48 protein-coding genes (1 of these 48 running past the window's edge) are annotated in these 57,671 nt (G+C 63.1%); 34 read left to right on the forward strand and 14 right to left on the reverse strand.

The genetic code is table 11. From position 1 onward, the window contains the following. The 10 genes from Q3C01_RS30180 to Q3C01_RS30225 all read left to right on the forward strand — a co-directional run. The coding region (locus Q3C01_RS30180; RefSeq protein ID WP_458148934.1) for a carbohydrate ABC transporter permease at positions 1-472 on the forward strand (472 nt) is incomplete at its 5' end. Between the two features lie 3 nt (positions 473-475). Next, on the forward strand, positions 476-1,582 hold the full coding sequence (locus tag Q3C01_RS30185) for an ABC transporter ATP-binding protein (protein ID WP_458148935.1): 1,107 nt from the start codon (positions 476-478) through the stop codon (positions 1,580-1,582). Between the two features lie 19 nt (positions 1,583-1,601). Next, the gene (locus tag Q3C01_RS30190; RefSeq protein WP_458148989.1) at positions 1,602-2,711 is read left to right on the forward strand and encodes an ABC transporter ATP-binding protein; all 1,110 of its coding nucleotides are present in this window, start codon (positions 1,602-1,604) and stop codon (positions 2,709-2,711) included. Positions 2,712-2,713: 2 nt separating this feature from the next. After that, entirely contained in the window at positions 2,714-4,294 is a 1,581-nt protein-coding gene (locus Q3C01_RS30195) for an FGGY family carbohydrate kinase (protein ID WP_458148936.1), read from the forward strand. Next, positions 4,287-5,327, forward strand: coding sequence for a 2-hydroxyacid dehydrogenase (locus Q3C01_RS30200; protein WP_458148937.1), 1,041 nt, complete (start codon positions 4,287-4,289; stop codon positions 5,325-5,327). Before Q3C01_RS30195 ends, Q3C01_RS30200 begins: the two co-directional genes overlap by 8 nt. Positions 5,328-5,346: 19 nt before the next feature. Beyond that, on the forward strand, positions 5,347-6,123 hold the full coding sequence (locus Q3C01_RS30205; RefSeq protein ID WP_458148938.1) for a class II aldolase/adducin family protein: 777 nt from the start codon (positions 5,347-5,349) through the stop codon (positions 6,121-6,123). Then, positions 6,120-7,628 carry a glycerol-3-phosphate dehydrogenase gene (locus Q3C01_RS30210; RefSeq protein ID WP_458148939.1) on the forward strand — a complete coding sequence of 503 codons (1,509 nt, stop codon included), beginning with the start codon at positions 6,120-6,122 and terminating at the stop codon, positions 7,626-7,628. The genes Q3C01_RS30205 and Q3C01_RS30210 overlap by 4 nt, the downstream gene beginning before the upstream one ends. A 70-nt stretch (positions 7,629-7,698) precedes the next feature. Next, positions 7,699-8,727, forward strand: a complete 1,029-nt coding sequence (locus Q3C01_RS30215) for a HoxN/HupN/NixA family nickel/cobalt transporter (protein WP_458148940.1) — start codon at positions 7,699-7,701, stop codon at positions 8,725-8,727. A gap of 309 nt (positions 8,728-9,036) precedes the next feature. Beyond that, positions 9,037-11,064 (forward strand): TonB-dependent receptor, encoded by a 2,028-nt coding sequence (locus Q3C01_RS30220; protein ID WP_458148941.1) that lies wholly within the window; start codon positions 9,037-9,039, stop codon positions 11,062-11,064. Positions 11,065-11,174: 110 nt separating this feature from the next. After that, positions 11,175-12,263 carry an AI-2E family transporter gene (locus Q3C01_RS30225; protein WP_458148942.1) on the forward strand — a complete coding sequence of 363 codons (1,089 nt, stop codon included), beginning with the start codon at positions 11,175-11,177 and terminating at the stop codon, positions 12,261-12,263. 3 nt (positions 12,264-12,266) lie between these two features. Here the strand turns inward: Q3C01_RS30225 and Q3C01_RS30230 are convergent, their stop codons facing one another. After that, on the reverse strand, positions 12,267-12,788 hold the full coding sequence (locus tag Q3C01_RS30230) for a GNAT family N-acetyltransferase (protein ID WP_458148943.1): 522 nt from the start codon (positions 12,786-12,788) through the stop codon (positions 12,267-12,269). A gap of 215 nt (positions 12,789-13,003) precedes the next feature. Here Q3C01_RS30230 and Q3C01_RS30235 point away from each other — a divergent pair, with 215 nt between their 5' ends. The 4 genes from Q3C01_RS30235 to fabI are packed head-to-tail and all read left to right on the forward strand — an operon-like array spanning position 13,004 to position 18,181. Further along, positions 13,004-15,184, forward strand: a complete 2,181-nt coding sequence (locus Q3C01_RS30235; RefSeq protein WP_458148944.1) for a DUF3141 domain-containing protein — start codon at positions 13,004-13,006, stop codon at positions 15,182-15,184. 29 nt (positions 15,185-15,213) lie between these two features. Continuing rightward, a complete protein-coding gene (locus Q3C01_RS30240; protein WP_458148945.1) occupies positions 15,214-16,176 on the forward strand; it encodes a phosphate acetyltransferase in 963 nt (320 codons plus the stop codon). Between the two features lie 5 nt (positions 16,177-16,181). Continuing rightward, positions 16,182-17,396, forward strand: a complete 1,215-nt coding sequence (locus Q3C01_RS30245; protein WP_458148946.1) for an acetate/propionate family kinase — start codon at positions 16,182-16,184, stop codon at positions 17,394-17,396. Beyond that, positions 17,393-18,181, forward strand: a complete 789-nt coding sequence (fabI, locus tag Q3C01_RS30250; protein WP_458148947.1) for an enoyl-ACP reductase FabI — start codon at positions 17,393-17,395, stop codon at positions 18,179-18,181. The genes Q3C01_RS30245 and fabI overlap by 4 nt, the downstream gene beginning before the upstream one ends. Before the next feature lie 197 nt (positions 18,182-18,378). Here the strand turns inward: fabI and Q3C01_RS30255 are convergent, their stop codons facing one another. The 6 genes from Q3C01_RS30255 to Q3C01_RS30280 form a co-directional block, all read right to left on the reverse strand. Further along, positions 18,379-24,783, reverse strand: coding sequence for an AAA family ATPase (locus tag Q3C01_RS30255; protein WP_458148948.1), 6,405 nt, complete (start codon positions 24,781-24,783; stop codon positions 18,379-18,381). A 408-nt stretch (positions 24,784-25,191) separates the two neighbouring features. Next, positions 25,192-25,650: a MaoC family dehydratase gene (locus tag Q3C01_RS30260; RefSeq protein WP_458148949.1), complete on the reverse strand. Its 459-nt coding sequence runs from the start codon at positions 25,648-25,650 to the stop codon at positions 25,192-25,194. 11 nt (positions 25,651-25,661) lie between these two features. Further along, positions 25,662-26,312, reverse strand: coding sequence for a 3-oxoacid CoA-transferase subunit B (locus Q3C01_RS30265; RefSeq protein WP_458148950.1), 651 nt, complete (start codon positions 26,310-26,312; stop codon positions 25,662-25,664). A gap of 4 nt (positions 26,313-26,316) precedes the next feature. Next, positions 26,317-26,964, reverse strand: a complete 648-nt coding sequence (locus Q3C01_RS30270; RefSeq protein ID WP_458148951.1) for a CoA transferase subunit A — start codon at positions 26,962-26,964, stop codon at positions 26,317-26,319. Between the two features lie 68 nt (positions 26,965-27,032). Beyond that, complete coding sequence (locus tag Q3C01_RS30275; protein ID WP_458148952.1) at positions 27,033-27,641, reverse strand: hypothetical protein; 609 nt, start codon at positions 27,639-27,641, stop codon at positions 27,033-27,035. After that, positions 27,638-28,564, reverse strand: coding sequence for an alpha/beta fold hydrolase (locus tag Q3C01_RS30280; RefSeq protein ID WP_458148953.1), 927 nt, complete (start codon positions 28,562-28,564; stop codon positions 27,638-27,640). Before Q3C01_RS30280 ends, Q3C01_RS30275 begins: the two co-directional genes overlap by 4 nt. A 132-nt stretch (positions 28,565-28,696) precedes the next feature. On the opposite strand from Q3C01_RS30280, the gene Q3C01_RS30285 reads away from it, so the two are divergent. The 4 genes from Q3C01_RS30285 to Q3C01_RS30300 are packed head-to-tail and all read left to right on the forward strand — an operon-like array spanning position 28,697 to position 32,926. Further along, positions 28,697-31,204 carry an alpha/beta hydrolase gene (locus Q3C01_RS30285; RefSeq protein WP_458148954.1) on the forward strand — a complete coding sequence of 836 codons (2,508 nt, stop codon included), beginning with the start codon at positions 28,697-28,699 and terminating at the stop codon, positions 31,202-31,204. Between the two features lie 8 nt (positions 31,205-31,212). After that, the gene (locus Q3C01_RS30290) at positions 31,213-32,076 is read left to right on the forward strand and encodes an alpha/beta fold hydrolase (protein ID WP_458148955.1); all 864 of its coding nucleotides are present in this window, start codon (positions 31,213-31,215) and stop codon (positions 32,074-32,076) included. An 18-nt stretch (positions 32,077-32,094) separates the two neighbouring features. After that, the gene (locus Q3C01_RS30295; RefSeq protein ID WP_458148956.1) at positions 32,095-32,442 is read left to right on the forward strand and encodes a phasin; all 348 of its coding nucleotides are present in this window, start codon (positions 32,095-32,097) and stop codon (positions 32,440-32,442) included. 25 nt (positions 32,443-32,467) lie between these two features. Continuing rightward, positions 32,468-32,926 (forward strand): potassium channel family protein, encoded by a 459-nt coding sequence (locus Q3C01_RS30300; RefSeq protein ID WP_458148957.1) that lies wholly within the window; start codon positions 32,468-32,470, stop codon positions 32,924-32,926. Here Q3C01_RS30300 and Q3C01_RS30305 read toward each other — a convergent pair. Further along, entirely contained in the window at positions 32,904-33,587 is a 684-nt protein-coding gene (locus Q3C01_RS30305) for a helix-turn-helix domain-containing protein (protein ID WP_458148958.1), read from the reverse strand. The two genes, Q3C01_RS30300 and Q3C01_RS30305, sit on opposite strands and share 23 nt — an antisense overlap. A 335-nt stretch (positions 33,588-33,922) precedes the next feature. Between Q3C01_RS30305 and Q3C01_RS30310 the strand changes: the two genes are divergently transcribed. Next, complete coding sequence (locus Q3C01_RS30310; RefSeq protein WP_458148959.1) at positions 33,923-34,555, forward strand: response regulator transcription factor; 633 nt, start codon at positions 33,923-33,925, stop codon at positions 34,553-34,555. A 134-nt stretch (positions 34,556-34,689) separates the two neighbouring features. Further along, positions 34,690-35,064 carry a response regulator transcription factor gene (locus Q3C01_RS30315; protein WP_458148960.1) on the forward strand — a complete coding sequence of 125 codons (375 nt, stop codon included), beginning with the start codon at positions 34,690-34,692 and terminating at the stop codon, positions 35,062-35,064. A gap of 18 nt (positions 35,065-35,082) precedes the next feature. Here Q3C01_RS30315 and Q3C01_RS30320 read toward each other — a convergent pair whose 3' ends face one another. Together Q3C01_RS30320 and Q3C01_RS30325 are read right to left on the reverse strand one after the other, a co-directional pair. Next, positions 35,083-35,655 (reverse strand): invasion associated locus B family protein, encoded by a 573-nt coding sequence (locus Q3C01_RS30320; protein ID WP_458148961.1) that lies wholly within the window; start codon positions 35,653-35,655, stop codon positions 35,083-35,085. A gap of 29 nt (positions 35,656-35,684) precedes the next feature. Beyond that, the gene (locus Q3C01_RS30325) at positions 35,685-36,572 is read right to left on the reverse strand and encodes an alpha/beta hydrolase family protein (RefSeq protein ID WP_458148990.1); all 888 of its coding nucleotides are present in this window, start codon (positions 36,570-36,572) and stop codon (positions 35,685-35,687) included. 186 nt (positions 36,573-36,758) lie between these two features. On the opposite strand from Q3C01_RS30325, the gene Q3C01_RS30330 reads away from it, so the two are divergent. The 4 genes from Q3C01_RS30330 to Q3C01_RS30345 all read left to right on the forward strand — a co-directional run bounded on the left by Q3C01_RS30330 (position 36,759) and on the right by Q3C01_RS30345 (position 42,520). Further along, entirely contained in the window at positions 36,759-38,468 is a 1,710-nt protein-coding gene (locus Q3C01_RS30330) for a SulP family inorganic anion transporter (RefSeq protein WP_458148962.1), read from the forward strand. Positions 38,469-38,640: 172 nt separating this feature from the next. Beyond that, positions 38,641-41,394 carry a decarboxylase gene (locus Q3C01_RS30335; RefSeq protein ID WP_458148963.1) on the forward strand — a complete coding sequence of 918 codons (2,754 nt, stop codon included), beginning with the start codon at positions 38,641-38,643 and terminating at the stop codon, positions 41,392-41,394. Between the two features lie 37 nt (positions 41,395-41,431). After that, on the forward strand, positions 41,432-41,866 hold the full coding sequence (locus Q3C01_RS30340) for a hypothetical protein (protein ID WP_458148964.1): 435 nt from the start codon (positions 41,432-41,434) through the stop codon (positions 41,864-41,866). 189 nt (positions 41,867-42,055) lie between these two features. Beyond that, positions 42,056-42,520 (forward strand): hypothetical protein, encoded by a 465-nt coding sequence (locus Q3C01_RS30345; protein ID WP_458148965.1) that lies wholly within the window; start codon positions 42,056-42,058, stop codon positions 42,518-42,520. 41 nt (positions 42,521-42,561) lie between these two features. On the opposite strand, the gene ppk2 is transcribed toward Q3C01_RS30345, so the two are convergent. Both ppk2 and Q3C01_RS30355 read right to left on the reverse strand, forming a co-directional pair. After that, on the reverse strand, positions 42,562-43,374 hold the full coding sequence (gene ppk2 / locus Q3C01_RS30350) for a polyphosphate kinase 2 (RefSeq protein ID WP_458148966.1): 813 nt from the start codon (positions 43,372-43,374) through the stop codon (positions 42,562-42,564). Between the two features lie 43 nt (positions 43,375-43,417). Beyond that, complete coding sequence (locus Q3C01_RS30355; protein ID WP_458148967.1) at positions 43,418-43,873, reverse strand: hypothetical protein; 456 nt, start codon at positions 43,871-43,873, stop codon at positions 43,418-43,420. A gap of 181 nt (positions 43,874-44,054) precedes the next feature. Here Q3C01_RS30355 and Q3C01_RS30360 point away from each other — a divergent pair, with 181 nt between their 5' ends. The 9 genes from Q3C01_RS30360 (at position 44,055) to Q3C01_RS30400 (ending at position 55,055) form a co-directional block, all read left to right on the forward strand. Continuing rightward, the gene (locus Q3C01_RS30360) at positions 44,055-44,489 is read left to right on the forward strand and encodes a hypothetical protein (RefSeq protein WP_458148991.1); all 435 of its coding nucleotides are present in this window, start codon (positions 44,055-44,057) and stop codon (positions 44,487-44,489) included. Beyond that, entirely contained in the window at positions 44,482-45,714 is a 1,233-nt protein-coding gene (locus Q3C01_RS30365) for an HlyD family secretion protein (RefSeq protein WP_458148968.1), read from the forward strand. Before Q3C01_RS30360 ends, Q3C01_RS30365 begins: the two co-directional genes overlap by 8 nt. Positions 45,715-45,808: 94 nt before the next feature. Continuing rightward, complete coding sequence (locus tag Q3C01_RS30370; RefSeq protein WP_458148969.1) at positions 45,809-47,677, forward strand: sensor histidine kinase; 1,869 nt, start codon at positions 45,809-45,811, stop codon at positions 47,675-47,677. 131 nt (positions 47,678-47,808) lie between these two features. Further along, a complete protein-coding gene (locus Q3C01_RS30375; protein WP_458148970.1) occupies positions 47,809-49,485 on the forward strand; it encodes a DUF3300 domain-containing protein in 1,677 nt (558 codons plus the stop codon). After that, positions 49,482-50,396, forward strand: coding sequence for a DUF2950 domain-containing protein (locus tag Q3C01_RS30380; protein WP_458148971.1), 915 nt, complete (start codon positions 49,482-49,484; stop codon positions 50,394-50,396). The genes Q3C01_RS30375 and Q3C01_RS30380 overlap by 4 nt, the downstream gene beginning before the upstream one ends. After that, positions 50,380-50,841, forward strand: a complete 462-nt coding sequence (locus Q3C01_RS30385) for a hypothetical protein (protein WP_458148972.1) — start codon at positions 50,380-50,382, stop codon at positions 50,839-50,841. Before Q3C01_RS30380 ends, Q3C01_RS30385 begins: the two co-directional genes overlap by 17 nt. 243 nt (positions 50,842-51,084) lie before the next feature. Next, positions 51,085-52,158: a phosphatase PAP2 family protein gene (locus Q3C01_RS30390; RefSeq protein ID WP_458148973.1), complete on the forward strand. Its 1,074-nt coding sequence runs from the start codon at positions 51,085-51,087 to the stop codon at positions 52,156-52,158. A gap of 477 nt (positions 52,159-52,635) precedes the next feature. Further along, positions 52,636-54,033 (forward strand): MFS transporter, encoded by a 1,398-nt coding sequence (locus tag Q3C01_RS30395; protein ID WP_458148974.1) that lies wholly within the window; start codon positions 52,636-52,638, stop codon positions 54,031-54,033. Positions 54,034-54,227: 194 nt separating this feature from the next. Then, positions 54,228-55,055, forward strand: coding sequence for a 3-oxoadipate:acetyl-CoA acetyltransferase (locus Q3C01_RS30400; protein WP_458148975.1), 828 nt, complete (start codon positions 54,228-54,230; stop codon positions 55,053-55,055). A gap of 1 nt (position 55,056) precedes the next feature. Here the strand turns inward: Q3C01_RS30400 and Q3C01_RS30405 are convergent, their stop codons facing one another. Further along, a complete protein-coding gene (locus Q3C01_RS30405) occupies positions 55,057-55,992 on the reverse strand; it encodes a diacylglycerol kinase catalytic domain-containing protein (RefSeq protein WP_458148976.1) in 936 nt (311 codons plus the stop codon). Then, on the reverse strand, positions 55,976-57,022 hold the full coding sequence (locus tag Q3C01_RS30410) for an SPFH domain-containing protein (protein WP_458148977.1): 1,047 nt from the start codon (positions 57,020-57,022) through the stop codon (positions 55,976-55,978). Before Q3C01_RS30410 ends, Q3C01_RS30405 begins: the two co-directional genes overlap by 17 nt. 94 nt (positions 57,023-57,116) lie before the next feature. Here Q3C01_RS30410 and Q3C01_RS30415 point away from each other — a divergent pair, with 94 nt between their 5' ends. Continuing rightward, positions 57,117-57,671, forward strand: the 5' portion of a protein-coding gene (locus Q3C01_RS30415; RefSeq protein WP_458148978.1) for an NUDIX hydrolase. 180 nt of this gene lie beyond the right edge of the window; only the first 555 of its 735 coding nucleotides appear in the window; it begins with the start codon at positions 57,117-57,119; its stop codon lies beyond the right edge, outside the window.

The raw sequence follows: 57,671 nt of genomic DNA on the forward strand, positions 1-57,671 counted from the left end.
GCTCGTGCTGCTGCCGCTGTCACTGTACTACCAGCAGCTCGGGCTCAGCGACACGTATTTCGGCATCGTCTGGGTCTATCAGCTCATCGCGCTTCCCCTGATCCTGTGGATCGTGCGCGGCTATTTCGAGGACATCAGCCCGGACATCGAGCACGCCTATCGGCTCGCCGGCCATTCCTGGCGCGAGGCCTTTACCCGCATTGCGGTGCCGCTCGCCGGTCCCGGCATCGCGGCGGCGGGCCTGCTGTCCTTCATCTTCTGCTGGAACAATTTCGTCTTCGCGCTGATCCTGGCCTCTGCCGACAAGCAGCCCGTGACCGTGGGCGCGCTGGCCTTCGTCACGGCCTCAGGCATCCAGTACGGCCAGATCGCAGCTGCGATCGTGCTCTCGGTTACGCCGACCTTGCTGCTCGCGCTCTATGCGCAGCGCTACCTGGTCGAGGGGCTCTCGCTCGGCGCGGTGAAAGGCTGACCCATGGCGCGTCTTGAACTCAATTCCGTCGGCAAGGCTTTCGGCCCGGTGCGTTGCGCCGACAACCTGTCGCTGGCGGTCGAGCCCGGCGAGATCGTTGCGGTGTTCGGCCCCTCGGGCAGCGGCAAGACTGTGCTGCTGCGCATGATCGCGGGCATGTTCGAGCCCGACGAGGGCGACATCCTGGTTGGCGGCCGCTCCATCGTCGGCGCGCCACCGGAGCAGCGCGGCATCGGCATGGCCTTCCAGAACTTCGCGCTGTTCCCGCACATGAGTGCGCAGGACAACATTGCGAGCGGCCTGCGGGCCAAAGCCAAGGGCGGTGAGTTGGCCTCGCGAGTCACGTCGATCAGCCGGTTGTTGAAGATCGAGCATGTGCTCGGCCATATGCCGCGCGAATTGTCCAACGGGCAAAAGCAGCGCACGGCGCTCGCGCGCGCGCTGATCGGCAATCCGGAGGTGCTGCTGCTGGATGATCCCTTGCGCAACGTCGATGCAAAACTTCGCTATGAAATGCGGCTCGAGCTGCCGAGCCTGTTGCGCCGCAGCTCTGCCGCGGTGCTCTACGTCACCCAGGACTATCGCGAAGCGATGGCGATTGCGGACCGCATCGCGGTGCTGATCGAGGGCCGTCTCGTCCAGGTCGCGCGCCCCGAAGAGATTTACGCCCGGCCGGCATCGGTTGCGGTGGCGCGCCTGTTCGGCGATCCCAGCATCAATCTGGCCGAAGTCACGCCCCACGCCGAGCAGGCGGGCCTGACGGCCGAGATTGCCGGGACAAAAGTCAGGCTCGATCCCGTGGATCAGCAGGCGACCGACCTCAGTCAGTGCTGGCTCGGCGTTCGCCCCGACGATCTCGTCATTACCCGGTCAGCCAGCGAAGACGCCGTTCCCGCGCGCGTCGTCGCGGTTACACCGATGCACGAAAGGGCCGTACTGCTGCTGCGCTTTGCCGATGGCTCTGAATGGCTCGCGGCGCTGCCGCCGGATTCGCCGATGGCGAGTGCCGACGACGGCGTCTTCGTCCGTTTCGCGCCGGAGGCGGCGCTATTGTTCGATCGTGCGACAGGGCTCCGGGTTGGTCTGCCGCACCGGCGTCAGGCGGCGTGAGGGAAGCGAACCCATGGCCATGCTCGAAATCAAGAATGTCGACAAGGTCTACAGCAGCCGCGGCAAACCGCCGGTGCACGCCGTGCGCGCGCTCGACATGGACGTGAAGAAGGGCGAGATCGTCGCTCTCTTGGGCTCCTCGGGCTGCGGCAAGACCTCGACCTTGCGGATGATTGCGGGCTTCGAGAGCGTGACCTCGGGCGCGATCGCGCTGTCGCAGCGGCGGATCGACGAGCTGCCGCCCGCGAAACGCAAAGTGGCGATGGCCTTTGAGGGCTATTCGCTCTATCCGCCGCTGACGGTGCGCGAAAACATTGCCTTTGCGCTCAAGGCGCAGCAGCTCTCGCGCAGCGAAATATCGCGCCGGGTCGAAGCGATCGCGCGGCTGGTCGAGATCGAGGATATCTTGGACAGCTTTCCGCGTGCCATCTCCGGCGGGCAGCAGCAGCGTGTGTCGCTGGCGCGTGCCTTGGTGCGCGACGCCGACCTCTATCTGCTCGACGAGCCCATGGGCCAGCTCGAGCCGCAACTCCGCGCCGTGCTCCGCGGCCGGATCAAGGGTCTTTTGGCCGAGCGCGGCATGACGGCGATCTTCGTCACCCATGACCAGACCGAGGCAAGCGCGCTCGCCGATCGGATTGCGGTGATGGAGGACGGCGTCCTTCAGCAATTCGCCAGCGAAAGGGAATTGAAGAACCGCCCGGCCAACTTGTTCGTCGCGAGCTTCATTGGCGAGCCGCCGATGAACCTGCTGGAGACGGACGTTGCACCCGCCGATGGCGGTTTCCGCCTGTCGGTTGGCTCCGATATCGCGTTCCGGATTCCCGGTGATACGCTCGATCAGGCCGCGCGACGGTCCCTTGAACCGGGCAAGCGCGTCCGGGTCGGCATCCGCCCGCAGAAGGTCGCGGTCGGGACGGGCGATGTCCGCGTGCGCGTCGTGTCCAATCAATGGCTCGGCGACCAGTCGCATGTCGCAGGGGAATGCGCCGGCCATCTCCTCATCGCAGTGACGCCGAACCGGATTGCGGCGCGGCCGGGCGACGTCATTCCATTCGCGCTGGAGCCGCGTCACCTCCACATTTTTGGGGCCGACGGCGCCTGCATTCGCCATGCGGAGGGGGGCTGACCATGCAGGCCTCGCCGCAGCGCGACGTGATCATCGGTATCGATGCCGGCACGTCTCTGATCAAGACCGTGGCGTTCACGCGCGACGGGCGGCAGCTCGGCGATTTCTCTCTGCCTAATATATATACGACCTCGCCCGGCGGCCACGTCGAGCAGGACATGTCGCGGACATGGACCGATACGGTCGCCGCATTGCGCGGGCTGGTGGCGGCGGTGCCGGATATTTCCCGGCGTCTCGCGGCCGTCGCGGTCACAGGGCAGGGCGACGGCACCTGGCTCATCGACGATGACGGCCGTCCGGTCGCGCCGGCGCTGCTGTGGCTGGATTCCCGCGCCGCCAGCCTTGTCGAAGGGATCCGCTCCAGCGAGCGCAATGCCGCACTCTATCGGCGTACCGGTTCCGGACTCAACGCCTGTCAGCAGGGGCCGCAACTCGCTTGGCTACAGAAGCATGCGCCCGTGACACTGTCCCGGGCCGGGACGGCCTTTCACTGCAAGGATTGGCTTTACTTCCTGCTCACCGGTCAGCGTGCGACCGATCCGTCGGAGTCGACCTTTACTTGTGGGGATTTCCGCAAGCGCGGCTTTGATGTGGAGACCGCGAGGCTGATCGGCATCGCCGATTGCGCGGCCCTGTTTCCCGAGGTCGTGGACGGGGTTACGACGACGCATCCGTTGAGTGCTGCCGCTGCGATTGAGACCGGACTGCCTGAGGGCGTGCCGGTCTCGCTCGGTTATGTCGATGTGGTCTGCAACGCTCTCGGCGCGGGCCTCTACGATCCTTCACCCGATGTCGGCTGCACCATCATCGGGTCCACCGGCATGCATATGCGTCTCGCCGCCAGCGCCGACGCGGTCACGCTGAACGCGGAGGCGACCGGCTACACCATGCCGTTCCCGGTCGCCGGCCACTATACGCAGATGCAGTCCAACATGGCGGCAACGCTGAACATCGACTGGCTGCTCGATCTGGCGCGCGATCTCTTGGCCGCCGAGGGCGTCGTGCGTTCGCGCACCGATCTGATCCGCCGTCTGGACGAGAAGGTGTTGACGGCGAAGGCCGGCGAGCTCTTGTTTCATCCCTTCATCTCCGATGCCGGCGAGCGCGGGCCGTTCGTTGCGCATGAGGCTTGCGCCCAACTGATCGGTCTGCGGTCGCGCCACGGCTATTGGGACCTGATGCGGGCCGTGATGGAGGGGCTCGCCTTCGCCGCGCGCGATTGCTATGCCGCGATGGGGGCGCTGCCGGGCGAGGTGCGGATCACCGGCGGCGCAGCGCGCAGCCGCGCGCTCGGGGCCATCCTTGGGGCTGTGCTCGAATGCAATGTTCGCGTCTGCAGCCGCGGCGAAGCCGGGGCGGGAGGGGCCGCGATGATCGCGGCCGTCGCAACAGGCCTTTATTCCGATATGACCAGTTGTGCTGAGGATTGGGTGAAACCGTATTTGAACGAGCCACAAACGCCAGACGCCGCATTGGCCGCGCGCTATGCGAAAATGTTCCCGGCCTATCTGGAGGCGAGGCTGGCGTCTCGGCCGGTCTGGAAGCAACTCGCGGCGCTGCGTGCGGGAGCCGGTCATGTCTAGCTCCATCGCCATCGTCGGTGACCGCTTCATGCTGCCGTCGGTCTTCGCCGAGAAGATCACGGCTGCCTGCGGCAACGGCGTCGACATCCGCCTACTGGAGCAGCCCTGGCCGGATGAGCCGATGGAGCACGGCTATGCCGGCTCCAAGCTCGATGGGCTGAAGGAGTTCATGGGCGACCCGGACGAGGTCGCGGAATTCATCGGAGACGCAGCGCTGCTGGTGACGCACCTCGCGCCGATCTCGCGATCAATGCTGGAGCGCTTGCCGAACCTCAAATTCATTGCGGTCTCGCGCGGCGGTCCCGTCAATATCGACATGCAGGCCACGCGCGATCACGGCGTGATCGTGGTCAACACGCCCGGCCGCAACGCGAGTGCGGTGGCCGAGTTCACCATCGGAGCTATTCTTGCGGAGACGCGCCTGATCCGCAGTGGACACGAGTCCCTGCGCGGTGGCGAATGGCGCGGCGATCTCTATCGTGCCGATCGCACCGGGCGGGAGCTCGGCGAGATGACCGTGGGCATCGTCGGTTATGGCGCGATCGGCACCCGCGTGGTGAAGCTGCTCAAGGCCTTTGGCTGCAAGATCCTGGTCGCCGATCCCTACGTTCAGCTCAGTGCGCAGGACCGCAATGACGGCGTCGAGCACGTGGGCCTGGCAGACCTGCTGGCACGCGCCGACGTCATCAGCCTGCACGCGCGGGTCAACACCGAGACGACGGGCTTCATCGATCGCGCGGCACTCGAGCGGGTCAAGCCCGGCGCGGTGCTGATCAACACGGCGCGCGGCCCGCTGGTCGACTACCAGGCGCTCTTCGAGGTGTTGTCCTCGGGGCGCCTCGGCAGCGCCATGCTCGACACGTTTGCGGTCGAACCGGTGCCGCCGGACTGGCCGCTGCTGCAACTGCCGAATGTCACGCTGACGCCGCACATCGCCGGGGCCTCCTTGCGCACGGTCACCATTGCCGCCGATCAGGCCGCGGAAGAGGTTCGGCGCTATCTCGCCGGCGAGCCGCCGCTCAACCCTTGCTGAAGACGAAAGGTACTTTGACATGACCCGTGAGGAGCGACTGTTACGCGAAGCGATCATCGCCAAGTGCCGGTGGATGAACGCCTCGGGTCTGAACCAGGGGACGTCAGGCAACATCTCCGCCCGCTACAAGGACCGGATGCTGATCACGCCGTCGGCGACGCCCTATGAGGCGATGCAGCCGGAGATGATTGCTTCGATGCCGCTCGAAGGCGAGCACGGCTCCTGGGAAGGACCGCTGCAGCCGTCCACCGAATGGCGCTTTCATCTCGATATCATGCGCGGACGGCCGGATGTCGGCGGCGTCGTCCACACGCACTCGACCTACGCGACCGTGCTCGCGATTGCCCGCAAGCCGATTCCCGCCTGCCACTACATGATGGCGGCGTTCGGCGGCAACGACATCCGCTGCGCCGGCTATGCTCGCTATGGCACGGCTGAGCTGTCCGAACTCGCCCTGCAAGCGCTCGAGGGCCGCAACGGTTGCCTGCTCGCCAACCACGGCATGATCGCGGTCGGCGCCAATATCGACAAGGCGATGTGGCTCGCCGTCGAGCTCGAGACCATCGCGCGGCAATACTATCTCTCGCTCGCGCTCGGGGGGCCGCATATTCTCAGCGAAGCGGAGATCGCCGACACGGCAAAGGGATTCTCGACTTACGGCTTGCAGGCGCCCAAGCCCAATTCCAAGCCCAGTTCCAAGTTCACGGCCAAGTCGAGTCCAAAGCCGGTCAAGGCGCGCGCCGCGAAGGCGGCGGCACGGCAACGGGTCGAGAAGAAGCACAGCGGAAAGCGATGACGGGCGCTGCGCCTGGGGCGGGCAGGGATCACGGGCTTGTCGACATCGCCATCATCGGCGGTGGCATCAATGGCGCCGGTATCGCCCGCGATGCGGCGGGGCGCGGGCTGAGTGTCCTGTTGTGCGAGAAGGATGATTTCGCCGAAGGCACCTCGTCGCGCTCCGGCAAGCTCGTCCATGGCGGGCTGCGTTATCTCGAATACTACGAGTTTCGCCTGGTCCGCGAGGCCCTGATCGAGCGCGAGGTGCTGCTCGCATCGGCGCCGCATATCATCTGGCCGATGCGCTTCGTGCTGCCGCACTCGCCGGAGCACCGGCCGGCCTGGCTGGTTCGCACCGGTCTGTTCCTCTACGACCACCTCGGCGGCCGCAAGCGCTTACCCGCGAGTCGCGGGCTCGACCTCGCGCATGAACCGGAGGGGGCGCCGCTGCGCGCCGAATTCCGCCGCGGCTTCGAATATTCGGATTGCTGGGTCGACGATGCCCGGCTCGTGATCCTCAATTTGATCGATGCCGCAGACAACGGCGCAAAAATCCTGCCGCGCACCCGCGCGGTGAGCGCGCGCCGGGAGGGGGACGTCTGGCGTCTGGAGATGCAGAGCGAGGACGGCAGCACGCAGATCGTCCGCGCGCGTGCGCTCGTCAATGCGGCAGGTCCCTGGGTGCAAGACGTCGTGCAGGGCGTAGCGGGCCTCAACTCTGCGCACAATGTCCGGCTGGTCAAGGGAAGCCATGTGGTGGTGCCGAAATTCTGGAGCGGGCCGCAGGCCTATCTGCTCCAGAACGAGGATCGCCGCGTGATCTTCGTCAATCCCTATGAGGACGATCTCGCGCTGATCGGCACCACGGACATTCCATACGACGGCCACGCCGAGGACGTCGCGATCGACCAGGGCGAGATCGATTATCTACTCAAGGTCTTGAGCCGCTACTTCCGGGCTCCGCCGCGCGGAAACGAAGTGGTCCATGCCTTCTCCGGAGTTCGTCCACTCTACGACGACAACGCGGACAATCCGTCCGCGGTGACGCGCGACTATGTTTTCGAGATTCACGGCACGCCTGATACGCCGCCGCTGCTGTCGATCTTCGGCGGCAAGATCACGACCTATCGCAGGCTCGCCGAGCACGCGCTCGGGCGTCTGGAGGGCTGGTTTCCAAAGATGCAGCCGGCATGGACGGCGGGAGCGCCGCTGCCGGGCGGCGACATCGGCGGCCCCTTCGACAGTTTCGCCGTCAACCTCGCGCGCGATTATCCCGATCTTCCGCGCAAGCTGATCCATCACTATGCGCGCCTTTACGGGACGCGCGCCCGTGAGCTTTTGGGCGCGGCCCGCATCTCCGCCGATCTCGGACGTCATTTCGGCGGCGACTTCTATGAACGCGAAGCAGCATACTTGCGCGAGAAGGAGTGGGCCAAAAGCCCGGCCGACTTCCTGGATCGCCGCACCAAGCACGGCCTGCATCTGACGCCAGCCCAGCGGGTCGCGTTTGAGGGCTACATCTAGGCTTGCTCCCTGGTGTGATAGTTCGATAGAAAGATCATACCGGGAATTGCGGTTGGATGGAGCGGGACGGGTGACGAAGTGGTCTGGGCAGGGGGGCATATCCGGCACCCTGTTGCTGTTCGCAGGACTGATCTTCGCCAACGTCGCCGCATGGATCTGGGCTTTCGCGCTGTTCGCCGACCGGCCCGCCGTGATGGCGACCGCGCTGCTCGCCTGGGTGTTCGGCCTGCGCCACGCCGTGGATGCCGATCACATCGCGGCCATCGACAATGTCGTGCGCAAGCTAATGCATGCGGGCGACACACCAAAAAGCGCCGGGCTCTATTTTGCGCTCGGCCATTCCACGGTCGTGGTGGTGGCCACGCTGCTGCTCTGCCTTGGCGTGGTGAGCCTTGGCGGCGAAAGCCTGCTCAAGACGGTCGGCGGCGTGATCGGCACCTCGGTGTCTGCGCTCTTCCTGCTGTTGATCGCCGTGGTCAATCTCGCGATCTTCGTCGGCCTGTGGCGGACGCTGCGTGCGGTCCGTGCCCATGGCACCCATGATGCGGAAGGCATCGAGGCGCTGCTGGCCGGCCGTGGTTTCCTGGCACGGCTGCTTGCGCCGATGTTCCGCATGGTCTCGAAATCCCGGCACATGTATCCGCTCGGCTTCCTGTTCGGGCTCGGCTTCGATACCGCGACCGAGATCGGGCTCTTGAGCATCTCGGCGACGGAAGCCGCCCGCGGCGCGTCGCTGTCGGATGTGCTGGTGTTTCCCGCGCTGTTCGCCGCCGGCATGGCGCTGGTCGACACCGCCGACTCGACGCTGATGGTGAGCGCCTATCGCTGGGCCTTCGTCGATCCCATGCGCAAGCTCTGGTACAACCTCACCATCACCGGCGCCTCCGTGGTGGTCGCGCTGTTCATCGGCGGCGTCGAGGCTCTCGGCCTGATCGGCCAGCGTTTTGGCCTCGACGGCGCGCTGTGGATGCTGATCGAAGGCCTCAACGGCTCGCTCGCCAATTTCGGCTTCGCGGTGATCGCCCTGTTCGTGCTCGCCTGGATCGTCTCGATCGTCACCTATCGCGTTACATTCGCCACGCCGAGCACGGCGTCCTGAAGTGCGTCGATGCGGTCGAGTTGGTCTGATTGTTTTGCGCGCGGACAGCGATTAGCCGCGTTTTCGACGCTCGTCGCGTGCCTTGCTTGCGCTGAAGGGAGAAGTGCATTCGCGCAGAATGCTTCTGCCGTGCTCGAATTGCCACCCATCGCGGTGACGCGCAGTGAGACGCCGCGGAAGACAGCAAGGCCCGTGCCGCAACGCTCTAGAAGGTCCACGGCCTCGACGACGCGGCTCGTTGTCTATCCGACTACGGTCGCGGGGGCTGCCGTCAGCGGCGTCGCCTCCGGCCCGCCAGCGTCGCCATCCATGGCAAGCGAGACGACCGTATCTGGCGAGGATCTGCGCGCAAGGCCCGTCACGCGTCCAGGAGAGCTGCTGGAGGCTGTGCCGGGCCTGATCGTGACCCAGCACTCCGGTGAGGGCAAAGCCAACCAGTATTTCCTGCGCGGCTACAACCTCGATCACGGCACCGATCTGGCGATCTATGTCGACGACGTGCCGGTCAATATGCGCACGCACGCGCACGGCCAGGGCTATGCCGATCTCAACTGGCTGATCCCTGAAACGGTCGCTGCGATGGACGTGCGCAAGGGGCCGTATTTCGCCGATGAGGGTGATTTCTCCTCTGTCGGCAACGTGCATATCGGCCTGATCGATCGCACCGTGAAGGGCCTGGCGCAGATGACGGCGGGCAGCTTCGGGTATCGCCGCTTTCTCGGCATGGATTCGGTCAAGCTCGGCGACGGTTCGCTGCTGATCGCTGGCGAGGCCGGCACCTATGATGGCCCTTGGGATAATCCCGACAACATGCGCAAGCTCAACGGGCTCATGCGCTACAGCCAGGGAACCGCGACCGACGGTGTCTCGATAACCGGCATGGCCTACGTCAACAAATGGAATTCGACCGACCAGGTGCCACAACGCGCGATCACCGCCGGCCTGCTCGACCGGTTCGGTTCGGAGGATCCGAGCGACGGCGGCAACACCAATCGCTTTGCGCTGTCGGCGCGGCTCGCGCAGAGCGACGACAGGGGCGCGTGGAAGGCCAACGCCTATGTCGTCAACAGCGAGCTCGATCTCTACAACAACTTCACCTATGTGCTCAGCGACCAAACTTTTGGCGACCAGTTCCACCAGCATGATGACCGGCTGATGGCCGGCGCCAACATCGCGCGCACGCTGAACGGATCATTTGCGGGCCTGCCCGTCGAGACCACCATCGGCTTGCAATCGCGCTACGACGCGATCGATCTCGCACTGACGCGAACGTTTCAGCGCGACTTTCTGTCGAATATCCGCAGCGACAAGGTCGGTGAGGGTAGCGTCGGCGTCTATGCCGAGACCACCACATACTGGACCAGCTGGCTTCGGACCACGGCCGGTTGGCGCGGCGATTACTACGCCGCTGATGTCGCCTCGCTGTACGACGCCAACAACAGCGGCCGCACCAACGCCGCGATCGGCAGCCCGAAATTCCGGATGGTGCTCGGTCCCTTTGACAGGACCGAGTTCTTTCTCGGCGCCGGCTACGGTATGCACTCGAATGACGCGCGCGGCGCGACGACGACCGAAGACCCCGGCGATCCCGGCACGAAGCTCTTGCCGTCACCGCTGCTGGTGCGCACCAGGGGCGCGGAGGTTGGCGTGCGCAGCAAGATCATTCCCGATCTCGACACCTCGCTCAGCCTTTTCATCCTCGACCAGGATTCCGAGATCCTGTTCTCGGGCGATGCCGGCGATACCTCGGCAAGCCGCGCCAGCCGCCGCTACGGCTTCGAGTGGATCAACCATTATCGCCCAAAATCCTGGATCGACATCGACGCCAATCTTGCGATGACGCACGCGCGGTTTCGCGGTTATGACGGCGAGCAGGCGGCGATCTATGCCTCCCTCGCAGGTTTCCCCGAGGTGCAGATCGGCAACGCGCCCGGCAACTATATTCCGAACGCGCCGGCCATGGTGGCGTCGGCCGGCATCACGCTCGGTGAGAAGACCGGCTGGTTCGGCGGCGTGCGCTGGCGTTATCTTGCCTCCAGTCCCCTGACCGAGGACAACGCGTTCCGCTCGCAACCGACCAGCATCGTCAATGCGCGGCTCGGCTATCGGACCGACAATGGCTGGCGCATCCAGCTTGACGTGCTCAATATCTTCAACACGAAAGCGAACCAGATCACCTATGCCTACGGCTCGCTGCTGAAGACGGATTCCCTTTACAATCTCTGCTACGTTCAGCAGACCGCTCCGGCGGCCGTGTGCCAGAATGGCGTGATGGATTACGTGTTGCACCCGGTCGAGCCGCTCACCTTCCGGGTGACGATGGCCGGCGCATTCTAGGGGCAATCCGGCCGGGAACCGCGGGAGCGGCGATCCTTGATCTGGGTCAACAGGACTGCACGAGGCCGATCGATATTTCTGCAAATGCTGCCTTGAGATGAGAGACCGCCGTGAAGACGCTTCGTCAGCTCTTGTCCGCAGAAGATATCATCCAGCTCTTGATCCGGCTGGGCCTGCTGGCTCTGCTGATCATCTGGACGTTCGTCATCATCCGTCCCTTCGTCTCGATTCTGACCTGGAGCGCGGTGCTTGCGGTCGCGTTCTATCCCGCCTTCAGCTGGCTTGCGAAACTGCTTGGCGGACGTCCTCGAACCGCGGCAGCGATCCTGACGCTCATCGCGCTCGGCATCGTTCTGGGCCCGGCCGCCTGGCTCGGCGTGAGCGCGGTGGAGGGCGTGAAGGATCTGGCAAGCCAGCTCGGTACCGGTGACCTTGCCCTTCAGCCGGCACCGGAACGGGTCAAAACGTGGCCATTGATCGGCCCGCAGCTCTATGAACTCTGGGATCTGGCCTACACCAACGTGCGGGCGGTGTTGCGCGAGGTGGCGCCTTATCTGAAGCCGCTTGCGGGACCGCTGTTGTCATTCGCAGGCGATGCCGGTCTCGGCACGCTTCAGTTCCTGCTGTCCGTCTTCGTCTCCGGCATTCTCCTGCCTTTCGGGCCGCAACTCGTGGCGGTGACCCGCGGTTTCCTGTCCCGGATCGTGCCCGAACAGAGCGAGCATTTTTTGGCGCTTGCGGGTGCGACCATCCGGGCGGTGGCGCAGGGCGTGATCGGTGTCGCGATCATTCAGGCCTTGCTGGCCGGTATCGGCTTCAAGCTGGCCGATATTCCAAGCGCGGGCCTGCTGGCGTTCGTCGTCCTGCTGTTGTCGATCGTGCAGATCGGTCCGCTCATCGTGCTTCTTCCCGTGGTCATCTGGATCTGGACGGACAAGGATGTCACGACGGCACTGCTCCTGACGGTGTTCCTCGTCCTTGTCGGCTTCCTCGACAACATCCTGAAACCGCTCGTGATGGGACGTGGCCTGACCACGCCGACGCTCGTCATTCTCATTGGCGTGATCGGGGGAACACTCGCGCATGGGATCATCGGCCTTTTCATTGGGCCGATCATCCTGTCTGTGGCCTGGGAGCTAGCCGCGGCGTGGATCCGCATCGACGGCGCCGGGCCGGTGGAAAAAACGACGAGCGGCTGAAGCTTAGCAGAGCTCAAGGATCAGATGGACCGTTTGCGGATCACGACGCGCGGCGGGCTTGAAGCCGGCCCTTTCGAACACGCGCAGCATTGCCGTGTTCTCGGGAAGGACCTCTGCCGTCAATTCCCGTAATCCGCCGTCGCGCGCGATCCGGATGAGTTGCCGCATGAGGAGCGAGCCGAGTCCGCGTCCCTGGAAAGCATCGATCACGACGAAGGCCATTTCTGCGACCCCTGGTTCGAACACGATGAAGCGGCCACCCCCGACAATCACCTGTCCATCGCCTTCGCGGACAAGCGCAGCAAGCGCAACGTGATTTTTGAAGTCGACCTGCATGAAGTAGGCACGCTCCTTGTCCGAGAAGTGGCGCTTCATGGCAAAGAAGCGGCGCTGCAGAGATTGCGGGCTCGTCCGCTCGATCGCGGCCAGCATGTCCGCCTCGTCCTCGGAACGTAGCGCCCTGATCTCGACCGGGCTCCCGTCCTTCAAAAACTCCTGGGCTGAATAGTGTGCCGCCTCTGTCATGAGGGTCCCGATACCATCTCGGCCTGGCTCACTGCCGAGCGCCATATCTCGACATCGCTTTAATGGTCCCCCCGACGTTGACCTAGATCAACGCTTGCCAGCGGACACGCACCTTGAATAACGCAGCGCGACAGCGAGGTCGGAACATGTCCATGGACAAAGCACAGCAACTGGACAAACCACAACTGGACAAACCACAACTCCCTGGCGGTCCCATGTCTGGGCTGGTTGCGTCCGCCGTCGAATATCTGGTGGATGCGGGTCAGCGCAGCGTCCTGTTCCTGGACATCATGCGTCAGCGCGGTGACCAGTACCGGGAACATGTCGCGCAGACTGCGCCGCATGTCCTGCAATATGCCGCCGAATTGATCATGGACGGCCGCAAGCTGGACGAGCCGGTCAATTACGCGCTGGTGCGTATCATTCCGCCCAAGGGCGTCGAAATCGATATGAAGCGGCGGCCATTCATCGTGGTCGATCCCCGCGCGGGCCACGGGCCGGGCATTGGCGGCTTCAAGGCCGACAGCGAGATCGGTGTCGCCATGAAGGCGGGACATCCCTGCTATTTCATTGGCTTCCTTCCGGAACCGATGCCGGGACAAACCATCGAGCGTATTGCGCGCGCCGAAGCGCTGTTCATCGAAAAGGTGATCAGCCGTCATCCCGAGGCAGACGGCAAGCCCTGCGTGATCGGCAATTGCCAGGCCGGCTGGGCGATCATGATTTTGGCATCGCTGCGGCCGGAACTGTTCGGGCCGCTCATCATTGCCGGTGCGCCGCTCGCTTATTGGGCAGGCGTGCACGGCAAGTACCCGATGCGCTATTCGGGTGGGTTGCTCGGCGGAAGCTGGCTCACGGCGCTGGCGAGCGATCTCGGCGGTGGCAAGTTCGATGGTGCCTGGCTGGTGCAGAACTTCGAGAACCAGAATCCCTCGAACACGCTCTGGACCAAGCAATATAACGTTTATTCCAAGGTCGACACGGAAGCCGATCGTTATCTCGAATTCGAGCGCTGGTGGGGTGGACACGTCAACCTCAATGCCGCGGAGATCCAGTTCATCGTCGACGAGCTGTTCGTCGGCAACAATCTCGCGGCCGGCAAGATCGAGATGTCCGACGGCCGGAAGGTGGATTTGCGCAACATCCGTTCGCCGATCGTGGTGTTCTGCTCCAAGGGCGACAACATCACCCCGCCGCAGCAGGCATTGCACTGGATCCTCGATTGCTATGCCGATGTCGATGAGATCAGGGCCTATGGGCAGACGATCGTCTACACCGTGCACGAAAGTGTCGGCCATCTCGGCATCTTCGTGTCCGGCGGCGTTGCCAAGAAGGAGCACGCGGAATTCTCGAGCAATATCGATCTGATCGATGTGCTGCCACCGGGACTCTATGAGGCCACGTTCGAGGCGAGGGGTTCCGATACTGTCCATGCCGATCTCGCCACTGGTCAGTGGATCATGCGCTGTGAGGCGCGCACACTGGACGACATCCGCGCCATGGGCGGCAACTCGCCCGAGGATGAGCGGCGGTTTGCCGCCGCCAAGCGCGTCTCGGAACTCAATCTTGCGGCCTATCAGAGGTACGTACAGCCCTGGATCAAGGGCATGGTGACCCCGCAAATGGCGGAATGGGCGCGCAACGTTCATCCGCTGCGGTTGCAATACGAGGCCTTCAGCAGTCAAAATCCGTGGATGTCGGTGGTGAAATCGGCCGCCGACGCGGTCGAGGACAAGCGCAAGCCGGCCTCGAAGGACAATCCGTTCCTGGCGTTCCAGGAACAGATGTCCAAGCAGATCGTTCACGCGCTGGACAGCTGGCGGGATTCGCAGGAGGCGCTGAGCGAAGCCATCTTCCTCAATCTTTATGGTTCGCCCGCCTTGCAGGCGGCAGTCGGGGTGGATCCGAACGCCGCGCCATCCGGCAGGCGAGAGATGACGGCCGAACACCGAGCGATGTTGGAGAAGCGGATCGCCGAGCTGAAGTCGAAGATCGGCGAAGGCGGCCTTCGCGAGGCTGCCATTCGTGCACTGCTTTATGTCGGATCGGCGCGCGGCATGGTTGACGAACGAAGCATCGAGGCGCTGCGCCAGATTCGACGCGACCATACCGGAACGCGGTTGACGCTGGCTGAGTTCAAGATGCTGGTTCGCGAGCAATTCTTCATGTTGCTGCTCGATCGGGACGGAGCCCTGGCTGCGATTCCGAAGATGTTGCCTGACGACGTCAATCAGCGGCGCGGAGCTTTCGCGGGGATACGCGAAGTGCTGTCCGCGAGTGCGGACATCACGGGCGAGCGGGCAAAGCGCTTGAAGCAGGTTGCCGGGCTCTTCGGCCTCGGTGAGGAAGGCGAATCGAATGTCGCCCCTTTCGATCCCAAGGCAAAAGCGTCGTAGCGCAGATTGGCAGAATTGGGAGCAGCACCATGTCAGCCGACACGACGCAAACGAAAGCAGGCAGCAAATACGACCGTCTGATCGTGGCCGCCAAGGCCGTGCCGCCCACGCCGACCATCGTGGTCCACCCCTGTGACGAGACTTCGCTGCGCGGCGTCGTTGACAGCGCGAGTGCGGGCATCATCCGGCCGCTGCTGGTCGGGCCGGAGCGGAAGATCAGGGAGACCGCGAGCCGGTTCGGTCTCGATATTGCCGGGTATGAGATCGTCGATGCGGCACACAGCGACGCGGCCGCAGCCAAGGGCGTCGAGTTGGTTCACGCGGCTCGCGGCGAATTGTTGATGAAGGGAAGCCTGCACACCGACGAGCTGATGCGCGCCGTCACGGCCAAAACCGGCGGCCTGCGCACCGACCGGCGCATCAGCCACGTCTTCGTCATGGACGTCCCGGCCTATGCCGAGACCATTTTCGTCACCGATGCGGCCATCAACATCTTCCCCGATCTCGATGCCAAGCGCGACATCATCCAGAACGCGATCGACCTCTACAATCTTGCCGGCTTCGGCAAAACGCCGCGGGTAGCGATCCTGTCGGCGGTCGAGACGGTGACGTCGAAGATTCCGTCCACGATCGAGGCTGCTGCGCTCTGCAAGATGGCTGATCGCGGCCAGATCACCGGCGGCCTGCTCGACGGTCCGCTGGCCTTCGACAACGCCATCGATCTCGAAGCGGCGCGGATCAAGGGCATCAAATCAGAGGTGGCCGGCCGTGCGCAAATCCTCGTCGTGCCCGACCTCGAGGCCGGCAACATGTTGGCGAAGAATCTGGCTTACTTCGCCAAGGCGGACGGCGCTGGCATCGTGCTCGGTGCGCGCGTGCCGGTTGTGTTGACCTCGCGCGCGGACAGCCCGCGGGCGCGGATGGCGTCCTGCGCCGTGGCCGCGCTTTACGCCTATGCACGGCGCCAGAAGGCGCCGACAGTTGCCGCGTGACTGCCATGGATACGATCCTCGTCATCAATGCAGGTTCCTCGAGCGTCAAGTTCCAGGTTTACTCGGTCGAGGGTGAGGGTACGCTCCGCCGGCAGATCAAGGGACAGATGGACGGCATCGGCAGCCGGCCGCGCCTGCGGGCGAGCGGGGCGGATGGCGATCCCCTGGCCGATCGGGCCTATCCGATCGAGGCGATCCCGGACGTTCCGGCCGCGATGCAGGTGGCGGGTGAGTGGCTGAGGGACGAGGCTAGCATTCAACCCTTGGCTGTCGGGCATCGCGTCGTCCATGGCGGGCCGGAATATGAGCGACCGGTCCTCATCGACCACGGTGTGGTGGCGCGTCTGGAACGCTTTATCCCGCTGGCGCCGCTGCACCAGCCGCATAATTTGGCGCCGATCCGTGCGATCCTCGCCAACTTTCCTTCGCTTCCGCAGGTCGCCTGCTTCGACACCGCGTTTCATCGCAGCCATGGGCCGCTTGCCGATCATTACGCGATCCCGCACCAGCTCCATGCCGAAGGCGTGCGGCGCTATGGCTTTCATGGCCTCTCGTACGAATACATCTCGAAGACCTTGCCGCAGATCGCGCCCGGCATTGCGAAACGGCGGGTGATCGTTGCGCATCTCGGCAGCGGCGCCTCGATGTGCGCGATGAAGGGTGGGCAGAGCGTCGAGAGCACGATGGGTTTCACGGCGCTGGACGGCCTGCCGATGGGCACGCGTCCCGGTCAGCTCGATCCCGGCGTCGTGCTCTATCTGATCTCCGAGAAGGGCATGTCGCCTGCGAAGGTGCAGGATTTCCTCTACCGCGATTGCGGATTGAAGGGGCTGTCCGGCGTCAGCAACGATATGCGGGAACTGGAAGCGAGTGCGGACCCGCGCGCAAAGCTTGCGATCGACTATTTCGTCTATCGGATTGGCCTTGCCGCCGGAATGCTCGCAGCCGCCTTGCAGGGCCTCGACGCATTCGTCTTCACCGCCGGCATCGGTGAGAACTCCGCCAGCATTCGAGCGCGCGTCGCGGAGCAGCTCGGCTGGCTCGGCGTCGCGCTCGATGCTGCCGAGAATGCGCGGCACTCGCGGCTGGTTTCGCGTCCGAACAGTCTCATTCCCGTCTACGTGGTGCCGACCGACGAGGAACTGATGATCGCGCAGCACACGCTGTCGCTTCTGATGAGCGGACAATCGCAAAACGCCAGATCTAAGAGGGTGTCATGATTCCCGTGTATCCAGAGACCAAGGTTGCGCTGAAGGGCAAGAAGGGTCTGGTCGTCGGCATCGCTAACGATCAGTCGATCGCCTGGGGCTGCGCACGGGCGTTTCGCGCATTAGGCGCCGATCTCGCGGTGACCTATCTGAACGATCGCGCCAAGAAGCATGTCGAGCCGTTGGCGCAGGCGCTCGAAGCGCCGATCTTCATGCCGCTGGACGTGATGGTCGAGGGCCAGACCGAGCAGGTGTTCGAGCGCATTGCGAAAGAGTGGGGCCAGCTCGATTTCCTGCTGCATTCGATCGCCTTCTCGCCGAAGGAGGCGCTGCACGGACGCGTGGTCGACGTCGGCCGCGACGGCTTTCTCAAGACCATGGAGGTCTCCTGCTGGTCGTTCCTTCACATGGCGCACCTCGCGGAGCCGCTGATGAAGAATGGCGGCACCATGTTCACCATGACCTATTACGGCAGCCAGATGGTCGTGGAGAACTACAACATCATGGGCGTGGCAAAGGCCGCGCTGGAATCGGCCGTCCGCTACGTCGCCGCGGAGCTCGGGCCGAAGGGCATCCGCGTGCACGCGATTTCGCCGGGACCACTGGCGACACGTGCCGCTTCAGGCATTCCGGAGTTCGACGAGCTCATGGACAAGGCGCAGTCGAAAGCGCCGACACGCAGCCTCGTCAGCATCGATGACGTCGGCCATGCCACGGCGTTCCTGGCGCTCGACGGCGCCAAGCTGATGACAGGCAGCGTCATCTACATCGACGGCGGCTATCACATCATCGATTGAGGCGAGGCGGCGGTATCCGACCGCAGGAGGCAACCATCGGCTCCCTCGTGCCGTCGGCAGCGGCCAGCGTATTCAGCGGAAACGATCTCGTCTCGTTCTAGAGCATGATCCGGAACGGTGTGAAGCGGTTCTCCGAAAAGATCATGCTCAAATAGTGACCTAAAGCGCGATGACGATCATCCAAATCTCATCGCGCTTTAGCGCAGGGTGAATTGAAAGACTGCTCCACAAGGCTCATTCGCGCCCGCCCATATCCGTCCCCCGTGCGCTTCGACGATCGAACGGCAAATCGATAATCCCATGCCCATGCCACCGGACTTGGTCGTGTAGAATGCGTTGAAGATGTGGTCAGGATTCGCCGGGTCCAGTCCCGGACCCGAATCCCGCAGGCTGACGAGCACCCCATTCAACCCATCTCTGCCGGTGCTGATCAGCAACTCCCGCGCCCCTTCGCCGACGCCGCTGATTGCTTCGACGGCGTTGACGATCAAGTTGAGGACCACTTGTTGCAATTGGACCCGATCTGCTTGAATGAGCGGCAACCCCTTCGCCAGTTCCGTCCGCACCGAGATGCCGTTCTTCACCACTTCGGCACGGGTCAGGGCTATGACCTCAAGCACCGCCTCGTTGATGTCCAGGTCTTCCTTTCGCGGCGGCGTCTTCTTCATAAGGGCCCGGATCCGGCTGATGACGTCGTCGGCTCGCCGGCCGTCGCCGACGATCCAGCCGAGCGTCTTTCGGGCCTCCTCCAGATTCGGCGGTTGCGCAGCGAGCCAGTTCAACCCAGCCTGTGCGTTGGTGATAGTCGCTGCAATCGGCTGTCTGATCTCATGAGCAATCGAGGCCATCAGCTGCCCCATCGTCGCGACGCGGCTCGCGTGCGCCAGCGCCTCCTGCACTTCGCGATAACGGCGCTCGCTGTCTCGTGCTTCGGCTTCCGCCTGCTTGCGCTCGGTGATGTCATTGAAAAGAATTCCGACGCGTCTGCGCTTGGGGTCCTCGACCCGGAAGGCGTAAACGTCATACCAGCGTCCGAGTTGTTTGGCTTCATTTTCAAAGCGCATCGGCTCGCCCGTCAGAGCGATCCTGCCGTAAATCTCGAACCAATGTTCTTCGTGCTGCGGCGCGATTTCGCGCATCCGTCTGCCGGCGGCATTCTTGATTCCTGTCTCCCGTTCAAACGACGGGCTGATTTGCAAAAAGCGATAATCGACCGGCTTTTCGTTCTGGTCGAATAATACTTCAATCGTGCAAAATCCCTCGTCAATCGATTCGAACAGCGTGCGGTAGTTCTGTTCCGACTCGCGCAATTCCGCCTCGGCGCGCTTGCGCTCGATGAACTGACCGATCTGGCTGCCGACGGTAGCCAGCATATTGAGCAGTTCCTGATCGGGCTGCCTGATCTCGCGACTGAAAAACTCGATCACGCCAAAGACGTCTCCCCCGAGCAGGACAGGAAAGCCGATGGCCGCATGCAGTCCTTCGCGTTGGGCGATGAGTCCGCGCGGAAAGTTGTGATCGGGAACGACATCGGGCACGTATTCGGGCTTCAGGCTGGACCACACCCGCCCCGGTAGTCCCACCCCCGGAACGAAGGTAAACTCCCAACCGGCGCTTTCAAATTCCGGGACGTCTATCGACGCTTCATGCCAAAGATCGACACAGCGCAGCGCCTCGGCGTCTCGGTCCACGCGCCAGAGCGCGCCCACGTCCCATCCCAGACACTCGCCCATAGCCCGCAGTATCCTGGGAGTGGCCTCTTCGATCGTGACTGCCTCGGCCAAGATCTGCGCGACGATGTGCTGCACGCGAAGGCGCTCCTCTGCGCGCTTGCGCTCCGTCAAATTGAGCACGAATGCGACGCCTTGGTTCCCGCCTTCCTGGAAAGTCGCCGCGCCGATCAGCACGGGAACACGGCTACCGTCTTTCCGGAAATACTCCTTCTCGAGCGGCTGTGAACTCCCGGTCCTCTTCAACTCGGGAACCCAGCGTTGTTCATCGCGGTCAAACCATTCCGGCGGCGTGAGCTCCGTCCAGCGTATGCGACCCGAGACGAGAGCCTCTCGGTCGTAGCCAATCATGCGGAGAAACGCGTCATTGGCCTCGATGATCCGACCGTCGAAATCCCAGATCACGATGCCGATGATATTGGCATCCACCAGGCGCCGGATCTTCGCTTCGCGCTCGGCGAGATCGCGGTACAAGCGGTTATTCTCCAGCGCGATCGCCGCTTGCGAGGCCAGTAACTTCAGCACCGCGATGCGGGCCGGCGCGAAGACGCGAGGAGTCAGGTTGTTCTCCAGATAGAGCACCCCGATGAGCTTGCCCTGGTTGAGCAGAGGCAGGCAGAGAATCGAACGGGCACGGTGCTGATGGATGTACGGATCCGCGGAGAACGGGTTCTGTGCCGCGGCATCATCGAGGATCACACCCTCCTGCGTGCGCAAGGCGTAATGTAGAACCGACTCCGGCAACATTGCTGCAGTTACGGTCTCCTCGCGGAGTTGCACGATGACCGCGTTGCCGCTGGTCGTGGCTTCTGCAGCGGTTCGCTGCTCAAGCCCTCGCGAAAGAATCAACAGGCCGCGCTCGGCGCCAGCTTGAGTGATTGCGGTGCGTATGAGTGTGTCGATCAGCTTGTCCAGCATGATCTCGCCAGAGACGGATTGCGACACCTTGATCACGGTCGCGAGGTCGAGGTGTTCGACTGGGGTGCCGATCGTGCCCATCGCAGCGGGCGCCGGTACTTCCTTACGAAGGTTCGGGTACATCTCATCGAGCTGTCGCACCTTGCCAAGGGCACCCCAACGGAGATAACCATCGCGCGCGCTTGTCAGATATAGGCGCGCGAACTCATCGAACCCGCGCGCCGCGTAGAAGCGCGCGGCCAGTTCATACGCAAGCGCCTCGTTGTGAACAAAGCCGTTTGCGCGCGCCGAGTGGATCGCTTTCTCGTATAGACGCGCGGCCTCGAGCTCCCGGCCTTCGATCCGCGCGATCTCGGCCCCTACGAGCACGGCGCGGTTCTCGAAATTCTCCGGGCAATTCGCGGCCCAGATCTCGAGCTGTCGGTGGTGCGCGGCGAGGGACTCCAAATGCTGTTGCCGCTCGTCGACCGCAGCGATATCCCACGATGAGGCGCGCGTCAGCGCGCCATAGAAGTGATACTCTGCCGTTTCCAGGTGTGACAGCGATGGCCAAGGCAGCGGTTGCGCCCTCGACGCTGCATCGACAGCAGCCGCATAGTCGCCGGCAAGAAAGCGTGCCTGCAGCTTTCGTATCCAGTACCCGCACTCGGAAAGCCCCAATGCCGGCTGACTTGACAGATGGCGCTCGAAGGCACGTTCATCGAACTGCCCATCGTTGAAGGCACCGAATTTCGCCGTCAGGCCACGCAACGTCCGGATCAGGGCGAGCTGCCCGGTGATCCAAGCGACGACGAGACCAAACCGGAATTTCTGCGCAAACTCGAGACTATTTTCCGCTTCGATTTGCGCCTCCACGAGTGGGTCGCCTGCCATGAGAAGATTGGTGTTCAGCTGGGCACAGCTGTATCCTGCATAAGTGAGATCGCCGACACGGTTTGCGATTTCAAACGCGCGACGCAGGAAATCACGGCCGATCCGGACGTGTCTCCTCCAGGGCACGACGAACCCGAAAATCTCGAGCGTCCTGCCCTGGAAGCGCTTCAGCTCCGGTTTTTCGACGAGCTCACAGCCGAGGCGGCCAAATCGAAATCCGGCATCGTAGTTGCCGAAATACGGCCCGGCCAACATGGCAAGCAGCTCATAGGCGGGACACGAGGCGTCGCTGTGGCCGTGCTCGAGACTGAGGTTGACGGCTCTACAGGTTGCCAGGGTTCCCAAATGGGACGACGTAAAGAAGGCGGGCAGTGCGATCCTTATCAGGACGTCGACTGTCGCGAGCGATTCCGGATCGCTCATCAAGGGTAACTTGACGAGCTCCTCGATCGTGCGTTTCCCGAGCTGCGACCAGATGCGCTCGTATTCGCGGTGTGCCTCCTCTTCTGTGGGGTGCGAGGGCCAGTTGATGCCAAGGTGCTGGAGGTAGTCCAGACCGACTGCGATGGCGCGGTCGCTCTGATCGATGGTCATATACAGATCCACGCGCAAGCACGCCACGGTTGCTCGCTGGACCGTCGTTGCAGTGCGCGGCGCAAGCGCAGCCAGGCGCTCGTCCGCTTCCGTCAGAGCGCCCGTCACGAACTCGCATTCGGCCCGGTGCAGCTCCAGCTCGAAGATCAGTTCATGCCGGCGCTCCCACCGGTCCTCCGGCAGCAGTGCCGCACCGGCGGCGAGATAGGTGAGCGCCGAGGCATAGGCGGTAGAGGCCTTGGCGCGCTTGCCCGCGATCAGGTTGAGCTCGGCCAGCCGCTCGCGCTCCTCCGGTGCCGTGATCAGCGTGGCGCCGCGGTTGAGGTGATTGACAATGTCGAAGATCGCTTCCTCGCGTTTCTCGGGAGGGATGTGTGCCGCGAGCAGTCTGCCGATTCGAAGGTGTGCTTCGCCGCGAAGCGCCTCCGGGATCAGCGAATATGCGGCTTCCTGAACGCGATCGTGGACGAACCGGTAGCCGTCGGCCACGCGCTCTACAAATTCCTGCCAGACCGCCGGCAGCAGGGCCGTGTGGACGTGCTCCTCCGACGTCCCGTGGACGAGTGAAAGGGTCTTGATCTCGGCGATGTTTCCGAGACAGGCCAGGCGCCGCAATGCATTCTGCGTTTCGATTGGCAGGCGGGTAAACTTACCGACCACAAGGTCCACGACGTTGTCGGTGTATTGTTTGGATCGAATGCGGTCGAGATCCCAGGACCAGCTCGCGGCATCATGATCGAAGGCGAGCATTCCTTCTTCGGCCAGCGAAGAAATGAACTGAACGGCAAAAAACGGATTCCCACCTGTCTTCTCATGCACAAGTTGCGCGAGCGGCGCGGCGCGCTCCGGCTCGCAGCGCAGCGCGTCCTCCATGAGCTGTCCAAGGTGCTCGCGAGAGAGGGGTGCAAGCGTGATCTCCGCCACCTTTCCGCCTGCGCTCTTGATGGCGTCGAGCTTCCGCATCAACGGATGGACGGCAGTGACTTCGTTGTTGCGATAGGCGCCGATCAGCATGAAGTGCTGCAGATCCGACCGGGTCAACAGATCCTCGAGCAGATCGAGCGTCGCCGCATCGAGCCATTGCAAGTCGTCGAGAAAGAGTGCCAGCGGATGTTCCGGCCGTGCGAAGACACCGATAAGTCGCCGAAACACCAGCTGGAAGCGCCGTTGCGCGTCCTGTGCGGCAAGCTCAGGGACGGGTGGCTGTTCTCCGATGATGAGGTTCAACTCGGGGACGACGTCGATCATGAGCCGTCCGTTCGGGCCCAGCGCCTCCTGCAAGGCGTCGCGCCAACCGCTTAGCTCGGCGTCGCTTTTGCCGAGAAGAGGCCGGACGAGACTCTGAAAAGCCTGAGCGAGCGTCATATATGGGATGTCGCGCCTGTACTGGTCGAATTTTCCGGAGGCAAACAGGCCGTGTCGCGGCACGAGCACCTTGTGCAGCTCATGGACGACCGAGGACTTGCCAATGCCGGAATATCCCGAGACCAGAACCAGCTCCGGCGAGCCGCTCTTGACGATGCGATCGAAGGCGGCGGTCAACGTCTCGACCTCGCGCGCTCGCCCATACAGCTTTTCGGGGATCAACAGCCGGTCCGGCGCGTCGTGGTCGCCGAGCGCAAACGGGTCGATGCGCTGCTGACGCTGCCATTCGGCAAGACAGTGCCGAAAATCGGTCTCGACGCCGGCGGCAGTCTGGTAACGGTCCTCGGCGGACTTGGCGAGCAGCTTCATGATGATCTGGGAGACCGCAGCCGGGACATTCTCCAACCTCTCGCTCGGTGCCACCGGCTTTCTGGCGACATGGCAGTGTACCCATTCCATGGGATCGGACGCGGTGAACGGCAGTGAGCCCGTGAGCATTTGGTACAGCGTGACACCCAGCGCGTAGAGGTCGCTGCGGGAATCGATCGAACGGTTCATGCGCCCGGTCTGTTCGGGCGCCATGTAGGCGAGCGTCCCCGCAATCGACTCGGGCGGATCGGGCGCCTGCCGCTCGCGCGGCAGGCGCGAGGCGAGGCCGAAGCCGGTGAGCCGCACTTCGCCGCCCGCACTGGTCACCATGATATGGGCCGGCTTGAGGTCCTTGTGGGCGAGACCGCGCTGGTGGAGTTGCCCCAAAGCCGAAGAGATGCCGACGGCGAGGCGCAGGAAGCGTCCCATCTCCATGGGGCCGCCGAGCAGCGCGGCGAGCGGCTCGCCCCCGGAGTCCTCGAGCACCAGAACGGTCCGTCGGCCATCGCGCCTGAGGTCCAGCGGCCGCACCGCCCAAGCACCGTCCAGTTCGTCCTTCAATCCGAATTCGTGGCCAAGGCGATCGATGCAGGCGGGCGTTGGGTGCTCGGCGGCGGGCCGCACGGCGAGCACGGCCTTGCGCTGGCCATCGAGGTCCAGCCACCATTCCCGGCAGACGACGCGTTCGCTGTCCTGCCACAACACCCGGAGGCTGCCGTCCCCATCAGAGCCGAACTTGGAGGATGGGTTCATATGCCGGAGTTTATCACTCACGAGCCGCCGTGACGACGTCCTTTCTCACCCACGAAGTCGGTCCGCTCCCTGCGGTCGTGTCGCGCGCGAAGTAGAACAGGGCGCCAGCCGAAAGAACGAGAATGCCAGGAGATCGTGAGACAGGTTGCGGTAGTTTCGAAGCCGAGGTGATAAAAACTGCAGCATCCAGGCCGCCCAGCCGCTGTCAGCGGACAAGCGGACATCAGCCGCGCCACTGACCAACCCAACTATGGGTAAACGGCCTAGGACACCAGGTCAGGACAGTTGCGGCTGATCATGGCATCTTGCCGGTGATTTGCCCGACGCGTCAAGTCGATTTCTGTTATTCCGCAAGAGTCGTGCCGCTCCCTGGCTACTTTGCATGGGGTTGTTTTTCAGTTTTTGTTTTCAGCGGTAGTGCAGGGCGATCAGCTCGGCGACGCAGGCGGGCTTCTTGCCACCTTCGATCTCGATCACGAGATGATAGTTCACGCGCAGGCCATCCGGCGGAACGTCCTCGGCTTCGGCGACAGTGACGCGGCCGCGCAACTTCGAACCAGCCGGCACCGGCGCGAGATACCTGATCCTGTCGGCGCCGTAGTTGAGGGTATTGCGCAGGCCCTTCAGGCCAACCACGGAGCGGATGAAGAGCGGCGCTAGCGCGAGCGACAACAGGCCGTGGGCGATCGTCCTGCCGCCCGGCATCTCCTTGCTGGCGCGCTCCTGGTCGACATGGATCCACTGCTCGTCGCAGGTCGCCTCGGCGAACCGGTTGATGCGGTCCTGCGTGATCTCGATCCAGTCGCTGGCGCCGATCTCGGTGCCGATGGCGGATTTGATCTCCGCGAAATCGCTGAATATCCGCATGCTCTTGCCCGTCAGATCTTCATTTCCGGTACGCTATCGGGAACAGCAAGCTCGGCGTCCGTCACTGCCATCACTTCGCCGATGCTGACGCCGGGCGCGGTTTCGAGCAGCGTCGCCCTGCCGTCGGGAAAGCCGATCACGGCCATGTCGGTGACCACCAGGCTCACCGGCCGCGCCGAGGTCAGCGGCAGTGTGCATTTCGCGACGATCTTCGACTTGCCCTTGGCCGCGTGCTGCATGGCGACGATGACACGCTTGGCGCCGCTCACGAGGTCCATCGCCCCGCCCATGCCCGGCACCATCTTGCCGGGGATCATCCAGTTGGCGAGGTGGCCATGCACGTCGACCTGAAGGCCGCCGAGCACGGTGACATCGACATGGCCGCCGCGGATCAGCCCGAACGACATCGCACTATCGAAGGTGGAGGCGCCGGGCAGGGCGCTGATCGGGCGCCCGCCGGCGTCCGTCAGCGTCGGATGCGCCATGCCTTGTTCCGGGATCGGCCCGGTGCCGATGAGGCCGTTCTCCGATTGAAAGTACACCTTCAGATCGGGCGGAACGTAGTGCGCCACCAGCGTCGGAATGCCGATGCCGAGGTTGACGAGGTTACCGCTCTTCAGTTCCTTGGCGACTCGCCGGGCGATGATGGTCTGTGCATCCATGATCTCACCCGTTGGTAATGAGAAAATCGACGAGCGGCGCCGGCGTCACGACGTGATCCGGCGCGATGACGCCGACCGGAACGATGTTATCAGCCGTGACGATGACGGTGTCGGCGGCCATCGCCATGACGGGATTGAAGTTGCGGGAAGTGAGGGCGTAAGCGAGGTTGCCGAGATAGTCGGCGAGAAAGGCATGCACCAGCGCGAACTGCGCCCGCAGCGCAGTCTCGAGCAGGAAGGGCTTGCCGTCGACTTCGATCTGTCGCTTGCCTTCGGCGACCAGCGTGCCGACGCCGGTCGGGGTCAGAACGCCGCCGAGACCACACCCGCCCGCGCGAATCCGTTCGACGAATGTGCCCTGCGGAACGAGATCGACGGCAATCTGGTTCGCCAGCATTTGCTGCTGCGCCTTCGGATTGAGGCCGATATGCGTCGCGGTCAGCCGCGAGACCAGCGTCGCATCGAACAGCTTGCCGACACCCTTGCCGGGGATGGCCGCGTCATTGCAGATCAGCGTCAGGCCGGTCTTCCGCTGCCGGACGACCTCATCGAGCAGGCGCTCCGGTGTCCCGACACCCATGAACCCACCGACCATGACACTCGCGCCTGCCGGGATCATTGCAACGGCTTCTTCGACGGAAACGGCCTTCATGGCGGCAACTCCGATGAGATGCAACGAGCGGATGTTTGCCGGCTGTCACAGCCTTCCTTTGATTTGCATCAAGGCTTCTCGTCATTTGGATCGGCGATGCCGACGCTTTGCAGCATTTCGCGCCACAGCCTGCGCACCTCGGTATGGCGACGTTCGAGGGCGGAGTTGACGGCCTCGCGATGGGACACGAGGTCGGGACCCTTCAGCGACAGGATTTGTGCCTGGAGCAGGCGGCCGCTTTCGAACTCGATGCGACGCAGCGCCATTGCAAACGGATCCTCCGGATTTGCTTCGGCCGGCAACAATGCTGCCGGCCGGATAGCCGCGTGAACGGCGTGGGCGAGCGTCGCAAGACCGGCTGCCACTGCCAGAGGCCAGTCCGAAATCTCGTAGACCGGCGCCGGAAACCAGGCGCTTTCCCAGGCCACGGTCATATAGCCCAGGCCAGGGTCAGGCGCCCAACTCGTCGCGCGCATCAGAAGTGAGACGATCTCGGTCTCGCGGAAGAGCTGCGTGTTCAGCTCCGTCTGCCATGCTGACTCGAGCTTTGTCGGCAAGGTGAATGCGGACTGTCGCGCCAGCGCGCCGTGGGCGGAGATGAGGAATGCGGCGACACGCGTCTGCTGGTGCGGCGGCACGCGGCCCTCGGTGTCGAGTGGTCCGAAAAATCCGCTCATGTCGACGCCCTCCGTACAGGGATCGCGCGGAGGTGATCATAGCCTTCGGGGAACGGCGTGAGCTCGCCGCCGGGCTCTTCCGGCGCGATCCAGACCGCCTTGTCACCTCGCCAGCGTCCGGCGAGCAGGTCCTTGGCGAAGCGTGCGAGCAGGTCGGCCGTAAGCGCCCCCTTCTCGAGCGTGAAGGCGTGATAGGCCTTCGGGATGATCACCAGCGAGCTGTTCGGGATTTCGACCCGCAGGGTCTCGTGCAGCGCGCGCGGCGTCAGGAAGTCGAACTCGCCATTCAGGATCATGGTCGGCACCGTGATCGACGCAAGCTGTGGTGTCAGCGGCTTGAAGTCAAGGAAGGACTCCATCAGGTTCTGTAGGGCGTAGACGTCGTTGACGAGCCAGCCCTGCCGCTTGACGCTGTCGAGCTTGTCCAGGAGTGGCTTCAGCCACTGGTCGGACAGGTTCATCGGCAGCAAAAGATCCTGGAGATAGCCGGTGCCGCCGAGGATCAGGCCGGTGCGCAAGGCGTTGCCGATCAGGAGCAGTTGTGGGGAGAGTTCCGCAAAGCAGCTCATCGGCACGAGGCCGGACAGCCGCTCTCCGTGCTCGATCGCGTAGCGCAGTGCAATGAGTCCGCCGAAGCTGATGCCGCTGAGGAAGATCGGTCCATCGCCGAGTTCGCCGATCACGCGATGCAGCGCGGTAATCTGGTCGTCCTGGTTGATGAACAGGGCCGGCTTGTCTGAGCCGCCCTGGCCGAGCAGATCGAAGGTCGCCACGCGGAAATGCCGGGCGACGAGCGCTTCGCGATAGGCGGCCCAGAGCTCGGCATATTGCGTGAGGCCGTTAACCAGAACAAAGGCGGGGGCATCCTGCGGCCCTTCGAGCTCATAGCGTATCCGATATGAGCCGTGATTAAGGAAGGGCATCGCGACGACCGGCTGCCATGTCTGATTGCTGCAATCTTCAATCTCTGGTCGGAGATTCCATTGAGCTAAATCAAAGCTCTCCCGGGCGACGTCCCTAGCGTTTTCGCAAAACACCGCCAGGAGGAATCTGCCATGACCGGGAGAGACGTGCTCAAGCGTTGCTTCGTCAGCTTGATCGTGTTGCTGGTCGGCACGGCGCTCGCTGTTGCCCAACCCTTCACCCGCCGCTCATCGCAGATGCAGCATGATGGGCTGAAGAAGACCTACGAGATCGCCAACTTCCGCCTCGGCGGCAAGTACGATCTGTCCGATCCGTCCAAATGGGAGAATGGCGGCGAGGGCGGCGTGACGCTGGAATCGCTCGGTGCCGGCAAGCTGCGCGCCTCCTACATCGCGATCGGCAAGGCGCGGCGCAATGCCAATGACGAGATCACAAACGCCGTGGTCATCAACTCCTACTATTCCGGCGACTCCACCGACATGTTCGAGCAGTGGGTCAAGGGCGCTCCCTTGTCTGGCGGCGTGCCCATCATCGGGCCGGGCCGCCCGATCGATACCGACCGCTACTTCGTCATCATGGTCGATCCGCTCGGCACCTGGGGCGACAGCAAGCCGTCCGACGGGTTAGGCGTGAAATTCCCGCAGTACAGCTACTTCGACATGGTGCAGGCGAATTACCGCCTGCTGCGCGATCATCTGAAGGTCGCGCGCGTGGCGCTGGTGACCGGCGTCTCCATGGGCGGCACGCAGACCTACGTCTGGGGCGTGATGCATCCGGAGTTCATCAACGCGCTGATGCCGATCGGCGGCACCACACAATCAGACGCGGGCGATCCCGTCGGCAACTGGACGTTCCAGATGATGACGGCCGCGATCGAGTCCGATCCCGTGTGGCAGGCCACGAACGGCGACTACTACAAGCTGCCCAAGGAAAAGCATCCCGTGCCGGGCGTTGCGTTCGGCTGGTCCATCCTTGGAATGACCGGGTACGACTTCGGTTATCGCACGACCCAGAATTTCACTGCGGTCCAGCCCGAGATATTCTACTGGGATCCGCCAAATGAGAAGGCGGGGTTGAACGTCACCAACCGTGCCAAACTCTATGACGCCGTCGATCTCGTATGGCGCAATCGGGTCGGCGAAACTCACAACATCAACGCGTATCTCGGTCGTATCCAGGCACGCACGCTGGTGATGCACATCACCAATGATCTCTGGTTGAACTTCAAGCTCGCCCAGCAGGCCGTCGATCGTGTGCCCGGTGCAGACCTCATCGCAGAGGAGAGCCCGGTTGCCCATTATGGCGTCTTCCCGCTCATTAATAACCGCAAGAACGATCCGAAGTTCGTCGCCTTCATGGACGACGTCGCAAGCCTCGACCGCGCGCAGCGATTCGTCGACAAGAACTATCGCGTGCCGGGCGTCGCCGAGAACATCGATCCCAAGAAATCCTTCTGGAAGGATTTCGTGACATATCCCTATCCGGTCAAATTCGCCAACGCCAAGGACAAGAGCGGCAACACCTGGCAGATCGGTTACATGGACGAATATGCCGGCACCACCAAGGATCCGAAGGTTCTCGTCATCATCCATGGCAAGGGTGCGTTCGGTGGGCACTACGGCAATATCATGCAATACGCCTTGCGCAGCGGCTTGCGCGTGATCGTGCCTGATCTGCCGCATTACGGCATGTCGGGGCCCGGTAATCTCGATAAGAGCCCGGCGCGCACCATGCAGGACATGCGCGAGGTCATCTACGACCTCGTCGTCAACCAGCTCGGCGTCAAGAACGCCTATTATCTCGGCCATTCGCTCGGCGGTCAGTTCGTGATGGGCTATGCGTTGACCTGGCCTGATGCTGTGCAGGGCCTTGCACTGGAGGCGCCATCAGGCCTCGAGGAATATCCGCGCGACATCACCATCGCCAAGGACAAGAAGGTCCGCCTGTTCGACCAGGCCTTCGATCACGACTTCGATAAGTGGAAGGCGACGTGGGACCAGACCGGCATTCTGGCCGCGGAGAAGGCTCGCGATGAGCAGAACATCCGCGACTTCTTCTACTTCAAGAAGCGCGACACGAACACCGGCGCGGTGTCGGCGGCCAAGAGCGGCTATTTCTTCAGCGACAGCGAATATGCCCGCTTCCACACCGAGCAGCGCGTCGGGCTGACCAAGGGCAATCCGAAGGAGCTCGAGCAATGGTGCAACGTCTTCATTTACGACATCTACACTATCGGCTCTGAGCTCCAGCAGGACGACCCGAAGAACCTCTACGAGCGACTCACCCAAATCAAGGCGCCGATCTTCCTCGCGTTCGGCGACAAGGAGCCCTTCATCCCGACGCCTGCGTTCAACGGGCTAACGGATCTGGGGCGCGACGTCATCTCGCCGTTCATGACGCGGATGACCAATGCCGGCAACCGGCCGATCCTGAAGATCTATCCGGAAACCGGGCATTTCATCCACACGGACAATCCGGTCGAGTTCTCGGTTGACGTCGTGGACTTCGTGACCAAGGGCAGCGTCGACACCTCGTCGCCGCAGGGTATCGATCGCATGATCAAGGGGGCCGTGGTATCGGCCTTGCCCGTGGCGCCGACGCCGGCTGGCGCTGCGCCCACGGCCGGCCTGAACAAATAGGCCCGCTCATGCCAAGGGTGCAGGCGGGCGAGGTACAGTTGAGCTGGCGAGAATGGGGAGAAGGCGAGGTCACCGTCGTCTTCATCCACGGCAATCTCGCCAGCAAGGACTGGATCGAGCTCGCCGCGCCGATGTTTCCCTCTGGCCTCCGCGTGATCGGCATCGATTGGCGCGGTTGCGGCGACAGCGACCGGCCGAAGCCCACGGCCGACTATTCGAACTACTCGATGCAGCAGCATGCGCAGGATATGCTCGCGGCGCTCGATGCGCTGGGCATCAGCTATTGCCACCTCGCCACGCATTCGACGGGCGGCATCATCGCCGCGCGGATGCTCTTGATGCAGCCGCAGCGCTTCGGACGCGTGTTCGCACTCGATCCGGTGACGCCGCTGGGCATGGCCTTCAATGCCGATCAAATCGGGCTTTTCCGAGCGATGATGGCGAGCAGGGAGCTGACGCGGACGGTGATGGCGACGGCGGCCTCCTCGCTGTTCGTGCCGGAGAGCATGGCGCCGAATGCAACTCCCCGATTCCGTGACGGGCTGGGGGATATTCCCGCGTTGTTCGACCGCATCGTCGAGCAGACCTTTGGCGTCTCTGAAGGCATTTGGATCGGGACGCCGGTCAACCTCACCCGGGAAAAGGAGACCCGGGAGCTGGAGCGCCGCATGCCGGAGATGGGGCATCCGCATCTGGTGCTGTGGGGCGAATGGGACGGCTGGATTCCGCCCGCTGACTTGCGCGCGATGGCCGAGGCGATGCCGGACTGCCGGCTGATTGTGGTGCCCCGCGTTGGGCATTCGATGAATCTTGAACTGCCGGCTTTGTACGCTGGTTATTTTGGGGCGTGGTTCGGCGGGCTTGCAGCGTAACCCCTAAGGAGCGACATCATGGCGGAAATCCCATCGACCGAGAACATGCGTACGATGATGAGCGAAGCACTTGGCCGTCTGCGCAAGGCCAATACCGAGTACTTTGATCTGCTGGAGAGAGGCTTGAGCTCCTCGCCGCTGCCGATCGCGAATCAGGCCAAGGAGTTCTGCAGCCATCTGCAACGCAATGTCTCCGCGACGTTCGATCTGGGTGACAAGCTCGTCCAGGCCAAGGACATGCAGGAAGCGCTCAAGATCCAGTCCGATTTCTTCCAGGACCAGATGCGCTCGCTGACCGACCAGGCCAGAAACATGGGCGAGTCCGCGATGAAGGCGGCAAGCGGCATGTTCACGCCGAAGAGCTAGGCACCCAAATAGAGCCGAGAGGACGATGGCGCTTCAATTCCTGGTCGGCACCATCGTCAGCCTCGCCAATATCATGATCCACGCATTGGTGACCGTCGGCGCCATCGGTATCGCGCGCTACGCCGGCTTACGCCACACGCTCTGGCCGCGATTGCATCTGATGGTCGTGATGGTCGAGACCGCGGCTGCCCTGATGGTGGCCCACACACTCGAAATTCTCGTATGGGCGCTCGCATATCGGGTGGTCGGTGCAGCGCCCGCCGGGAGCGATCTGCTCTATTTCGCCTTCGTCAACTACACCACGCTCGGCTACGGTGATATCACTCCGGTCCCGGACTGGCGGCTGGTCGGCCCGATGACCGCGATGAACGGCATCCTGCTGTTCGGCTGGTCGACCGCCGTGTTGTTCGAGGTGCTGCGCAAGACGCTGGAGCACCTCGCGGCGAGCAAGGCCGAGGGTTTCAGTTCTGGAGATCTAGGTTAGCGAGCTGCCGGCGGTCCAGGAGCACGATCTGGCGCTGGGTATTGCCGACGAAGCCGAGGATGCCGAGCTCGTGCAGGTGCGATATCGCGCGCGAGACCGTCTCGAGGGTGAGGCCGAGATAGTCGGCGATGTCGCGCCGCGACATCGGCAGCGCCAGGATCCCAGCGGCAGTTAGCCGCGTATCCATCTCGATCAGGAAGGCCGCGACCCGTTCCAGCGATGTCTTACGGCCGAGCAGCAGCATGTGATCTTCCGCGTGCTGCAAATTGGTCGTGGTCATGCGGAGCAGGTTCTTGGCCACCACGGTGTCGCTCTCCGCCACGGTCTCCAGGCTCTGCCGCTTGATCAGGCGCACGGTGGTATCGACGACAGCTTCTGTAGTGAAGCGATGCGTGCGCCCGTTCTCGAGGCCGAAGATATCGCCGGCGAGATGAAACGCGCCGATCTGGCGGCGCCCGTCCGACAGCAGCTTGTAGCTTCGTACCGTGCCGGTCTTGACCTGATAGATGTACTCGGCGGGCTCCTTCTCGCCGTAGATCTCATTGCCCTTCTTGTAGGTAAATTCGCTCAAACTCACGATCGGATTTGATCCACTGCTCATTCCAAGATCGTGCAGTGAATTGGGGCGGGGCAGGGGATCGCTCGTGATGCGTACGAACATGGGCCGACTCCTCAATCCATCGCTGAATTGGTCTCAGGCGATTCATGGCCAGGAATGTGCCGCGCTATCCCACTCCCGCTGGGGTTGCTTTACGACGACGGCGGCATTTCCAGCCATTGTCTCGAGGGCCATTGTACCAAAGGACAGGCGCTGCAGTATCTTGCGCGGATTGAGAAAATGGCGATCTTGTAAAATGCATTTTGATTCTCTTGGTACTACTACTTATGAATTGTTGGCTATGCCCGGTATCATCCATATGGGCAACTTGATCGCCGATTGACTCTGCGTCTCAGTGCGGCGGAAACTCCAATGATCGTCGCGGCTAAGAGGTGAAAGTGCCAGGGCTGGTGCACGTGGTCGACGACGACGCCTCGTTTCGGACGGCGATCGAGCGCCGGCTGAAGCTTGCCGGCTACGATGTCGCAACGTACGCTGCGGCGCAGGAGCTGCTTGATCGATTGCCTGATCCTGACAGGCTGGGATGCGTTCTGCTCGACGTGCAGATACCGGGACTGAGCGGTCCGGAGTTGCAACGCCGACTCATTGAGCTGGGTTCGACTCTGCCGATCATCTTCCTCACCGGGCACGCCGATACGGCAACGACCGTGCGCGCCATCAAGGCGGGCGCCGAGGATTTTCTGACCAAGCCGGTCTCGTCGGAGCAGTTGATCGACGCGATCGAGCGCGCCATGGCCCGGCATGAAGCCGCGCGCAGCCAGCGCAGCAAGCTCGACTCGCTCAAGGCGCTGGTGGCTGCACTGACCCCGCGCGAGCGGCAGGTGTTCGATCTGATTGTGCGCGGCAAGATCAACAAGCAGGTTGCTCACGAGCTCGGAACCACCGAGCGCACCGTAAAGGCGCATCGCCATCAGGTGATGGAAAAGATGCAGGTTCATTCACTCGCGGAGCTGGTATCGATCGCGGAGCGTCTTGGGATGCTTGATCCCAAGGGCGATCGCAGCGGCTAATCGGGATCCGTTGGTCGCGGTTGTGCCTCATACCCTATACCCAGGGACAATATGAAAGGTGGAGGGCGACGTGTTCTATGGTGGCCTAGTAGCTTTGCCTGGCTTGTTAGCTCCTCACCAGAAGGCCGCTTCTCGTGCCGATCCGCAGATCCGTGTTCGTTGTCGACGACGATGCGTCAGTGCGCATCAGCATCAAACGGCTTCTGCGCGAGCACGGTTTTGCGACGCTGCTGTTCGACTCCGCAGCTGCGCTGCTCGATCATGCCGAGTTCGAGAGCGCCATGTGCATCATCATCGACATCAATCTGACCGATCAATCCGGCATCGACCTGCGTCGGCGGATCGCCGACAAGGGTGTCTCGGCTCCCGTGATCTATATCACCGGAAACGACTGCGAGCGAAATCGCTCCGCGGCAGTCGCATCGGGATGCGTGGCTTACCTGAGCAAGCCCTTTGCGGCGCAATCACTCGTCGATCTGATCGAACGCGTCGGCGAAAACAGATTCTAGTGTCGGTTTCGTGCCGGTTCATTCCTCGATGTCCTGTTCCAGTGTCTTCGCCGGCGCGCCCTTGTGAACGGAAGCGAATTGCGCCAGGGGCAACGAGGTCGTAAGCGACAGAAGGTTGGAATCGACGACCTCCAGGACCAGCGTCTTTCCCGCTTCCATCTCCTTGATGATCTTGGGATCGGCGACGTCCGCCGCGATGCAGGCGTTGGTGAGGCACCAGCTATAGGGCACCTCGTAGGGGCTGCCTTTGTCGACGGTCAGCTTGGCGGGATGTTGCAGGTACATGCCGACGGGCACGAACAATTGCAACCTTGCCGTCCGGTCGCCGTCGCGCTCGATCAGGTCCACCCGTATTGCCATTTGCCCGGTCGGAAATTTTCCGGTGATAGATGTCCGGCACAGCATCGGCGCACCACCGGCCTTGAAGCAGAGCTTTTGCCAATCTCCGTAGGTGATATCCTTGGCCTCGCGCTGACCGCGCGTTGCGGCTCCGGCGGGCTTGTTCTTTGGCGCGGCAGCCTCGGCCGTCGCGGTGGCGACTGCGATGGCGACGAGCAGAAGCCCCGCGAGACAATCACGAGCATTGAACATGGTTCGCCTCCAAGCATCTGGCGTCCGGTTTATTTCTCCGCGTCAAGAAACCTCGTGACCAGCGGTGACCAGATCGGGATCACATCGGGCGAGCCGATGAAGAAGTGTCCTTCGCTGCCGAATGGCGGCATGAGGTGGTATTCGGCGTTGCCGCCGGCGGCGGTGAAGGCCTCGTGCATGCGCTTCGTTAGGACCGGCCCGAAATAGGTGTCGTTCTGGATATAGATCCACAGCATCGGCACACGCGAGGTGCGGCCGAATTCGCCGGTCTGTGCGACGAGCTTGTCGGGCGCGCAATTGTGGTTCGGCTTGCCGCCGACGCGGCCGACGCGGCCTCCCGCGAAGACGATGATGGCCTTCACTTGCGGGGGATTGAGACTAGAGAGCGCGATTGACGCCCAGCCGCCGGCCGATTGCCCGACGACGATGACATCCTTCGGCACGATGCATTTTTCGGCGGCGAGATAGTCGATGATCCAGAGATCGACTTGCGCGACCGCGAGCCCGGGATCACGGAAGTTCGGGTGGGTGCACTTGCCGACCTTGGAGAAGAACGGGCCGTAGAGGCCGCGTTCGGGGATATCGATGGCGGAGGCGCCATATCCCGTGCCGACAGGGGCCACCACGAAGTTGCCTTGCCTGGCAAACCATTTGGCGGCGTCGCGGAATTCCACCAGCGGGAAGAAGCTGCGGTCGGTCGGGTTGAGTGAGACGCCGTGGTTCATGATCACGAGCGGGAAGGGGCCGTCTCCCACCGGGCGCACCACATAGGCGAACATCGGCAGCGCCAGCGGCAGTGCCCAGATCTCCTCCTGGATGCGAACGTCGTCCGCGGCACGCGTCGGCGCGACGATGGCGGCGAGGACGAGCAGGGTTGCTGCCACATGACGGAGAGCAGCGCCAGCGAGTAGCCGCATCGCTATGATCCACCCGAGAGTGTCCATGATCGCATTTGCCTTCGGCAGGGGTGCCGTGATCTCATGCGCGAAATCCAGGGATTGCTTGATCCAGATCAAGCCTCGCTGGTGGTAAGGCATTGCCTATGAAGTCATGCGGGACCTGCGCTCTTTGCGCTGCGACGCCGGTTGCTCCGAGGTGCACGCATGAAAGGACCGCCCGAGCCGCGCGCGAGCTCGATGCGATTCTTCCCGCCGTCGGGCTGGCTCGCCGTGTATCGCAGCGAGTGGCTCGCCTCGGACGCGATCGCCGGCGTCACGCTCGCCGCCTACGCCATTCCTGTCTCGCTCGCCTACGCCGCGCTGGCCGGCCTGCCGCCGCAGGTCGGCGTCTACGGCTATCTCCTCGGCGGCATCGGCTATGCGTTGCTCGGCTCATCGCGGCAGCTCGCGGTCGGCCCAACCTCGGCGATCTCGCTGATGATCGCCGGCACCGTCGGCGCACTCGCTGGCGGCGACGCGGTGCGATATGCGCAGATTGCAAGCCTCGCGGCCTTCGCGGTGGCGGTCTTGTGCTTCATCGCCTGGCTGTTCAAGCTCAGCGTTCTCGTCCGCCTGGTCAGCGACAGCATCCTGGTTGGCTTCAAGGCCGGAGCCGGGCTCACCATCATCATGAGCCAGTTGCCGGGCCTGTTCGGCGTCCCCGGCGGCGGCCACAACTTTTTTGACCGCGTCATCAAGCTTGCCGGCCAGCTTGGCGAGATCAATCTTCTCGTCCTGGCGATCGGCGCGATTGCGTTCCTCCTTCTGCTGCTCGGCGAGCGCTTTCTGCCGGGACGGCCGGTCGGCATCACCATCGTGGCGCTGTCGATCGTGGTGGCGACGCTCTTCGGCTTTGCGTCGCATGGCGTCCCCGTGACGGGCAAGATTCCCGAGGGGCTGCCTGCGATTGGGGTGCCGACATTTGGCCTTCTGGAATTCGACGATCTCTTTCCGCTCGCAGCAGGGTGCGTGCTGCTGGCCTACATCGAAGGTGTCTCGGCGGCGCGCAGCTTTGCCGCCAAGCACGGTTATCCCCTCGACGTGCGGCAGGAGTTTCTCGGGCTGGGTGCGGCGAATCTCGCCGCAGCGTTCGGCCATGGCTATCCCGTCGCCGGCGGCCTGTCGCAATCCGCCGTCAATGACAACGCGGGCGCGCGGACGCCGCTGGCGCTGATCATCTGCTCGGTGACGCTTGGGCTGTGCCTCCTGTTCTTCACGGGGCTGTTGACCAACCTGCCCAAGGCCGTGCTCGCGGCCATCGTCTTTGCTGCCGTCTACAAGCTGGTGGACATCCGCGCGCTGTTGCGGATGTGGCAGGTCAGCCGGATTGATTTCTACGCCGCGGCGATTGCGCTCGTTTCCGTGCTGCTGCTCGGTATCTTGCAAGGCGTCCTGCTGGCGTCGATTGCTTCGATCTTCCTGCTGCTGGCGCGCGCCTCGCAGCCGAATGTGGCGTTCCTCGGCCGGCTGCCTGGCAGCGGTCGTTACTCCGACAGCACGAGACACCAAGGCGTCGAGCCGCTGGTCGGTGTCATCGCGTTCCGGCCCGAGGCCTCGCTGCTTTACATCAATGCCGAGATGATCCTCGATACGGTCCTGATTGCGCTCAAGAGGTCGCCGGACATCCGACTCGTTGCGTGCGATCTCTCGGCATCGCCCTATATTGACCTCGCAGGCGCGCGCATGTTGCGCGATCTCCATGACGAGCTCGCGACGCGTCGGGTCGCCTTCTGCATCGTCGGCGCGCATGCGCAGCTGCGCGACCTGTTGCGGGCCGAAGGTCTGGCGGAGAGGACCGACAGCGGCCAGTGGCTGCGCTCGCTCGACAGCGTTCTGAGCGAGGGGCAGCCCGACACTGGCCAAAGAACGCTCTGATCTCCCGAAGGGCTCCTTATCGTTCTCCGACGTTGTTGCATCGCGAAGGGAGGTCACTCGCACACTCAACGGCTTCGTTACATCGCACGCGACCGTTGACTTGGATCAATGGAGCACGCCGCGCCGCACTCACGATCCAGCATCACCTCGCCTCAGGGATCGGGAGACAACCATGTCTAAGGACACGAAGCCCGTACAGAAGCGCATCGATCAGTTCTTTTCCGGGCCCGGAGCGCGGGCGGACGACTGGCGCGATCTGGTGGAAGCTGCGAAGGCATGGGCTCGCGGCGGCGATCGCGCAAAATACGATGCGGCCCTGGCTGATCTGTCGGCGACCGAGGAGTTTCACGGCTATCCCGGCCTGCAACTGATGGCGGCACTGCGAGAAGCGGCCTCTAGCGGCGATGCGGCAACATCACTGGCTCTTGCGACGCGGATCACGCAAGCGCTGGCCACGCGATCGTTCCGGCAGCATGCCGGCGACTGGAGCGCGAAGGAGGACGGCAATGGCGATGCGCCCGAGCTGGTGTCGCCGACCTTCGGCGCCCATGCGGCGCGCCGGCCCTATTTCGAGACCCTGATCGTCACCGGCGTGTCATCCAGCAACTGGCCGGCGCTCGCGGCCGAATGGCGCAAGCTGCGACGTCCGGTCGACCAGTTCGTCTATGAGCCGGTCATCGTCGGCAGTCTCGAAGACGCCTTCTGCGCGACGATGCTCAATCCCAATATCGCGGCGGTCATCATCAACGAGGGCTTTGGCCTGCGTTCGCGCCACAACGCGCCGGTGCTGCGCTCGATCACGGCCGCCGCCGGTCTCAACGACGAATCCGATGCGTCGGCGCTCCGGCTCGCCCAGATCATCAAACGTGTCCGTCCCGAGCTCGATCTCTACATGATCTCGAACCGCGACGTCGAGGAAATGGCCGGCAATCCCGAAGCCAACGTGGTTCGCCGCATCTTCTACTCGGTCGAGGAGCTCCTCGAGCTTCACCTGTCGATCCTCGAGGGCATCCAGGATCGTTACGACACACCGTTCTTCGACAATCTCAAGAAATACGCCCAGCGCCCGATCGGGACGTTCCATGCGTTGCCGATCGCCCGCGGAAAATCCATCTTCAAATCCGACTGGATTCGCGACATGGGCGAGTTCTACGGCCCCAATCTGTTCCTGGCCGAGAGCAGCGCGACCACCGGCGGCCTCGACAGCATGCTCGAGCCGACCGGCAACATCAAGAAGGCTCAGGAGAAGGCGGCGAGGGCGCTCGGAGCTGACCGCGTCTTCTTCGTCACCAACGGCACATCGACCTCGAACAAGATGGCGGTGCAGGCGCTGCTCGCGCCGGGCGACATCGCGATCGTCGATCGCAACTGCCACAAGTCGCACCATTATGGAATGGTGCTGGCCGGTGCTCAGCCGGTCTATGTCGAAGCCTTCCCGATGACGGAATATTCGATGTATGGCGCCGTGCCGCTGAAGACGATCAAGCAGGCGCTGCTCGGTGCGAAGGCCGATGGTCGGCTCGACCGCGTCAAGATGCTTGATCTGACCAACTGCACCTTCGACGGCCACATCTACAATACCCGCCGAGTGATGGAGGAATGCCTCGCGATCAAGCCGAACCTGATCTTCCTCTGGGACGAAGCCTGGTTCGGCTTTGCGCGGTTCTCGCCGTTCCTGAGGCGGCGTACTGCGATGGGCGCCGCCAACGAGATCGAGGCGTGGATGCACGATCCCAAATCGGTCGCAGCCTATGAGAAGCAGCAGGCCGAGCTCGGCAAGAACCCGTCGGACGAGGTGCTGCTCAAGACCCGCCTCATCCCCGACCCGCGCCAGATACGCTTGCGCGTCTACCAGACCAATTCGACTCACAAGTCGATGTCTGCGATCCGCCAGGGCTCCATGCTCTCGGTCAAGGACGTCGAATTCCACACGGTCGAGCAGCAGTTCAAGGAGGCCGTGTTCACGCACGCTTCCACCAGCCCGAACCAGCAGCTCATCGCCAGTCTCGACATCTCGCGGCGGCAGATGGAGCTGGAGGGCTATGGCCTCGTCGCCAACGCGATGGAGATCGCGCTCGCCATCCGCCAGGCAGTGAACAACAATCCGCTCATCTCGAAATACTTCCGCATCCTCGGCGCGGACGTCATGGTGCCCGCCCAGTACCGCCAGAGCGGTTTTACTGACTATCTTGCGGCAGGCGTGAACTGGGCCAACACCTTGAAGAGCCTGGACGACGACGAGTTCTGCCTCGATCCGACCCGCATGACGCTGGTGTGCGGCACCGCGGGTTACGACGGCACGCAGTTCAAGGGTATCCTGGCGAACGAATACAACATCCAGGTCAACAAGACCTCGCGCAACTCGGTTCTGGTCCAGTCCAACATCAACAACACCCGCAGCGATGTGGCGCATCTCATTCGCGTCCTCGCCGAGATCGCGGGCGAGGTCGATCGTGGGCTTGCCCAGGGAGGCGCGAACGCGAAGAAGACGTTTGAAGCCCGGGTGACGAGCCTGATGAAGGATGTGCCCGATCTGCCGAATTTCTCGCATTTCCATCCCGCTTTCCGCGGCGATGCCGGCAGCAAGACCAACGAAGGTGACATCCGCAGCGGCTTCTACTCGGCCTATGACGCGGCGGGTTGCGAACACATCCGCCTCAACGATCCCGAGATCGACCGGCGCCTGAAGGCCGGGCCTGAGCTCGTCTCGGCCAATTTCGTGATCCCGTATCCCCCGGGCTTCCCGATCATGGTGCCGGGGCAGGTCATCACGCAGGAGACCATCGACTTCATGCGCAAGCTCGATGTGAAGGAAATCCACGGCTACGACGCCAAGGAAGGGCTGAAGCTCGTACGCACCGAAGCCTTGGCGAAGATCGGCCGGCCCAAGCCCGGTGCGCAGCCGAAACTGAAGGCCGCCTCTTGAATAATCCGACGTCAAAACCCAAGGAGAAACCAAAGTCATGAAAAAACTTGCCATCCGCGCCGCTCTGGTCGCCCTGCTCGCAGGCGTTGCCGGTTTCAGCACGCCATCACGGGCCGAGACCGGCCAGGTCGCCGTCGTCTTCACGAAAGGCGGACTGATCGTCGGGGTCGGCGGCGGCGATGGTGTGCTCCACTTCCGGGGCAAGAATTATCCGTTCACGGTCTCCGGCATGAGCGTCGGCTTCACGATTGGCGCCTCGACGACAAAATTTGTCGGACGAGCGCTCAATCTCAAGGGGCCAGCCTCCATTGAGGGCTCATACGCGGCGGGTGGAGCGGGCGGCGCGGTTGCCGCAGGCGCCGGTGCCGTTCAGCTGCAAAACGCCAACGGCGTGATCCTGCAACTCACCGGGCCGAAAGTCGGTGCCGAAGTGTCGGCTGCGGTCGGAGGAGTCACCATCAGGCTGAAATAGCTCTCGGTGATCGAGCAGCGCCCACTCGGCCCGGCGGAACACAGCGCTCTGTTCAAATACTCCGGTTCCGTTGATCTAGGTCAAGTTCTAACATGATCAGCACCCGACGTTGTCGTCGGGTGCTGATCGCTTGTCGCGCGGCATCATCGAAGAGCGAACGACGGCACCCCAATCAATGGAGGATACGCCATGCTTCGTTATCTTCTCGCTGCTATTGCGGCGTTGGTTCTTCTCACGACCTGCCTCGTTCCGGATGATGCCTTCGCGCGCCGCGGCGGCGGTGGTGGCGGTGGCGGCTTCCGCGGTGGTGGTGGCGGTTTCCACGGTGGTGGTATGCGGGCCGGCGCCGTTCATGCTGGAAGTATTGGCGGTGGCGGCTATCGCGTCGCCGGAGGAGTGCGTCCGAGCCATCCGATCGCCGGTCGTCCGATCGCGGGCCGGCCGGGTTATCCGGGGCGTCCGATCGCCGGCTATCGTCCGGGCTATGGCTATGGCTGGCGCGGACCCGCTTATGGCGCCGCCGCCCTCGGAGCCGCAGCGGTCGGTGCATACGGTGCGTACGGCTATTACAACAACAACTACAACAACAACGGCTGCTATCAGGACTCCTACGGCAGTTGGGTCTGTCCGCAGCAATATCCGTATAATTATTGAGGCAAAGACGGATCAGGCCGCCACCACGCGGCCTGATCCGCTCAATAGCGCTCCTCGACGAATTTCAGGCCACGCAGGCTGGCTTGGTCGTTGTAGCGGCCCTTGTCCGAACGCGGGGGCAGCGTGATCTTGTCTTTCTTCACGCGCTTGTAGGGGATCGACTTGAGCAAGTGCGCGATGCAGTTCAATCGCGCCCGCCGCTTGTCGTCGGAGCGGATGATGTGCCAGGGCGCGTGTTTCGTGCTGGTCTTCCTGAGCATCAGGTCGCGCGCCCGCGAGTAGTCGTACCAGCGCCGGTAGGATTCCAGATCCATCGGGCTCAGCTTCCACTGCCGCACCGGATCGTCGATGCGGGCCCTGAAGCGGCGCTCCTGCTCGTCCATCCCGACCTCGAGCCAGATCTTGACGAGGATGATGCCGCCTTCGATGACGTATTTTTCCATCTGTGGGCAGAGAGCGAGAAAGCGATCGTGCTCGGCTGGCGTACAAAAGCCCATCACATATTCGACGCCGGCGCGGTTGTACCAGCTCCGGTCGAAGATCACGATCTCGCCGCCGGCCGGAAACTGCTCCATGTAGCGCTGGAAGAACATCTGGGTCTTTTCGCGATCCGACGGCGCGGGAAGGGCGACGACGCGAAATACGCGCGGACTGACCTTCTCGGTCATCGCCTTGATGGTGCCGCCTTTCCCCGCGGCATCCCGCCCCTCGAACAGGACGATCACCCGCAGCTTCTTCTCCCTCACATAATCCTGGAGATGGCAAAGGTCGACCTGGAGCTTTTCGAGCTCCTTCTCGTACTCCTTGCGCTTCATTCGCGTGTCGGCTTCGTCCTTGTCCTTGCCCTTGGCCATGCCCGTCCTTTCGCTGTTCAGCTCGAATGCGGCTGGGGGGCCGTCAATCGTCTCCCCAGGAGATGGTGACGCCGATATCGCCGGGGACGCCGCCGGGAAAATCGATGATCTGGTAGGCGATACGATAGCCGCGCGGCTTCAGATGGTCGGTCCAGAGCTGGAAGATTTCCTTGGGGATGCCGGTCAGTGTGTTCTCCCAACCCTTTTCCCGCTGGTTGATGGCGCGGCCCTTGTCGGTGCACAGCGTGTTGGGGAAGCGATAGACCTGGACCTCGGTCAGGCCGTTCCGCACTGCACGCTGGATGATGGTCGAGGCGAGCTTGACCTTCTCCTCCTCGGTCTTGCCGGACGGCTTGGTCAGCCGCTCGATCAGAGCGTGCTTTTCGGCATCGGCGGCGGCGGCAAGGCGGGCATATTCCTCGGCCTTCTGGGCCTCCTTGAGGGCTGCTTCTTTGCGGATCTGCGTGGCACTGGGAATGAGATCATCGAGGCCGGGCATGGCTGACGGCTCCTGATTGGGTGTTGGCAGTTCGGCGTTCGCGGAAAGCTAGGCTTGGCGGCGAGCCTTCCCTTGATTCAAATCAAGCAAAATCCATACTGGGGTAGTCAATGTGGCTGCAACGCAATGCGCAACTCGGCTCCAGATTGGGGAGTGACCATTGAACGACCAGCTTCATCCGATGGCTCCGCACCATCTCCCGTTCTTTCTCGCGCCTGGAAGCGGGGTCGACCCGCTGATGGTGGTGATGGGAATATTCCTGATTGGCACCGTGCTCTGGGTCGGCACGCTGTATTGGAAGCTGCACAGCCTGCCCGAGCGGATGGCACATAAATCACAAAAGCTGCAATTCGAATTCGTCGCGGTGCTCGGCCTGATTTCACTCTTTACCCATATGCATGTCTTCTGGGTGGCGGGCCTGTTGCTTGCGTTGATCGACATCCCAGACTTCGGCACGCCGCTGCGCAGCATCGCCGACTCCGTCGAGAAGATCGCCGATGCGACGCCCGGAGAGGCCGGCGAGACCACATCGACCTCACAAAGCGGTGATGCGGTCGGCCCGCCACCGGCAGACAAGCCCGGTGCCGCGAAGGAGAAGGAGCACAGCCATGTTTGAGCTCATGTTCTGCTCTCTCCTGACCATCGTGCCGGACTATCTCTACCGCCGCTATGTCCAGGGCAAACGTTTCGGCAAGGAGATCACGTTCTTCTCTGTCTGGTACGAGCTGCGCTGGGGCATCACCGGCTGCCTGATGCTCACGATCTCGTTGATCACCATGATCTTCTATTTCCATCCGGCGACGGACTCGGCGACGCTCTACTTCCGCACCGTGCCGATCCTGCCCGAGGGATCGGGGCGGGTTGCGGAGGTGAAGGTCGGCTTCAGCCAGGAGGTGAAGAAGGGCGACGTGCTGTTCACGCTGGACAGCTCCAAGCAACAGGCTGCCTACGAGACCGCTCGGAGGAAGGTCGCCGAGGTCGATGCCGCGATGACGTCGGCGCAGTCCGATGTCGTCAAGGCCGAGGCCCAGATCCAGGAAGCCAAGGCCAACTGGCAGCAGGCCAAGGACGAGCTCGACACCAAGTCCGAACTGCAGCGCCGCAACCCCGGCATCGTGCCGCAACGTGACATCGAAAAGCTCCAGGTGCTGGTCGATCAACGGCAGGCCGGGATCGATGCGGCGACCGCCGTGAAGGAATCGGCTGCCTTGCAGGTGTCGACACTCCTGCCGGCCCAGAAGGCGAGCGCCCAGGCTGCTCTCGATCAGGCCCAGGTCGATCTCGACAAGACGATCGTCCGCGCCGGGGTCGATGGCCGGGTCGAGCAATTCCTGATCCGCGTGGGTGACGTCGTCAATCAGTTGATGCGACCGGCGGGCGTGCTCATTCCGGAGGGCGCCGGCAGGAAGGTTCTCCAGGCTGGCTTCGGTCAGATCGAGGCGGGCGTAATGAAGGAAGGCATGGTGGCGGAGGCGACCTGCATATCGAGGCCCTGGGTCATCATCCCGATGGTGGTCACGACAGTGCAGGACTACATTGCCGCGGGACAGTTCCAGGCCGGACAGCAACTGCTCGAAGCGCAGAACGGCCCAAAACCCGGCACGATCCTGGTGTTCCTGGAGCCGCTCTACAAGGGCGGGCTCGAAGGCGTGACACCGGGGAGCAGCTGCCTCGTCAACGCCTACACCAGCAATCACGAGGAGATTTCCGCAAAGGACACCAGCACGGGTCGCGCCATCGCACTGCACGTCGTCGACGGCGTCGGCCTCGTGCACGCGCTGCTGCTCCGCATCCAGGCGCTGCTGCTGCCGATCAAGACGCTCGTGCTGAGTGGCCACTGACGCCGAGGAGGGCTTCGCAAAGACGTTGGCCGTCGGCCGTTTTGCGCTAGAATGAGATTCAAGGTGCAGCCGGTCGAAGCTGCTGAGGAAGAGGATGAGCGGGCGCATCCCGATCATTGCTGCGGCTGCGCGGCTCTGTCTGTGCGTACTGGTCCTGGCCGTTGCCGGGCTCGGACCCGCGAGCGCTGCCGATCAGGGCCAGCCCAAGCGCGTGCTACTGCTTCATTCCTTCGGACGGGAGTTTCGTCCATGGAGCGAGTTCGCGCGGGCCATCAAGGCTGATCTCGAAAGGCAGGCGCCGTGGCCGCTGGACATTCAGGAGCACACGCTCCTGACGGCGCGGTTCAACAATCCAGGTCCTGAAGAGCCCTTCGTCGATTATCTGCGCTCGCTCTACGAGAGCTGCCCGCCCGATATCGTCGTCAGCGTCGGGGCGCCTGCGGCACGATTCGCCCAGAAGTATCGCAAGCAGCTCTTCCCCGACACACCGATGGTCCTGACCGCAGTCGAGCAGCGCCTGGTCGATCGCACGGGACTGACCGACAACGACACGGTCATCTCGATCCATAACGACTTTCAGGCAATTTTTGCCGGCATCCTGCATGTCCTGCCCGCCACGCAGACGATTGCCGTCGTGCTGGGGGCCTCTCCCGTTGAGAAGTTCTGGCTTGAGGAGGTCAAGAAGGACGCAAAGCCGTTCGAAAACAGGGTGTCGTTTGATTGGTATTCGGGGCTTTCGTTCCAGGATATCCTCAAGCGCGCGTCATCGCTTGCGCCGCACACGGTCTTGTTCTGGGGTTTGATGTCGGTCGACGGTGCAGGTGTCACGCATGAAGGCGACATCGCCTTGCGCCAATTGCGAGCCGTCGCCAATGCGCCGATCTTTTCCTATCAGGATGCCTTCTTCGATGGCCAAACCGTCGGTGGCCCCATGCATTCGACGGCCGCAACAAGCCGGAAGACCGTCGACGTTGTTCTCCGTATCCTCGGTGGCGAGAAGCCGGGCAATATCAAGGTCGAAACGCTCCAATTTGCGCCACCACGATATGACTGGCGTGAGATGCAGCGCTGGGGCATCAGCGAAAGCAGTCTGCCTCCTGGCAGTGAGGTCCTGTTTCGCGAGCCGAGTGCTTGGCAGGTCTATCGCTGGCAGATGGCGTTGATCGCAGCGGTGATCCTGGTGCAGGCCGGCCTGATCAGCGGCCTGCTTCATGAGCGCTGGCGTCGCCGCGTCGCAGAGGTCGAGTCGCGCCAGCGCCTGGCGGAGCTCGCGCACGTCAACCGCTACGCGGCGGCCGGCGAGCTGACGACGTCGATCGCGCATGAATTGAACCAGCCGCTTGGCTCTATCCTCACCAACGCCGAGACGGCCGAGCTCATGCTGAAGGGGGCTTCGCCTAATCTCGACGAGATCAGGGAGATCCTCGCCGACATCAGGCGCGACGATCAGCGAGCGAGCGAAGTAATCCGCAGGCTGCGCAGCGTGTTGAAGAAGACGCCGTTCGAGATCACTGAGATCAATCTGAACGAAACCGTCGGCGAGGCGATCGGATTTCTGACTGCCGTGACCGACCGGCACGGGATCGCGCTGAAGTTCACGCCTGCGGCAAGCGCGGTGCGCGTCCGGGGCGATCCGGTCCAGCTTCAGCAGGTTATTCTCAATCTTATCATCAATGCGATTGACGCGATCTCCGAGGCAGAGGCGAAGGTGCGGGAGGTGACCGTCACGACGGCGCTGTCCGGCTCCTTCGCGGAAATCAGGATCGGCGACAGCGGACCCGGCATAGCTGCCGGCGATCTCAAGAACGTCTTCAATCCCTTCTTCACCACCAAGCCGCAAGGCATGGGCATGGGGCTCGCCATCGCCAAGACCATCATCGAGGCCCATCGCGGACAGATCGTTGCGGAGAACAGGTTGTCGGGCGGTGCGCTGCTTACAATCAAGCTGCCGCTCACGCGCTAGCAAGGAGAATTTTCGTAACGCATTGTCGCGCCGCAACAAGCCGGTGTGCATCCGCTTTCTTTGATCTCTGTCAAAGGAACGCAACTGCCCTAGCCCGATGCTCCCCGCCGAAATGCCAAGGGAGGTACGCGATGTTTCGCTGCGGCAGGACTCTGATTGCGCTTGCGCTGATGATGGCGATGCCTGTCGCCGCATCGGCGCAAACCCCGGCCGCCCCGAGCACGTCGGCGCCGCCAGCAAGTCAGGCGCCGCCGGCCGCGGAGCTGTTGAAGCCGGAGCAGCTGGAGGCTCTGGTCGCGCCGATCGCGCTCTATCCGGACGAGCTGCTCGCCAATGTACTGGCGGCATCGACCTATCCGCTGGAGGTCGTGCAGGCCGATCGCTGGCTGAAGGAGCGCAAAAATCTCAAGGGCGATGCGCTCAGGGTCGAGGTCGAGAAGCAGGGCTGGGACGACAGCATCAAGGCGCTCGCCAGCACGGCCGACGTCCTGGCCATGATGAGCGACAAGCTCGAATGGACCAAGAACCTCGGCGACGCCTTCCTCGCGCAACAGCCCGACGTAATGGATGCGATCCAGCGTCTGCGCACCAAGGCCTATGACAACAAGAAGCTGGTGACGACAAAGCAGCAGAAGGTCAGCGTGCAGACGCAGGACAATAAGCAGGTGATCGTCATCGAGCCGGCCGAGGCGGGCACGATTTACGTCCCCTATTACGAACCGGCGACCGTTTACGGCGCGTGGCCATATGCCGAGTATCCGCCGTATTACTTCGGTTATCCGTCCTATATCGGCGCGGGCGTGGTGGCGGCAGGTCTCGCTTTCGGTACCGCCTGGGCGGTCGGACGTTGGGGCAACTACTGGGGCGGTGGCTGCAACTGGGGCAACCGCAACGTCTACGTCAATCACCGGACTACGAACATCGCCAATGGCTGGCAGCACAATCCGGCGCATCGTCAGGGCGTGCGCTACAACAACGTGAACGTGCAGCAGCGTTTCGGCAACACCAACATCAAGGCCGGCGCTGCCGACCGGATGGATTTCCGCGGCCGTGACGGTCAGCAGGTGCTGAAGCCCGGACAGGATCGGCCAGGCGCAGGAGATCGTGCGGGCGATCGTGCAGGGGACCGCGCGGGCGACCGAGCGGGAGATCGCGCAGGTGATCGCGGCGGCGATCGTGCCGGCGCTGGCGATCGCGCCAAGGGCGGCGGGGATCGTGCCAAAGGTGGCGGCGATCGCGCTGGTGCCAAGGGCGGTGGCGACCGCGCGAAGGCCGCCAACCGCGGCGGCGCCGGCGGGGGCAATCGCGCCGCCAATGTCAACCGTGGCGGCGGAGGCAATCGTGGCGGCGCCATGAACGTCTCGTCCGGCCGAGCGGCTGCCGCAGCATCGGCACGCGGCCGCTCGAGCATGGCGAGCATGCCCCGTGGCGGCGGTGGTGGTGGCTTCGCCGGGCGCGGCGGTGGCGGCGGAATGGCGATGCGCGGCGGTGGAGGAGGCGGCTTTGGCGGAGGGGGGCGCGGTGGCGGCGGCGGTGGCCGGCGTTCAGACATCGCGCTGAAGCACGACATCGTGCTGCTCGGTCATCTCGCCAATGGCCTCGGCTATTACCGCTTCAGCTATCTCGGCAGCCACAAGGCCTATGTCGGCGTCATGGCGCAGGAGGTCGAGCGCGTGATGCCTGACGCGGTGACCCGCGGCAGCGACGGGTATTTGCGCGTCTACTACGAAAAGCTCGGTCTGAAATTCCACACGTACAGCGATTGGCTCGCCGGCGGCGCAAAAATTCCTGCGGAGGTGATGCCATGATCGGCCTGAAGTCGCTTCAACGTGCAGCTCTGCCGGCCGTCATCGCGCTCGCGCTGTTCAGCTTGCCGTCGCAAGCGCAGCAATCGTATCCGACTCCGGAGGAAGCAGCCGCAGCGCTCGCCGCGGCCGTGAAGAGCGGACCGCGCGATATCCTGAAAGTGCTCGGCAGGAATGCCGACGACATCGTCTCCTCCGGCGACGAGGTCGCCGACGCCGACATTCGTCAACGCTTCACGTCGATGTACGATGCCAAGCATGCGATCAAGGCGGAGGGCAACAAGAAGGCCACGCTGATGCTCGGCCCGGACGATTTTCCGTTCCCGATTCCCTTGATCAACTCCAGGACGGGCTGGGAATTCGACGTGGATGAGGGGCGGATCGAGGTGCTCTATCGCCGCATCGGGCGTAACGAGCTCGATGCGATCCAGGCCGCGCTCGCCTATGTCGATGCCCAGAATGACTACGCCGAGAAAGATCGCGGCGAAGGCGTCGGTGTCTACGCGCAACGCATTGTCTCGACGCCCGGCAAGAAGGATGGGCTGTTTTGGCGCGATGATAGTGATCCAAGCCCGCTCGGCGAATTTGCGGCGGAAGCGTCGCGCGAGGGCTACAGGATGGAAGGCCAGGGCGCGCCCTATCACGGCTACTACTTCAGGATACTCAAGGGGCAGGGGCCCAACGCCCCCGGCGGCACCCTCGACTACGTCGTCAAGGGCAAGATGATCGGCGGCTACGCGCTCGTCGCCTATCCGGCCGAGTACGGCAATTCCGGCGTCATGACCTTCGTGGTCAATCACGGCGGGACCGTCTACCAGAAGGATCTCGGTCCGCGCACCGAAAGCATTGCCAGCCGCATGATCTTGTTCAATCCGGACCAGACCTGGAAGAAGGTCGATGCCGCAAAACAATAAGAGAGTCGCGCGGCGCTTTTTCCTGGGCTGCCTGGCGGCGATGACATTGCTTGCCTTCGTTGTTCCGGTGACGCCGTCGTTCGCACAGGCCGCCGGCCACGTTCGCGTCAAGATCGTGAAGGCGGGCCTCTTGGTCGGCGGTGGCGCCGGCAGCGGCGTGCTGACCTGGCGGGGCCGCAACTATCCCTTTAGCGTGTCCGGTCTGAGCCTTGGAATTACGGCTGGCGCCACGATCAGCCGCCTCGATGGCTGGGCCTCCGGCATTCGCGAGGTCAGCGATTTCACCGGCACCTATAGCTCGGCCGGCGGCGGCTTCGCCCTGGTCGGAGGTGTCAATGGTGTCCATTTGCGGAACGAGAAAGGCGTGACGATCGTGCTGCAAGGGCCGAAGGCAGGCCTGGAAGTCGCCGCCAACCTCAGCGCGATCACGATCTCCATGAAATGAGCCTGGCCTGAATACGCCTCCATTCGGATTCCGTGCGGTTGCGGAGAGCCGGCGGAGGGTGTCGTGGCGCGGGGGTGGGCTGAGTCCGATCGAATGAGGTCGGACAATCCAGCATTTGCTCGAATTGCATAAGAATTCGTTAAGCCTGAGTGCGTGCATCCGCAATGCAGTACACGCGCTCGTTGTGAATCTATTAAAGGTTGTATTGCCATACATTTCTCCGGAAATGAATGGAAATGCCGCATGACAGATCGGACAAGCTCGGGACACAGTCTCCCACGATTGGCCGGCGCGAAATCGGGTTCACCGGGAGGTCTTGAACACACGGTCAGCCTGCAACTCTATCAGCTCAACTGGGCGCTCGCCGCGTTCGCGCTGACGGCCCTTTCAGTCAGTCTTCTGTTGACGGAATTCCGGTTGCAGCCCAGCGGCTATCTCAGCGTTCTCGGCGGTGCGGCCCTTTACGGAGTGATCGGCCGTCTCAATGCGTCGTCGCAGGCGAGGAGCAAGCCGCAAATCTATTTCAGCCTGTTTGCGATGGCGCAGATGACCGTGCTGTTGCCGGTTCTGACGTCGCTCACCTACGTCGCGGCCGCCGCGAACCTGCCGCTGCAAGACGCGAATCTGCTGTCGTTCGACCGTCTGCTCGGACTGGATTTTCGCGCCTATCTGGCCTTCATGAACGATCGGCCGATGCTCGCGAATGCTCTTGCCGTGATCTACAATTCCATTCAGTGGCAGATCCTCCTGGTGGTGGTGTTCCTTCCCCTCATGGGATGTGAACGACGTACCGCAGAGTTCATCATGGCCTTCGCGATCGCGTTGGTCGCGACCACCGTCATTTCCACGCTGCTCCCGGCAACGGGTGTTTATGGCACGCTTGGATTGAGGGAAGAGGAATTCCCGAATATCGTCCCGGGCTGCTACTATTACGGGATGCGCGAGATTCCGCCGGTGCGCGACGGCACGTTGCGGCTGCTCGACGTGTTTCATCTCGGGCCGGTCCTGACCTTCCCCAGCTTTCATGCCGTCACTGCGGTGCTCTATGCCTGGGCTTGCTGGCCGGTGCGTTATCTGAGAACGGCCGGATTGTTCTGGAACGGCGCCATGGTGGTCTCGACGCCGGTCAACGGTGGTCACTACTTCGTCGATATCCTTGCAGGAATGGCAGTCGCCGCGTTGTCGATCGCGGCCGTGAAGGGCATTGGCGCGTTGATTGCGCGTAGCCGGACGTTGCGGATGGAACATGTCGCGGCAAATTCCGGGAGCGAGAGGGTGGCCTTTGCTCTGTCAGAGCTGCAAGGCCAGGAGGGATAGCGCTCCGACGCAGGTTCCATTGCTGCGCGCTGATGCAACGTGGCGGCTTGACGATGTCGCCGTTCTGCTCGTCAATGCCGCAATTCCACAAACCCAATGACCTTTCGTCGACCGTCATTGCTCAGCGCTTTGCTGCGTTAGATCCACCCTGTATTGTTGCCGCTTGAACACAAGTCGCCCATCCACGCGCGAGATGGTGTCGATGGCAAATGCGTGATCGACGTCGATCACGCCGGCTCTGTGATGCGGTCGTCGCTCGGACCGTGCGCCCGCCGCGAATAACATGATGTTAGGTTTATCGCATAACTGGGTAATTGTGTTAGCCGGCCGAAAGCCTATTGTTGCGGCGAACCAGACACGTCCCGGCAGTCGATAAACGCAAGCGGAAAGCCCGCCGAGCGATCGGACAGTGCTGCCCAACATATCCATGATGCCCGCTCACGGGACGCCAGCAAACAGGTCGGAGGAAACTTGCACATGACCACGGCTCGAGCGATCCACGACATGGGTCAATCCAAGAAGGCTGCTGCGAGCGGCTGGATTGGATCGGCGCTTGAATATTATGATTTCTTTATCTACGCGACCGCAGCGTCGCTGATCTTCCCGCAGATATTCTTCCCGTCGGACAATCCCACCGTCGCCATCGTCGCATCCCTGGCAACGTACGGTGTAGGATATGTGGCCCGGCCGATCGGCGCCTTCGTTCTCGGGCACTGGGGCGATACCCACGGCCGCAAGACGGTTCTCATCGTCTGCATGTTCCTGATGGGCATCTCGACGATGGCCGTCGGCATCCTGCCGACATACCAGCAGGTCGGCATCTGGGCGCCGATCCTGCTCGTCACCTTGCGTCTCGTGCAGGGTTTTGCCGTTGCCGGCGAAATCTCGGGTGCGAGCTCGATGATCCTTGAACATGCGCCATTCGGGCGGCGCGGATTCTATGCAAGCTTTACGCTCCAGGGCGTGCAGGCCGGACAGATCCTTGCGGCTGCGGTCTTTCTGCCGCTCGCGGCCTACATGCCCAACGAGGCCTTCAACAGCTGGGGCTGGCGGATTCCCTTCCTGCTCAGCTTCTTCGTCATCGTCGCGGGCTACATCATCCGCCGCGAGGTTGACGAGACACCTGCTTTTGCCAGGGAGGATGAGCGCGGAGAAACCCCGCGGGCTCCGATCATTCAGGCCATCAAGCTGAACTGGAAAGACATGCTCAGGGTCATCTGCATGGCGCTGATGAATGTCATTCCGGTTGTCGCGACCATCTTCGGCGCAGCCTATGCCGTGCAGTCCGCCTACGGAATCGGCTTTGCGAAGGACGTCTACCTCTGGATTCCGGTCCTCGGAAACATGCTGGCGGTGTTCGTCATTCCCTTCGTTGGCAACCTGTCCGACAAGGTCGGCCGCAAGCCCCCGATCATCATCGGTTCGCTCTGCTCCGGCCTGCTCGCGTTCGGCTACCTCTATGCCATCAGCATCAAGAACGTGCCGTTGGCGATCCTGTTGTCGCTCCTGATGTGGGGCGTGGTCTATCAGGGCTACAACGCGATTTTTCCGAGCTTCTATCCCGAGCTGTTTCCGACGCGCACCCGGGTTTCGGCGATGGCGATCTCGCAGAATATCGGCACGACCATCACCGCGCTGCTTCCCGCTTTGTTTGCAACCGTGGCGCCTCCCGGCTCGGCCAACATCCCGCTGACCGTGGGAGCCATCGCCTTCGGCATCACGGTCATCGCGGCGCTTGCAGCGGTGACTGCCAGGGAAACGTACCGGATAAGCATCGACGATCTGGGCAAGCCGGATGCCGTTCCGATGCCAAGGGCGGACTATGAGCGCATGCGCGCGGAGGCCGCGAACGGGGCCGCGGCGGTTCCGACTTGACGGCCAGGGGCGGAGGTCACGCGATAATGGCGCAATTATCTCGTATATCGCCGTCTTCCCGCATATGAGAGACATGACTGCCGCTGCGGCCAAATAGGTCAGCAGCGGCGGACTTCACGGAAGTCCCGTGACGCACGATTTCGAATTTCACCAGTATGCGCCGGACTGCATATCGCCTGCCAAGGAGTTGAGAGATGAATCCCGTTGTTGTTGCTGTCGCGATCACCGGTTCCGTTCCGCGCAAGAAGGACAATCCGGCAGTGCCGATCGTGCCGTCCGAGCAGATCGAGTCGACGCACGCGGCCTTCGAGGCCGGCGCGACGCTTGCGCATATTCACGTTCGCAATGACGACGAAACGCCGTCCTCTGATCCCCAGCGTTTCGCCGAGGTGCAAGAAGGTATCAAGAAGCATTGTCCGGGGATGATCGTCCAGTTCTCAACCGGAGGGCGCGGCCGCGATCCGTCGGCGCGCGGGTCGGCGCTCTATCTAAAGCCCGAGATGGCGTCTCTCTCGACCGGATCGGTGAACTTTCCGACCATCGTCTATGAGAACAGCGCCGCTCTGGTCGAGCAGCTCGCCACCGGCATGAAGGCTGGCGGCATCCGCCCCGAAATCGAGATCTTCGATCTGTCGCACCTGCATGGCGCGCGCCGCCTGATCGAGGCGGGACTGATCGATGAGTACCCCCACGTGCAGTTCGTCATGGGCGTCAAGAACGCAATGCCGGCGGATGAGCATGTGCTCGACATTCTTCTCGCCGAGCTACAGCGGCTGATGCCGAAATCGACCTGGACCGCGGCAGGGATCGGGCGCCATCAAGCCGAGGTCATGGGCTGGGCGCTGTCGCGGGGCGCCGACGCGGTTCGCACCGGGCTCGAGGATAACATCAGGATCGACAAGAATCGTCTGGCGAAAAGCAACGCGGAGCTCGTGACCCTCGCCTGTGAAGCGGTGACGCGCCACGGCCGACGCGTCGCCACGCCAGCGGAGGCAAGAGCGGCGCTGAGGATAGCGAGGTAGATCACACGATCAGCCGTCCCCGTCGCGTCGCTATCCCGATCGCGACTTCGGCACCGGCGTTGAATTCGAGGCGGTCGGCTTCGATGCCGTCGCTGAAGATGACGCCGTTTTCCGGCATAAGTGAACGGATGCGCAGTTGTTCGGATGCGGTGAGGCTGCCGCAGACGAGGTTGGTCGCTGAATGCCGGCTGGGGAAAGGCTCGCGCACGGCAAAGCGCAGTTCCGGCGCGTCCCAGGGCAGGGCAGTGTAGGCGGCCGGCGCGACCGGGTGGCTGAATTGGCCGGCGATTGCGACCGAGCCGGTGACGATGCTCTTGAACCAGGCGGTCGAGCCGAGCCCGGTCGCGACGATCAGCCCGCTCGAGGACTGCCGCTCCGTCGTCTCGCCGGTCGCAATCTCGTAGATCGCTGAGGTGTGCGTGCGGGCGCCGATGAAGAGGTCGTTTACGGCGTGGAGCACCTGGCCGTCTGAGAGCCGCGCCTCTGCCATCGTCACCGCCTGACTGTCGCGCTTCTCGGTTGCGACATCGGGCAGGAGCTTTGCAAGATCGCTTGGCGCAAAGGGCAGGAGGATGCCGTCGTAGCGCACCGGATCCGGGTTGAGCCCGATCAGCGGATGGCCGTCGAGATATTTCATGGTGTTGGCGACGACGCCGTCCTGGCCGAGCGCGACCACGATGTCTGAGGGCGCGAAGATGAAGTTCGGCAGGAAGCTGCGCTCGATCACCTGGTAGCGGCCCCATTGCTCCAGCGCTTGCATGGATAGATGCTGCTGCGCGCGATAGACCTCGTGCTCGCGCTCATAGTCGGAGAAGTCGGCGCCGAGATGCTCGACATAGAAGCGCGCCTGCGCCGCGGTCAGGTAGCGCGCGACCAGGTCCTCCAGCCTGGTCTTGCGCGTCACCAGCACGATCTTGCGGTCATTGCCGGCGGGCATTGGCGACCTCCATCGCCTTGGGCTTCTCCATCAACTGGCTGAGCAGGTCCGGCGAGACGTTGAGCTGGCCGATCTTTTCGGCCTTCTCGGCAATGCCGGTGAAGGCCTGCGCGATGAGCTGGCCCGGCTGCATGCCGGCAGAGGCAAGTGCCTGAATCACGCGGGTGTCGACGCCCTCAAAAATCTTCATCAGCGCGCCGACGCGATAGGCTTCGGCATCGGCCAGCGTGCGGGTGTTTTCGGCGTTGAGTTCGACAAAGTCCTTGCGTTTGCCTTCGAGCGCGATGTCCGCGATCATGCCGGCCTGGCGCAGCTCGTTCTTCTTGGCGGCGACGCTGGCGTCCGCGTCCATCTGCGTCTCGCGGATCGAGCGCTTCTTCTGCTCGACCGCGATCTCGGTGTCGAGCTCGCTCTCGCGGATCGCGCGCTCCTGCTCGACCGCAAAATTGCGACGGGCGAAGATCGCTTCGTCCGCGTTCTTCAGAATCGCCTCGCGCGCTTCGGCCTCCAGCGCCTTCGCGGTGTCAGGCGTCGGCTTGATACCGCGGATGGAGACGCCGAGGATCTCGAGCCCGAGCGAGGCGATGTCGGCGCGCGCACGCAAGCCGGTCGCGATGATGTCGGCGATGCGGTCGGAGGCCTGCAAGGCTTCCATCAAGGTCAGCTCCTTCACCGCCTGCTGGGCCAGCACCTCGACGGTGCCGAGAATGCGCTGCGGCAGCTTCTCCGGGTCGTCGGTCTCATAGGTCTTGCCGTCGCTCTTCAGCGTGAAGTCGAGCATCGAAGCCGCCTTTTTCGGCTCGCTGACGCGATAGGTGACGTGGCCTTGCACGGTGAGGGTCTGAAAGTCGCGCGCGATCTGCTGAAAGATGAAGGAGGCGTCGCGGCTGCCGATGGGGACGGCGACGAGCGAGGTGGCCGGCGCGTAGTAGAACGCGGATAGTCCCGCGCCCTCGGCGACCACGGCGCCGGCGCGGTACTTCATGAGATAGGTGGTGGGCTGGGCCTTGATGAACCTGACGCCGAACATGGCATCCTCCTAATAAGTTGGTCTGGACAACTAATTAAGTTGCACTGTACAACTAAGTGAGCTACCGTCAAGCGGCAAAAGAGGGGAGGTCGCAATGGCGTCGAAAGGCCAAGCCCAAGGCATTGAAAATTCGGGACAATTGGATTTCCCGCGGCCGCTGGTCACGGTCGACGTGGTGATCTTTGCGATCCGGAACGAGGGCCTCCACGTCCTCCTGGTGCAGCGGCCGGCCGGCGCGGGCGAGCCGTTCCCGCTCAGTTGGGCGCTCCCGGGCGGCTTCGTCGATGTCGCCAAAGACCGCGACCTCGAGGCTTGCGCCGTGCGCAAGCTCAAAGAGAAGACCGGCGTGACCAGTCCCTATCTCGAGCAACTCGGAAGCTGGGGCAGCGCCACGCGCGACCCACGCGGCTGGTCGGCGACGCATGCCTATTTCGCGCTGGTGCCGGAGGAAGCAGGCCGGGCCGCACTCGCAACCGACGCACAATGGTTTCCGATCGTCGCGGGCAAGATCAAGCCGAAGCTCGCCTTCGACCACGGCGAGATCCTCGCTGCTGCCGTCGAGCGCCTCCGTAACAAGGTCGAATACACCTCGCTGCCCGCATACCTGATGCCGGCGGAATTCACGCTGCCCGATCTTCAGCGGGTCTAC

It is taken from the genome of Bradyrhizobium sp. UFLA05-109 (assembly GCF_054185165.1).

Coding starts and splice junctions, on each gene's coding strand:
- Q3C01_RS30220 (WP_458148941.1), top strand. CDS start 9,037: ATGGCAAGCGAGACGACCGTATCTGGCGAGGATCTGCGCGCAAGGCCC.
- Q3C01_RS30190 (WP_458148989.1), top strand. CDS start 1,602: ATGCTCGAAATCAAGAATGTCGACAAGGTCTACAGCAGCCGCGGCAAA.
- Q3C01_RS30320 (WP_458148961.1), bottom strand. CDS start 35,655: ATGTTCAATGCTCGTGATTGTCTCGCGGGGCTTCTGCTCGTCGCCATC.
- Q3C01_RS30195 (WP_458148936.1), top strand. CDS start 2,714: ATGCAGGCCTCGCCGCAGCGCGACGTGATCATCGGTATCGATGCCGGC.
- Q3C01_RS30330 (WP_458148962.1), top strand. CDS start 36,759: ATGAAAGGACCGCCCGAGCCGCGCGCGAGCTCGATGCGATTCTTCCCG.
- Q3C01_RS30325 (WP_458148990.1), bottom strand. CDS start 36,572: ATGCGGCTACTCGCTGGCGCTGCTCTCCGTCATGTGGCAGCAACCCTG.
- Q3C01_RS30240 (WP_458148945.1), top strand. CDS start 15,214: ATGTCAGCCGACACGACGCAAACGAAAGCAGGCAGCAAATACGACCGT.
- Q3C01_RS30360 (WP_458148991.1), top strand. CDS start 44,055: ATGGCTCCGCACCATCTCCCGTTCTTTCTCGCGCCTGGAAGCGGGGTC.
- Q3C01_RS30270 (WP_458148951.1), bottom strand. CDS start 26,964: ATGAAGGCCGTTTCCGTCGAAGAAGCCGTTGCAATGATCCCGGCAGGC.
- Q3C01_RS30385 (WP_458148972.1), top strand. CDS start 50,380: ATGCCGCAAAACAATAAGAGAGTCGCGCGGCGCTTTTTCCTGGGCTGC.
- Q3C01_RS30230 (WP_458148943.1), bottom strand. CDS start 12,788: ATGACAGAGGCGGCACACTATTCAGCCCAGGAGTTTTTGAAGGACGGG.
- Q3C01_RS30245 (WP_458148946.1), top strand. CDS start 16,182: ATGGATACGATCCTCGTCATCAATGCAGGTTCCTCGAGCGTCAAGTTC.
- Q3C01_RS30395 (WP_458148974.1), top strand. CDS start 52,636: ATGACCACGGCTCGAGCGATCCACGACATGGGTCAATCCAAGAAGGCT.
- Q3C01_RS30400 (WP_458148975.1), top strand. CDS start 54,228: ATGAATCCCGTTGTTGTTGCTGTCGCGATCACCGGTTCCGTTCCGCGC.
- Q3C01_RS30260 (WP_458148949.1), bottom strand. CDS start 25,650: ATGCGGATATTCAGCGATTTCGCGGAGATCAAATCCGCCATCGGCACC.
- Q3C01_RS30200 (WP_458148937.1), top strand. CDS start 4,287: ATGTCTAGCTCCATCGCCATCGTCGGTGACCGCTTCATGCTGCCGTCG.
- Q3C01_RS30280 (WP_458148953.1), bottom strand. CDS start 28,564: ATGCCCTTCCTTAATCACGGCTCATATCGGATACGCTATGAGCTCGAA.
- Q3C01_RS30300 (WP_458148957.1), top strand. CDS start 32,468: ATGGCGCTTCAATTCCTGGTCGGCACCATCGTCAGCCTCGCCAATATC.
- Q3C01_RS30185 (WP_458148935.1), top strand. CDS start 476: ATGGCGCGTCTTGAACTCAATTCCGTCGGCAAGGCTTTCGGCCCGGTG.
- Q3C01_RS30205 (WP_458148938.1), top strand. CDS start 5,347: ATGACCCGTGAGGAGCGACTGTTACGCGAAGCGATCATCGCCAAGTGC.
- Q3C01_RS30370 (WP_458148969.1), top strand. CDS start 45,809: ATGAGCGGGCGCATCCCGATCATTGCTGCGGCTGCGCGGCTCTGTCTG.
- Q3C01_RS30235 (WP_458148944.1), top strand. CDS start 13,004: ATGTCTGGGCTGGTTGCGTCCGCCGTCGAATATCTGGTGGATGCGGGT.
- Q3C01_RS30290 (WP_458148955.1), top strand. CDS start 31,213: ATGCCAAGGGTGCAGGCGGGCGAGGTACAGTTGAGCTGGCGAGAATGG.
- Q3C01_RS30295 (WP_458148956.1), top strand. CDS start 32,095: ATGGCGGAAATCCCATCGACCGAGAACATGCGTACGATGATGAGCGAA.
- Q3C01_RS30255 (WP_458148948.1), bottom strand. CDS start 24,783: ATGAACCCATCCTCCAAGTTCGGCTCTGATGGGGACGGCAGCCTCCGG.
- Q3C01_RS30210 (WP_458148939.1), top strand. CDS start 6,120: ATGACGGGCGCTGCGCCTGGGGCGGGCAGGGATCACGGGCTTGTCGAC.
- ppk2 (WP_458148966.1), bottom strand. CDS start 43,374: ATGGCCAAGGGCAAGGACAAGGACGAAGCCGACACGCGAATGAAGCGC.
- Q3C01_RS30345 (WP_458148965.1), top strand. CDS start 42,056: ATGCTTCGTTATCTTCTCGCTGCTATTGCGGCGTTGGTTCTTCTCACG.
- Q3C01_RS30340 (WP_458148964.1), top strand. CDS start 41,432: ATGAAAAAACTTGCCATCCGCGCCGCTCTGGTCGCCCTGCTCGCAGGC.
- Q3C01_RS30390 (WP_458148973.1), top strand. CDS start 51,085: ATGACAGATCGGACAAGCTCGGGACACAGTCTCCCACGATTGGCCGGC.
- Q3C01_RS30365 (WP_458148968.1), top strand. CDS start 44,482: ATGTTTGAGCTCATGTTCTGCTCTCTCCTGACCATCGTGCCGGACTAT.
- fabI (WP_458148947.1), top strand. CDS start 17,393: ATGATTCCCGTGTATCCAGAGACCAAGGTTGCGCTGAAGGGCAAGAAG.
- Q3C01_RS30405 (WP_458148976.1), bottom strand. CDS start 55,992: ATGCCCGCCGGCAATGACCGCAAGATCGTGCTGGTGACGCGCAAGACC.
- Q3C01_RS30265 (WP_458148950.1), bottom strand. CDS start 26,312: ATGGATGCACAGACCATCATCGCCCGGCGAGTCGCCAAGGAACTGAAG.
- Q3C01_RS30275 (WP_458148952.1), bottom strand. CDS start 27,641: ATGAGCGGATTTTTCGGACCACTCGACACCGAGGGCCGCGTGCCGCCG.
- Q3C01_RS30375 (WP_458148970.1), top strand. CDS start 47,809: ATGTTTCGCTGCGGCAGGACTCTGATTGCGCTTGCGCTGATGATGGCG.
- Q3C01_RS30355 (WP_458148967.1), bottom strand. CDS start 43,873: ATGCCCGGCCTCGATGATCTCATTCCCAGTGCCACGCAGATCCGCAAA.
- Q3C01_RS30335 (WP_458148963.1), top strand. CDS start 38,641: ATGTCTAAGGACACGAAGCCCGTACAGAAGCGCATCGATCAGTTCTTT.
- Q3C01_RS30410 (WP_458148977.1), bottom strand. CDS start 57,022: ATGTTCGGCGTCAGGTTCATCAAGGCCCAGCCCACCACCTATCTCATG.
- Q3C01_RS30285 (WP_458148954.1), top strand. CDS start 28,697: ATGACCGGGAGAGACGTGCTCAAGCGTTGCTTCGTCAGCTTGATCGTG.
- Q3C01_RS30380 (WP_458148971.1), top strand. CDS start 49,482: ATGATCGGCCTGAAGTCGCTTCAACGTGCAGCTCTGCCGGCCGTCATC.
- Q3C01_RS30305 (WP_458148958.1), bottom strand. CDS start 33,587: ATGTTCGTACGCATCACGAGCGATCCCCTGCCCCGCCCCAATTCACTG.